The sequence below is a fragment of the Streptomyces sp. NPDC006544 genome (genome assembly GCF_040611715.1).
In the GTDB taxonomy this organism is placed as follows: domain Bacteria; phylum Actinomycetota; class Actinomycetes; order Streptomycetales; family Streptomycetaceae; genus Streptomyces.
On record NZ_JBEXOV010000003.1, the window covers coordinates 115,344 to 172,386 of the forward strand.

The following is a 57,043-nucleotide window of genomic DNA, read 5'->3' on the forward strand; positions in this document are numbered from 1 at the left end:
TCGCCGCCCATGATGAGGTCGGCCAGGGCCGCGTCCTCGGCGTCGAAGCCCTTCTGCAGGTCGCCGTCCTTGGCCGCCTCGATGATCTCCAGCGCGCGGTAGGCGGCCGGGGCCGCGCCGTGCACCTTGGAGTCGGCGATGGCGCGGCCGCGGGTGACCGCCGTGTCCCAGGCCTCGCCGCGGTCGACCTCGGCGCGTACGACCTCGGTCTCGCCCTTGAGCACACGGGCCGTCCACAGGAGCGACTGCTCCAGGAAGTCCGCGCCGTCGAACAGCGCGTCCGCGATGCCGAGTTCGAAGACCTGCTTGCCCTTGAGCTGGCGGTTCTGGTTCAGCGAGTTCTCGATGATCACCGAGACCGCGCGGTCCGCGCCGATCAGGTTCGGCAGCAGGGCGCAGCCGCCCCAGCCGGGAACCAGGCCGAGGAAGACCTCGGGCAGCGAGAACGCCGGGATGGCCTTGGAGACGGTGCGGTAGGTGCAGTGCAGACCGACCTCGACACCGCCGCCCATCGCCGCGCCGTTGTAGTACGCGAAGGTGGGGACCGCCAGCGCCGCGAGGCGCTTGAAGACGTCGTGGCCGCCCTTGCCGATGGCGAGCGCGTCGTCGTGCTGCTTCAGCAGTTCGACGCCCTTGAGGTCGGCGCCGACCGCGAAGATGAACGGCTTGCCGGTCAGGCCCGCACCGACGATGGAGCCCGCGAGGGCCTCCTGCTCGACCTGGTCGACCGCCGCGTTGAGGTTCGCGAGGGACTGCGGGCCGAAGGTGGTCGGCTTGGTGTGGTCCAGGCCGTTGTCCAGCGTGATGAGCGCGAAGCGCCCGGCGCCGAAGGGCAGGTCCAGGTGGCGGACGAGCGCGCGCGTGACGACCTCGTCCGGGAACAGCTCGGCCGCGCCCTTCAGGAGTTCAGTGGTGGTGCTCACTTGCTGTCTCCCTCGGCGGTGAAGTTCGGGTTCTCCCAGATGACCGTGGCGCCCATGCCGAAGCCGACGCACATCGTGGTCAGGCCGTAGCGGACGTGCGGCTGCTCCTCGAACTGGCGGGCCAGCTGGGTCATCAGGCGAACGCCGGAGGAGGCGAGCGGGTGGCCGAAGGCGATGGCCCCGCCGTACTGGTTGACGCGGGCGTCGTCGTCGGCGATGCCGTAGTGCTCCAGGAACGCGAGGACCTGGACCGCGAAGGCCTCGTTGACCTCGAAGAGGCCGATGTCGTCGATCGTCAGGCCGGCCTGCGCGAGGGCCTTCTCGGTGGCCGGGATCGGGCCGTAGCCCATGACCTCCGGCTCGACACCCGCGAAGGAGTACGAGACCAGGCGCATCTTGACCGGGAGGTTGTTCTCGCGGGCGAAGTCCTCGGACGCGATGATCGCGGCGGTGGCACCGTCGTTGAGACCGGCGGCGTTGCCCGCCGTGACCTTGCCGTGGGTACGGAAGGGCGTCTTGAGGTTCGCCAGGTTCTCCAGGGTGGTCCCCGGGCGCATCGGCTCGTCGGCGGTGACCAGGCCCCAGCCCGTCTCACCCGCCGCCTCGTTGTTGTTGCGCACGGAGATCGGCACCAGGTCCAGCTGGATCTTGCCGTCGGCGTACGCCTTGGCGGCCTTCTCCTGCGAGCGCACGGCGTACTCGTCGACGCGGAGCTTGGTGATCGACGGGTACCGGTCGTGCAGGTTCTCGGCGGTCATGCCCATGAACAGGGCGGACTCGTCGACCAGCTTCTCGGAGACGAAGCGCGGGTTCGGGTCGACGCCCTCGCCCATGGGGTGGCGGCCCATGTGCTCGACACCGCCGGCGAGGGCGACGTCGTACGCGCCGAAGGCCACGCCGCCCGCGACGGCGGTCACGGCGGTGAGCGCGCCGGCGCACATGCGGTCGATGGAGTACCCGGGCACGGACTGCGGGAGCCCGGCGAGGATTCCGGCGGTGCGGCCCAGGGTCAGACCCTGGTCACCGATCTGCGTGGTGGCGGCGATGGCCACCTCGTCGATCTTCGCGGGGTCCAGGTCCGGGTTGCGGCGCAGCAGCTCCCGGATCGCCTTGACGACGAGATCGTCGGCGCGGGTCTCGTTGTAGATGCCCTTCGGGCCCGCCTTGCCGAACGGGGTGCGGACGCCGTCGACGAAGACGACGTCCCTGACGGTACGAGGCACGTTGGCTCTCCTCCAGGTGCGGGTGTGCACTGCTGCGCGGGGGCGTGCCCATGTACTGAGCGCCCGCTCACCTCTCCATGCTACTTGTCGGTAACCGGCATGCACAGCCCCCCCGGGAGGAGCGGCGAAGGTCACACTCCGCGGCGCCGACGCGCCGCGCCCCCGCCGGCCCGGAGCGGCGCCCGTACCGGGTCCCCGTCTGCCGGCGGCTCGGCGCCCTGCGCCGGCGTCACCGCAATCCAGTAGTCCCTCACCTGCCGCAGACGTTCCCGGTGGTCGGCGATCCAGTCGTCCGGAGGGACGATCGGCACCCGCACGGTGACCATGGACCCCGACTCGTCCTCCACGACCACCTCGGGACAGTCGTGCTCGCCGGTGAGCCGGATGAAGAGGGACGGACCGTTGCTCATTTCCATCCAGGCCACGTCCTCGCCGGCGTCGAGCCTGTCCAGCGCATCCGCCCAGCTCTCCAGCTTCGAGGCGTACAGGACCGCTTCCCCTCCTCTGCGCGTACCGGCACTCGTCATCCTGTCAGCAGTTCATCTGCCACCCCGCTCGGCGACAGACCCCGGGCGGCTCGGACGGCGGGTCGCGGTCGGGGAGGCGGCGTGCAGGGCGGCCACGACGGGGGCGGAGGCGCGGACCGTGTCCGCCAGGAAGGTGAGGCGGCGGACGCCCAGGGTGCCCAGGGCCGGGCCGTGGTCCACGGCGACGACTGCGGCGGCGCCGGCGAGCAGGGCCTGCCAGGCGAGCGTGGCCGCTCGCCCGGCGGGTGCGGGGAGCGGGGCCAGCGCCTCGCGCAGCCGCAGGCAGTGGAAGGGCACGTGGCGCTCCTCGTCGGCCAGGATGCGGCCGGCGACCTCCGAGGCCAGCGGATCCGGGCTGCCGTCCCGCACCGCCCGGTAGTACCGCAGGGCCACCACCTCCGCGACCATCAGCACCAGCAGCTCCACCCGCAGGCCCAGCAGCCGCCGCAGCCGGACGAACGCCGTGTCGCTCCAGTGCCCGGCCAGGGTCCCGGCGCCCCCGGCGGCCAGCAGCAGGGCGAGCAGCCGGGCGTGGTTCTGTTCCTCGGCCACGAAGAGCCGTACGGCCCGCGCGTACACCGGATCGCCCGCGCGCCCGGCCTTGCCGATCAGCGCGGAGCCGTCCCCGTCCTCACCCACCTGGAACCGCTGCAGGCTGCGTACGAGTGCGGGCGGCAGCGCGGCGCCCCGGCTCCAGTCGGGATCCCCCTGAGCGGCCCGCCGCTCCCGTTCGGCCTCGAAGTCGGCCAGCCACGCGTCGTGTCCCCACCCCTGTTTGATCACGTTCAAAACCTAGCCGGTGTTGAGCGTGTTCAAAAGGAGGTCCGGACGGCTGTAGCGGAACCGGGACACGGCGGAGCCCCCGGCCTGGGGCGAATTCAAGGGGCCGGGGGCTCTCGGTTCAGGCGCGTGCGCGGCGCCCCGTCGGCCGGCCGGGACCGGCCGGCCGACGCGTCACTCGGTCGTCGCCAGCGCGGTGACCAGTCCCTCCGTGACCTGTTCGATCTGCCACGGGCGGGCGCCGTAGCCCGCCAGGGCCTCCGCCACCGCGTCGGCCTCCAGCCGCAGCGGCGGCTCCCAGCACAGCCTGCGGACGGTGTCGGGGGTGATCAGGTTCTCCTGCGGCAGGTTCAGGCCCTCCGCCAGCGCCGACACGGCCGTCCGGGCGGCCGCCAGCCGGGCCGCGGCCTCCGGGTCCTTGTCGGCCCAGGAGCGGGGCGGCGGCGGACCCGCGGGGGTCGCGCCCGGCTGCGGCAGCTCGCTCTCGGGCAGCGCCTTCGCCCGGTCCACGGCGGCCATCCACTGGTCCAGCTGGCGCCGGCCCATGCGCTGCCCGTAGCCGGGCAGCGCGGCGAGCGCCTGCACGTTCAGCGGCAGCGCGAGCGCGGCCTCGACGATCGCGCCGTCACCCAGCACCTTGCCCGGCGACACGTCGCGCCGCTGGGCGATCCGGTCGCGCGCCTCCCACAGTTCCCGTACGACGGCCATCTGCCGGCGCCGGCGCACCTTGTGCATGCCGGACGTACGGCGCCAGGGGTCCTTGCGGGGCGGCGCGGGCGGTGCGGCCGCGATGGCGTCGAACTCCTGGTGGGCCCATTCCAGCTTGCCCTGCCGGTCCAGCTCCTTCTCCAGGGCGTCGCGCAGGTCCACCAGGAGTTCCACGTCGAGCGCTGCGTAGCGCAGCCAGGGCTCGGGGAGCGGCCGGGTGGACCAGTCGACGGCGGAGTGGCCCTTCTCCAGCACGTAGCCGAGGACGCCCTCGACCATGGCGCCGAGTCCGACCCGGGGGAAGCCGGCGAGGCGGCCGGCGAGCTCGGTGTCGAAGAGGGAGGTGGGCGCCATGCCTATTTCGCGCAGGCACGGCAGGTCCTGGGTGGCCGCGTGGAGGATCCACTCGGTACCGGACAGGGCCTCGCCGAGGGTGGAGAGGTCGGGGCAGCCCACCGGGTCGATCAGCGCCGAGCCCGCGCCTTCGCGGCGCAGCTGCACGAGGTACGCGCGCTGGCCGTAGCGGTAGCCGGAGGCGCGCTCGGCGTCCACGGCGACGGGGCCGGTGCCCGCGGCGAAGGCCGCGACCACCTCGGCGAGCGCCTCGGCGTCGGCGACCACCGGGGGGATGCCCTCACGGGGTTCTAGCAGGGGAATCGGCAGCCCGTCGGACGAAACCTCGTCGTCCGGGGGGCCGCCCCCGGTGGTGGTGCGCAGGTCTGCTGCGGTTTCTCGGGCATCGGTCACCGGTCAAGGGTATCCATGGATGCAACGCGCCCGTCGCCGGAACGTTCCGGCGACGGGCGCGAGGGGGAAGTGCGGACGTTCCCCCGGGTTTTCCGGGTGTTGGCCCGGGGTCCCCCGGGTGCTATCGGCCGGTTCAGTGGATGATCCCGGTGCGCAGGGCGACGGCGACCATCCCGGCCCGGTCGCCGGTGCCCAGCTTGCGGGCGATCCGGGCGAGGTGGGACTTGACGGTCAGGGCGGACAGGCCCATCGAGACGCCGATGGCCTTGTTGGACTGGCCCTCCGCGACGAGGCGCAGGACCTCGACCTCGCGGCCGGAGAGCTCTCGGTAGCCGCCCGGGTGGCTCGGGGCACCCGGGGGGCGGCGGTGCATGCGGGCGGCGGCGGCACCGATGGGGGCGGCGCCGGGCCGGGAAGGGAGCCCGATGTTGGTCCGGGTGCCGGTGACGACGTAGCCCTTCACTCCGCCCGCGAGGGCGTTGCGTACGGCGCCGATGTCGTCGGCGGCGGACAGGGCCAGGCCGTTCGGCCACCCGGCGGCGCGGGTCTCGGAGAGCAGGGTGAGACCGGAACCGTCGGGCAGGTGTACGTCGGCCACGCAGATGTCGCGCGGGCTGCCGATGCGTGGACGGGCCTCCGCGATGGACGACGCCTCGATCACGTCACGTACTCCGAGGGCCCACAAATGGCGGGTCACGGTGGAACGCACGCGCGGGTCGGCCACGACGACCATGGCCGTCGGCTTGTTCGGGCGGTAGGCGACCAGGCTTGCGGGCTGCTCGAGAAGAACGGACACCTAGGCCTCCTGGGGGGGAGTGGCGGGACGGGCCGGCTCGGGGAAGTGAACCGGTGCGAACCGTGCGGATGGTCACTGACTCCTTCGGCACGTCACCCGCCCGGCTTTAGGGAATGATCACGATTTGGTGAGTAACAATTCGGGCAATTCGGACGCATGATCGATCATAGGGTGATCAGAAGCCCGCAACGGACGCCCCGTTCTGACACCCCGTTACGGGTTTGGCCGCGCCTGTCGCGGTTTCCGGATGCCCGAGGAGGCCCGGCGCCGCCCGCGGGGCCCGGGTGGGGCTCGTAAGGGCTCGTGGGGGCTCGCCAGGGCTCGCGGGGGGCTCGCGGAGCCCCGCGGCACTACCCCTGCGGGTGGTGCGGGCCGCGCCGCTGCGGCAGCGAGACCACGCCGGTCACCGCCTCCGTCGGCCCGACCGGCGGCAGGCCCGCGATCTGGCACAGCAGTTCGCACCAGGCCGCCAGGTGCGCCGAGGTGTCGGGCACCCCGCCCCCTCCCTCGCGCGGCGTCCACGAGGCCCTGATCTCGATCTGTGTCGCCGGCCGCCGCTCGCCGAGCCCGCCGAAGTAGTGCGACGCGGCCATGGTCACGGTCCCGCTCGCCTCGCCGTACGTCAGCCCGCGCGCGTCCAGCGCCCCCTTGAGCCAGGACCAGCACACCTCGGGGAGGAGCGGGTCCACGGCCATCTCCGGCTCCAGCTCCGCCCGTACGAGCGTCACCAGCCGGAAGGTGCCCTGCCAGGCGTCGTGTCCCGCCGGGTCGTGCAGCAGGATGAGCCGGCCGTCGGCCAGGTCCTCCTCGCCGTCCACCACCGCCGCCTCCAGCGCGTAGGCGTGGGGTGCCAGTCTCTGCGGCGGCTTGACGGGGTCGATCTCGATCCCGGGCCGCAGCCTCGCCTTCTTCAAGCCGTCGACCGCCCGCCGGAACGGGAGCGGGACCGAGCTCTCCTTCGCGCTGTCCGTACCGTCAGCGCCATCTGAAAATCGTCCCTGAGCCGCAGCCATGCGGGGAAGACTAGGCGGAACGAGCGCCCCCGCGGCGCAGGGACACCCGCGCCGGGCCGGGCACTTCTTCATACGTGCGAAGATTTGAGTCGTGAGCGCCAACACCCGCCCCACGGGCACGCCGAGCCAGACGTACGATTCCGCCTTCCTCAAGGCGTGCCGGCGCGAGCCGGTGCCGCACACTCCCGTGTGGTTCATGCGCCAGGCGGGCCGCTCGCTTCCCGAGTACCGCAAGGTGCGCGAGGGCACGCAGATGCTGGAATCCTGCATGCGGCCCGACCTGGTCACCGAGATCACCCTGCAGCCGGTCCGGCGCCACGGCGTGGACGCGGCGATCTTCTTCTCCGACATCGTGGTCCCGCTGAAGGCCATCGGCGTCGACCTGGACATCAAGCCGGGCATCGGCCCGGTCGTGGCCCAGCCGATCCGCCGCCGCGAAGACCTCGCACAGCTGCGCGACCTCACCCCTGAGGACGTCTCGTACGTCACCGAGGCGATCGGCATGCTCACGGGTGAACTGGGCTCCACGCCGTTGATCGGCTTCGCCGGTGCGCCGTTCACCCTCGCGAGCTACCTGGTCGAGGGCGGACCGTCCAAGAACCACGAGCACACCAAGGCCCTCATGTACGGGGACCCGCAGCTGTGGGCCGACCTGCTGGACCGCCTCGCGGACATCACCTCGGCCTTCCTGAAGGTCCAGATCGAGGCCGGCGCCTCGGCCGTCCAGCTCTTCGACTCCTGGGTCGGCGCGCTGCCCCCGGCGGACTACCGCCGCTCCGTGATGCCGGCGTCGGCGAAGGTCCTGGAGTCCGTCGCCTCGTACGGGGTCCCGCGCATCCACTTCGGCGTGGGCACGGGCGAGCTCCTCGGCCTCATGGGCGAGGCCGGCGCGGACGTCATGGGCGTCGACTACCGGGTCTCGCTGGCCGAGGCCGTGCACCGCGTCGGCCCCGGCAAGGCGCTCCAGGGCAACCTGGACCCGGCCGTCCTCTTCTCCACCGAAGAGGCGGTCCGCACGAAGACGGACGAGGTCCTCGCCGCGGCGGCCGGCCTCGAGGGCCACATCTTCAACCTGGGCCACGGCGTCCTCCCGACGACCGACCCGGACGCCCTGACCCGCCTGGTGGACTACGTCCACACCCGCACGGCCCGCTGACCCGAGGCTCCGGCGACGCCGGTCCGTGCCGTGCATCGCACGCCACGGACCGGCGTTTCGCGTGTCCGGCGGGCGACAGCCCTCAGACCCCCGCCGAGCGCACCGCGGCGACCGCCTTGCGGGCCGCCACCAGGACCGGGTCCCAGACCGGGGAGAAGGGCGGGGCGTAGCCCAGGTCCAAGGAGACGAGCTGGTCCACCGTCATGCCGGCCGTCAAGGCGACCGCGGCGACGTCGACCCGCTTCGCGGAGCCCTCACCGCCGACGATCTGGACGCCCAGCAGACGGCCCGTGCGCCGCTCCGCCAGCATCTTGACCGTCATCTCCCGCGCCCCCGGGTAGTACCCCGCCGTGTTCGTCGAGCGGATGGTGGCGGTGACGAAGCGCAGACCGATCGCCAGCGCGTCGCGCTCGCGCAGCCCCGTACGGGCGATCTCCAGCTCGCAGACCTTGCTCACGGCCGTGCCGACCACGCCGGGGAAGGTCGCGTAGCCGCCGCCCACGCCCGAGCCGATGACCTGGCCGTGCTTGTTCGCGTGCGTGCCCAGCGCGATGTGCCGCATGCGGCCCGACACCAGGTCGAGGACCTCCACGCAGTCGCCGCCCGACCAGATGTTCTCGTGCCCCCGCACCCGCATCGACAGGTCCGTCAGCAGACCGCCCGACTCGCCCAGCGGCAGGCCCGCCGCGCGGGCCAGCGCCGTGCGCGGCTCCACGCCGATACCGAGGACGACGACGTCCGCCGGGTACTCCGCGCCCGAGGCCGTGGCCACCGCGCGCGCCCGGCCCTCCCCGTCGGTGAGGATCCCGGTCACCTCGGCGCGCGCGACCGTACGGATCCCCATGGCGTTCATCGCGCCGTGCACCAGGCCGCCCATGTCCGGGTCCAGCGTGGACATCGGCTGCTCGCCCCGGTGCAGCACGGTGACCTCGAAGCCCCGCCCGACCAGCGCCTCCGCCATCTCCACCCCGATGTACCCGGCGCCCACGACGACGGCCCGCCGGCCGGCCGTCCGCTCCAGATCCGCCATCAGGCGCTGCCCGTCGTCGAGCGTCTGCACGCCGTGCACCCCGTGCGCCCCGATGCCGGGCAGCCGGGGACGGACCGGGCGGGCGCCGGTCGCCAGGACGAGCTTGTCGTACTCCGTCCAGTACTCGGCGCCCGAGTCCAGATCCCGGGCCCGCACCCGCTGCCCCGCGAGGTCGAGCTCCACGACCTCCGTCCGCGTCCGCAGGTCGATGTCCCGCGCGCGGTGCTCTTCGGGCGTACGGGCGATCAGGTCGTCGGGCCCGGAGACCAGCCCGCCGATCCAGTACGGGATCCCGCACGCGGAGTAGGAGGTGAAGTGCCCGCGCTCGAAGGCGGTGATCTCCAGCTCCGCCGGGCCCTTGAGCCGGCGTGCCTGTGACGCGGCGGACATGCCCGCCGCGTCACCGCCGACCACCACCAGCCGCTGCGTGCCGTTCGCCATCGCCCGTACCGTCCTTCCCCGCCGCCATCGTCTGCGGGGCTCACGCTACGGGCGAATGGGTGTTCAGTCCCGGACATCACCCGGAGGGCTGTGCGGGGGCGAGGCGGACGAGGGCGACGCAGACGCAGACGCAGACGCAGACGCAGACTGCGACGGCGTCGGCGACTCGGAGCCGGCCGACGACGGGCCCGCCGGCCGCGGCGCCCCGGTCTGCGCCGGGACCCGGCGCCCGGCGGCCGTGCCGGGCCTCTCCCTGGCCGGCCGCCACCTGCGGACCTGCCGGAAGACGACCAGCAGCACGGCGCCGGCCAGCAGGAAGGGAGAGGACGCGGCGAGCGCCATCAGCAGGAACCCGATCAGCGTCCCGAAGACGTTCCAGCCGCCGGACAGGGCGTCCAGGAAGCCGGGCTCCGCCTTCTCGGGCGCCGCCTCCCGCGCCTTCGCCGGCTCCGAGAAGGTCAGCGTGATCGTGCCGAGCGAGGTCTGGTCCTTCAGCGCCGTCTGCTGCGCGAGCAGCGACTCCAGATCGGACTGGCGCTTGCTGAGTTCGGCCTCCAGCGTGACGACGTCCGCGAGGCCCGAGGCCTTCTCCATCATCTCCCGCACCCGGGCCACGCTCGCCTGCTGCGTCCTGACCCGGCTGTCGACGTCCGTGACCTTCTGCGTCACGTCCTGCGCCTCGACCTTGCGGCCGAGCAGCTTCCCGCTGCCCTCCATCGCGCCGAGCACCGCGTCGAAGCGGTCACCGGGCACCCGCAGGGTCACCGTCGAGGTCATCGTCCCGCCGCCGTCGCGCCGGGTGGTCTCGTTGCCCACGTACCCGCCGGCGTTCTCCGCCGCCGTCCGGGCCCCGGCCGTCGCCTTCTGCGCGTCCGCCGTCTCGACGTCCAGCGTCGCCGTGCGGATGACCTGCACGCGTACGGGGGCCGCCGGGGCCGCCGGCTGGTTCTTGTCCGAGGACGGCGCCGGTGCGCCCGACGCGGCCGGGGCCGCCGCGGGCCCCTGCCCGACGGCCTCCTGCTTCCGGGGGGCCGCCGCGTCCGCCGCCCCCTCCTTCGACGTGCCCTCGCTCGCGGCGGAGCAGCCGGCGAGGGCGAGCGCCCCCGCCAGCGAGAGCGCGGCCAGGACGGTCGCGGGCCGCCGCCCGTACCGTCCCGCCCCGCGCCGTCTGCCGAAGTGCCGCTGCGCGTGCTGTTCTTCGCGCCGGATGTGCATCGCTGGGTACCCCCGAGGTATGGACTGCCGCGCTCCTGTCGCCGTTGGGACGCGCGGGTCCGCCCCCGGGTTTCGCACGCCCCGTTGCGAGGCGGTCCCGAAGCGGTCACGGCCGGGCCTCGGTGACCGTCCGATGTGCGGTCTGAGACGATGTGTCCATGCACGGAGCGGACACGCGTACGGACGGACCGGCCCCGGCCGGGCACATCCTCGTCATCGGCGGCGGGATCGCCGGCCTCGCGGCCGCCCACCGGCTGCTCGCCGAGGGCGTCCGCGTCACCCTCCTGGAAGCAGGCCCGCGCCTCGGCGGCAAGCTGCGCGCGGGCGAACTGGCCGGCCTGCCCGTCGACCTCGGCGCGGAGTCCGTGCTCGCCCGACGCCCCGAAGCCCTCGAACTGGCCCGCGCCGTGGGTCTCGGCGAAGACCTGCAGCCACCCGCCACCGCCACCGCCCACCTGTGGACCCGGGGTGCGCTGCGGCCCATGCCGCGCGGCCACGTGATGGGCGTCCCCGGCGACCTGGGTCCGCTCGCCGCCTCCGGGGTGCTCTCCGCCGAAGGACTGGCCCGGATCGGGGCCGAGGCCGCACTGCCGCCCGCGGAGCTCGGCGAGGACGTGGCCGTCGGCGCGTACGTCGCCGCCCGGCTCGGCCACGAGGTCGTCGACCGGCTCGTGGAACCGCTCCTCGGCGGGGTCTACGCCGGCAACGCCTACCGGATCTCGATGCGGGCCGCCGTGCCCCAGCTCTTCGAGGCCGCCCGCACCCACGCCTCCCTGGGCGAGGGCGTACGGGAACTGCAGCGCAGGGCCGCCGAGGCGGAGCCCGCCCGGGCGGGCCGTCCCGTCTTCTCCGGCATCGACGGCGGCATCGGCCGGCTCCCGGTCGCCGTCGCCGAGGCCTGCCGCGCGGCCGGGGCCCGGATCCTCACCGACACCCCCGCGCGCGAGCTGACCCGTACCGCCACCGGCTGGCGCGTGGTCGCCGGCACCCGGGACGGCACCGAGGTCTTCGAGGCCGACGGGGTGGTCCTGGCCACCCAGGCCGGGCCCGCCGCCCGGCTGCTGGACGGGATCGCGCCCGCGGCGGCCGCCGAGCTGCGCAAGGTCGAGTACGCCTCGATGGCCCTGGTCACCATGGCGTGGCGGCGCTCCGACCTGCCCGCCGCGGTCACCGAGGGCGGCGCGAGCGGTTTCCTCGTACCCCCCGTGGACGGCCGGACCATCAAGGCGTCGACCTTCTCCAGCAACAAGTGGGCCTGGGCCGGGGCCGATCCCGAGCTCTTCCTGCTGCGCACCTCCGTCGGCCGCCACGGCGACGACGCCGATCTCGAACGCTCCGACGAGGACCTGGTCGGCGTCTCGCTCCGTGATCTCGGCGAGGCCGTGGGACTCGCGTCCGCCGCCCGCCCCGTCGCCTCCACCGTCACCCGCTGGGACGGCGGCCTGCCGCAGTACCCCGTGGGCCACCTCGACCGGGTGGCCCGGATCCGCACCGCCGTGGCGGCCCTGCCGGGGCTCGCGGTGTGCGGAGCGCTGTACGACGGCGTCGGCATCCCGGCGTGCGTCGCCAGTGCCGGCAAGGCCGCCGACGTGGTGATCGCCACGTCGGGGACCCGTGGGGCACCCCTGGCACCGACCACTGATCAGCGCACGGGACAATAGACGCATGACTGCACCAGAGAAGATTCCCAACGCGGGGAAGAAGGCGAAGGACCTCAACGAGGTCATCCGCTACACCCTGTGGTCCGTCTTCAAGCTGAAGGACGTCCTGCCGGAAGACCGCGCCGGCTTCGCCGACGAGGTCCAGGAACTGTTCGACCAGCTGGGCGCCAAGGACATCACCGTCCGCGGCACCTACGACGTCTCCGGCCTGCGCGCCGACGCCGACGTCATGATCTGGTGGCACGCGGAAACGGCGGACGAGCTGCAGGGCGCGTACAACCTGTTCCGCCGCACCAAGCTGGGCCGCGCGCTGGAGCCGGTGTGGTCGAACATGGCCCTGCACCGCCCGGCCGAGTTCAACAAGTCGCACATCCCGGCCTTCCTGGCCGACGAGACGCCGCGCGACTACGTCAGCGTCTACCCCTTCGTGCGCAGCTACGACTGGTACCTGCTGCCCGACGAGGACCGTCGCCGCATGCTCAAGGACCACGGCATGATGGCCCGCGGCTACCCCGACGTGCGCGCCAACACCGTCGCCTCCTTCTCGCTCGGCGACTACGAGTGGATGCTGGCCTTCGAGGCCGACGAGCTGTACCGCATCGTCGACCTCATGCGTCACCTGCGCGCCTCCGAGGCCCGGATGCACGTCCGCGAAGAGGTGCCCTTCTACACCGGGCGCCGCAAGTCCGTCGCCGATCTGGTGGCCGGACTCGCCTGAGACCTCCCCCGGGGGGAAGAGCCGGAGGACCGCTGACCGCGGTTCTGCCGGTGGATCGGGAGGCCCTGCCCCCGAATCGACGCAGCCGGAGATCCCGCCCGGAAGTTCAGACGACAGGCGGCAGCAAGGCCCTGGGGTGCCCCTCGGCGTTGGCTGCCCGGTCGTCCAGCGACACCGGTGCGGGCTCCGGATGCGGCGCACACGTGACACGCCGTCCCGGGGTGTCACCCGTCAGCAAGTACCGCTCCACGTGCCGGTCCACGCAGTCGTTGCGTCCGCCGACGACACCGTGGGCGCCGGCCCCCTCCTCCGTCACCAGCGCCGCCCCGGATCCGAGCCGCCGCCGGAGCTCCAGCGCGCCCGGGTACGGGGTCGCGCCGTCCCGCTCGGCCGCGACGACGAGCGTACGGGGGAGCAGCGCGGCCGCCGGGCCGCCCACGTCCACCGGCCGCTGCCGCTCGCGCACCGGCCAGTGGGCGCACGGCAGGTTGAGGAAGGCGTTGGCCCAGGTCTCGAAGGGGGCCGTGCGCGCCAGTTCGGTGTTGTCGCGGTCCCAGGTCTCCCAGTCGGCGGGCCACGGGGCGTCGTTGCACAGGATTGCCGTGTACGCGGCCTTCGCGTTCTCGCCCTCGGCGGCCGCCGCCGGGTCCGGGGCGGCGAGCGCGATCAGCGGACCCGGATCGCCGCGCAGGTACGCCGCCAGCGCCGCCGCGCGGTCCGGCCAGACCTCGTCGTCGTACGCGGCCCGCAGGTACGCCGCGTGCAGCTGCCCGCTGCCGACGACCCCGCCCGCCGGTTCGCGGTCCAGTGCCGCGCGGACGCGCTCGTAGCTCGACAGCACGGCCTCGGGGGTCCTCCCCAGTCCGTACACGGCGTGGTGGCGGGCCGCCCAGGCGCGGAAGTCGCCCCACCGCCGCTCGAATCCGGCCGCCTGGGCCAGATTGTTCCGGTACCAGATGCGGTCCGGGTCCGGGTCGACGGCCGAGTCGAAGACCATCCGGCGGACGTGCGCGGGGTGGAGCGTGGCGTAGACGGCGCCCAGGTAGGTGCCGTACGAGGCCCCCATGAAGTTCAGCTTCGGCTCGCCGAGCGCGGCGCGCAGCACGTGCAGGTCACGGACGTTGTCCAGGGTGGTGTAGTGCGCGAGGCGGTCCGCGCCGGTCCGCCCGGCGCAGCCGAGGGCGTAGGCCCCGGCGGCGGCGGCGCGCTCCGCCTTGTCCGCGGCGTCCGGGGCCGCGGAGGGGGCCTTCGTCGGCGCGGCCGCGTACCGCGCCGGGTCCTGGCAGGACAGCGGGGGACCGGAGCGGCCGACCCCGCGCGGGGCGTAGCCGACGAGGTCGTAGGCGGCGTGGACGCGCCGCCACTCGGGCAGGCCGGCGACGAGCGGGAAGAACATCCCGTTCCCGCCGGGCCCCCCGGGGTTGTACACGAGCGCCCCCTGCCGCGCGGCTCCGCCGGCTCCGGTCGCGCGGACCCGGCTGACGGTGATGCCGATCTGGGTTCCGTCGGGCCGCGCGTAGTCGAGGGGCACCCGCAGCGTGGCGCACCACGCGTCCGGGCCGAGCCCCTCGGCGACCGGGCAGGGGGCGAACCGCAGTCCTCGCGGAGTGATCCCGCCGTGGGGGCGGCCCGCCGTCCCGGCGGGGGAAGCGGAGCCGGCGGCGCCGGACGCGGCGTGGGCGGCGGCCGCGCGCCGGGCGACGAGCTCGGCTCCGGCGTCCTCGGCGGCGGTTTCGGCCGGGGGCCGGGGTGCGGCCGCGGCGGCGGCCCGCGGGGCGGGGGCCGGGCTGCCCGGCAGGGCTCGTGCGGTGGGCAGCGCCGGCAGCGACACGGCCAGCCCGAGGACCAGTGCGGTCCGGAGCGCGCGGGGGCTCGATCGGCGCATGACGGACCCTCATCTCATCGGATGCTCCGATGAGATCCGGCCGACAGCCCCCTGTACAGGATCACCGGCCGGTGTCGCGCTCAATAGCCCCGATGCCGAGCCGCGCGCCCCCGCCTGCCGTAGGCGAGCGCCGCCCGGAGCTCCGGGTCGGTGACGGCGCGCAGCCCGCGGAGCGCCACCGCGGTGAGCGAGCCCCGCACGCCCCGCTCCCGCGCCAGGTCCACGAGCAGACGCTGCCCGGCGGGGGAGGCCCACGGGGAGTGCGCGGTGCCCTCGAAGCGGGCTATGGCCAGGCATCCGAGCGTCAGGATCAGCGGCAGCGCGAACCAGCACAGGATCATGCCCGTCGTGGCCGCGGGCGCCGGCACGCAGAGCGCCGCCCCCGCCATGGCCACGACCAGCCAGCAGGCCTGCCGGACCGACCGGATCCCCTCGCCCATCCCCTGCGCGGTCCCGGCGCGCGGCGCCAGGCCGGCTTCGCCCAGCCGGTCCGCGAGGGCCCGTACCGCCGGGTCCCGCTCCGCGGCCGTCCGTACGCACACCACCTGCTCCTGCCCGTCCGGCCCGAACGCGCCGAGCACGGACCGCTCGTGCGGATCGCGCCCGACCGGGTCGACCACGGTGACCCAGCCGGTGTGCGCGAGCAGCAGCCGCCGCTGACGCTGCATCGACAGCAGTGTCAGGTCGGCCACCCGCTCCGGGCCGCCGGCGAGGTACGCGGCCTCGTACAGGCTCAGCTCGTCGTGGTGGTGGCGGTGCGAGGCGGCGGCCTCAGCGGCCTCGCCGGCGGCCCTCAGGAGGCGGGCGCACGCGAGCAACGCCCCCGACCAGGCCAAGAGGAGGAACACGACCCAGAACATGCCCGCTTTCTACAAGGTGTGGAAGCGCCGGGCATAGGGGTCTGCCACAGGTGTGAGCTACTCGTGACGGACCCGTGACGGCGGGTCAGGAACTGCTGGAGCAGCTGGAACCGGACGAACTGCTACAACTCGATCCACTGGAACAGCTCGAAGAGCTGCTTCCGCAGCTGCTCCCGGAGGACCCGCAGCTCGATCCCGAGGAGCAGCCGGAGCCCGAGGAACCGCAGCTCGCACCGGATCCGCAGCTCGACCCTCCTGAGCCGCCCGACCCGCCGTCGCCGCCCGCGCACCAGACGACCGGGATCGCGTCGGCGCCCGTCGCCCAGACGGTCTCCGTGCCGACCTGGCCGGAACCCCTCGTACGCGCGCCGGCCTGGGCCGCCGCCAGCCGCGTCCCGCGGGCCGCCGGCACCAGTTGCTCGCGCAGATACGGATCGCGCAGGCCGCGCAGCCCGAACAACGAGACCTGGACGTAGGGGCTCCGGTCGGTCCGGTAGTGGGCGCGGATGTCGCGCAGCGCGGCGGCCCCCGCCCGGGTGACGCGCTGCCGGGTGCGGGAGGTGCCGGCGATGCCCATGACGATCCCGGCCAGCAGGACGGGGAACACCTCGACGATGAACGGCAGGTGGAAGGAGCCGTCCTCGTCCCGCAGGGCGAGGGTGAGGGCGATGAAGGTGAGCGGCAGGGACAGCATCAGCAGGACACCGCACGCCACCGCCTGGATCACCCCGTGGCGGTGCCCCGCGCGCCGGCCGCGCGGCGGAGCGATCAGCCCGCGGGCGGCCAGCGCGTCGCCGATCTCCTGGACGGCCGGGTCGCGCATGGCGGCGTAGCGGATCTGGTAGAGCCACCCGGACGGAGCGCCCCGCTGGGCCTGGAGCACGGCCCGCTCGGCGGGATCGGCGGCCCGCACCCCCGGTCGTACCTGGACGATCCCCGGTCCACCGACCACCATCCGGCCGTCGCAGAGCAGGGAGACGAGCGCCGCGTCGACCACGGAGCCGGGCCCGCCCGCCATGAACGCGGCCTCCGACAGGTCGTGCAGGCGGGGGGCCGGGCCGAGGGTGGACGGCTGCGACCGCCGCAGGCCGCGCAGGAGCCGCACGGTGGAGAGGATGACGCCGGCCCAGATGGCGACGGCGAACCAGTCGAAGAAGTTCATGCGGCTCTCCCCGTCAGCGCGCGGGCCCAGCGCACCACGCGGCGCGGCGGGCGCGGCCCGGCCCGGTCCTGCCACCAGCGCGTGAGCCGGCGCCGGGCGGCGGGATCGGCGGGAAGGTCCCGGATCAGCAGGTGCTCGGCGAAGTCGAGGGCGTCGCGCCGGTATCCGGCGGTCAGGGGCCGGTTGCGGGCGTAGCCGAGGAAGGCCTCCCGGTACGGTGCCTCGCCGCCCAGGATCTCGTGGAGCTCCGGGGCCAGCCGGGCCACGACCCCGGCCCGCTTGGCCGCGAGCGCCCGCGCCTGCACGCGCACGCGCTGGCGGTCGAACCCCTCGGGCACGGGGGTGCCGGCGACGAGCGCCGACAGCAGCGCCGCCTGTCCGATCGCGACCCGCGTCCGGGCCTTCCCGAGGCCCGGCTCGGGCCCGGCGGGCGCGTCCGAGGATGCGTCCGGGGGTGTGGGATCCGCCGTAGCCGTAGCCGTAGCCGTAGCCGTAGCCGTAGCCGTAGCCGTAGCCGTCGCGCGTCGTGCCGCGGACGTGGACGCGGACGCGACGGCCGTACGGGCGGGGGAGGGGCGGGCGGGCTCCGCGGAGTCCAGGACCCGGCGGATCGCCGCGAGTTCAGCCTCCAGCTCCCCGTCCGGCGGGAAGTTGTCGTCCCGCTCCAGCAGCGCCCCCGGCGGCGCCACCCGGGAGCGGAGCTCCGCCAGCACGTCGAGCACGACGTCCGGCACGGGGTGCGCGTGCGTGTCGTGCCAGACCCCGTCCCGCTCCACGCCCCCGGCGACGTGGACGTACGCCAGCGCCTCCAGCGGAATGCCGGCCAGGACGGCCGCCGGGTCCTCGCCCCGGTTCACCCGGTTCGTGTGCAGGTTGGCCACGTCGATCAGCAGCCGCACACCCGTACGCTCCACCAGCTCCGTCAGGAACTGCCCCTCCGTGAGCTCCTCGCCGGGCCAGGACACCAGCGCGGCGATGTTCTCCAGCGCGAGCGGCACCGGCAGCGCGTCCTGCGCGATCCGCACGTTCTCGCACAGTACGTGCAGCGCGTCCCAGGTCCGTGCCACGGGCAGCAGGTGTCCGGCCTCGAGCGCCGGCCCCGGCACGGCCGAGGACGTCCGTACGAAGGCGATGTGCTCGGTGACGACCGGCGCCCCCAGCACCACCGCCCGCTCGGCGAGCGCGGCCAGCTTCCCCGCGTCCGGGCGGTCGGCGCCGCCCAGCCCGAGGGAGACCCCGTGGGGCACCACGCGGACCCCGCGCTCCAGCAGCCGCCGCAGCGGCTGAGGCAGGTGGCCGGGGCAGATGTTCTCGGCCACCACCTCGACCCAGTCCAGGCCGGGCAGGCCTTCCACGGCGTCCGCGATCTCCGGCCGCCAGCCGATGCCCACCCCCAGGTGTGCCATGGGCTTCATGTCCCCTCGCCCCCCTCATCGGTCCGTCTGCCGATGTCATGACCCCGGCGGAGTCGAGCCAACCGCCCAAGGGGACGTTCAGAGCTACATTTGAGGTTCCCTTCCCGGCCCGATCCGAAGGAACGAGACCCGACCGATATCAGGCCGGCGTCCGAGGGGACGGCGCCCGGAAGGGGAAGCCGCAATCCGGGCTCCGCGAGGGGCGTCCGCTCAGAGCCGCGCCCGCAGCGCGGGATGGTCCGCGACCACCGTGCACGAGCCCGGGGCGATCTCCGTGAACCCCGCGTCCCGCACCACCGGGAGCCCGCTCCCCGACAGCTCCGCCCACCGCTCGCGCGCCGCCGTCCTCACGGCCAGCCGGAAGCCGCCGTCCCGCCACGCGGTGCGTTCCGCGCCGGTCAGCTCCCACCAGGCCAGCTGCGCCGCGTGTCCGGCCTGGGCCATGGACTTGCCGGCGGACATGTCCAGGTCCGGGTTGAGCCACAGCACGGGCAGCCCGGGCTCCGGCGGACCGGCCGGCTCCGGGTCGTCGAGGTCGGTGCCCGACACCTGGAGCTTGGCCAGCTCCTTGGGCCAGCCGTCGAGCGGGACCGGCGGGAAGACCCGTACCTCCGACCCGTCACCCAGCACCGTGAGGCCCGGCAGCGTCCCGGCCTTGCGCCACTCCGCACCGCGCGCCCGGCGCACCACCTTGCGGATCCGGGCGTCCTGCCAGTCCCGCACCGCCCCGGCCCACTCGCCCTCGCCGGCCGACCGCTCGTCCGTGAGCAGCACCAGCACCGCGCGCGCCGCCGTCTCCAGCGCGTCGGTCCGGGCCGGCGGCGCGCTCTTCTCGATGCGCACGACCAGGGGCAGAACGAACTGCGGCGCCTCGTCGCGTGCGATCCGCTCCGGCCGGAACGGGCTGTCCGACCCGACCGCGGGCACGGGCACGGGAGAAGGGGCCGGGGCGGGTGACCCGGCCGGTTCGGAGGCGTCCGCGGAGGGGTGCGTGTGCTCGGTGCTCATCCGGCCAAGGATGCCAGCCCACGCCCCCGGGGTGCGGCCGCGGGGGTCCCGGCCGGACGGCGACCGGGCGCGGCGGGCGCGCACCGGCCGGCCTCGGCGCGGAGGGGCCGCCGGAGTAGGCTCGTGGTCATGGAGCGGACGGAGCACGGCGAACAGGACGCGCGGGACACCTCGTACTGCCCCGCCCCCGCGGCCCCCGCCGGGCGGGTGGACGGGCCGCCGTACGCGGACTGCGTGGAGTGCGGCAAGCCCACCGAGTACGGGGTCGCGACACCGGGCGTGGTGCTGTGCCCGGTGTGCGAGTGGCAGGACGCGCAGCGCACGGCCTGCTCCGGCTGAGGACCCGGCCTCCTCGCTTCCCCGCTGTGCGCCGCCGGGCTACTTCCCGACGAGTTCGGACACCTTGACGAAGCGGTAGCCGCGCTTGCGCAGCTCGGGGACGATCGTCCGGACGGCCTCCTCGGTGACGGGCGCCGCGCTGCGCGTGCAGTGCATGACCACGACCGAACCGGGCTTGACCCCGGACAGCACCTCTTGGGCGACCGCGGCGGGATCCTTCGCGAAGGCGTCCCCGCTGACCACGTCCCACTGGACGGCCGTGACCTTGGCGGTGGAGATGGCGCGCAGCGCCTGGTCGTCGTAGCACCCGCCGGGGAAGCGGAAGTACGGGACGGTGTTGACGGCCCCGGCCTTGCGGAACGCGTCGAAGGCCCGGTCCACGTCGGCGCGGGCGGCGGCCTCGTCGAGGGTGGGGAGCCCGTAGCAGGGAGCCTTGAAGGCGTGGTGGCTGTACGAGTGGTTCGCGATCTCGAAGTTCGTATCGGTGCCGATGGACTTCGCCTGCTCCGGGTACTCCTCGGCCCAGCGGCCCGTCATGAAGACCGTCGAGGGCACCTTGAGCGTGCGGAGCGTCGAGATCAGCTGGGGGTTGTCGAAGTGCTCGCCGTTCGCCGCGCGCGGTCCCTGGTCGGAGGTCATGTCGGCGTCGAAGGTCAGCGCCACCGTCTTGTCGGTGTGCTGCTTCGCCCGCTCGAACACGGGGGTCAGCCCGCCCGGACCCGGCGCCATGGTCGGCACCTTGCCGGGAGCTCCGGCCTGCGGCGCCGCCGGCGAGCCGCTCGGGGGGCTCGACCCCGGGGCCGCGGACGCGGAGTCCGAGGCCGGGGCGGAGGCCGCACCGGAGGGCGCCGCGGAGGCTCCCATCCGGGCCCGGCCGCCGGGGTCCGACGTACCGGTGCCGCCCCCGCACGCGGTGAGGGCGGCACTGAGAGCTGCTAGGGCCGCGACGGCAGCCGTCCTGCGCACTGAGATGGTCACATAAGCAAAATATATGACTAAGTGGCGAGCAAGCGTGCGCGGCACTCCTCCACGTCGAAGTCACCCTTCGGGTACTGCGGCGCGATGTCCTCCAGATGCTCCAGCAGCAGTTTGCCGACCGCCCAGTTGCGGTACCACTTGCGGTCCGCGGGGACGACGAACCAGGGCGCGGCGTCCGTGGAGCAGCGCTCCAGGGCCAGCTCGTACGCCTCCTGGTACGCGGGCCACACGGAACGCTCCTCGATGTCGCCCGGGGCGAACTTCCAGTGCTTCTCCGGGTTGTCGAGCCGTTCCAGGAGCCGCTTGCGCTGCTCCTCGTAGCTGATGTGGAGGAAGACCTTCACCAGGGTCACGCCGTCATCGGCGAGGGACCGCTCGAACCGGTTGATCTGCGCGTAGCGGCCGCCCAGCTGACTGCGCGGCACCAGCTCGCGGACGCGGGCGATGAGCACGTCCTCGTAGTGCGAACGGTCGAAGATGCCGATCTCGCCCGGCTGGGGGAGCGCCTTCCTGACGCGCCAGAGGAAGGGGTGGTTCCGCTCCTCCGGCGTGGGGGCCTTGAAGGCCTTGATCCGGCAGCCGGAGGGATTGAGCAGTCCGATCACGTGCTTGACCGTGCCGCCCTTGCCGCTGGTGTCCATCCCCTGGAGGACGAGGAGGACGCGGCGGCGGTCGCCGGCGGTGCTCGCGGCGTAGAGCCGCTCCTGCAAGGAGCCGAGCCGTTCGGCCATCCCGGCGGTGGCCGCCACGCCGGCCGCCTTGCCTGCGGGGCCGGCCGGCGTGGCGTCGGCGCGCACGGCGGCGAGACCGACGCGCCCGCCGGGTGGCACGCGGAGCAGGGGGGACAGGGGCTTCTGCGCCCCCTTCGGTCCGTCCGGCTTTCCGCTGTCCTTCTTGGCCACCGCGCCACCCCGCTCCCGTCGACTCCCTCCGATGTTCCGGCACATCGGGGGCGATCGCGAGAGGGCGAAGGGCCGTTGCGGACGGTTCGTCCGGAAAGGCCGTCCGGACGGGCCGGAAGGTGGTGCCGGTCCCGCCTACCGCCACGGTCCCGTCACCGCGAAGGTGGTCCCCGGCGCGTACGCGTTGACGTACATCGTCCGCGCGTCGGGGGAGAAGGTGACGCCCGCGAACTCCCCCCACGCGGGGGCGCCCGGCTCGCCGACGTCGTCCGCGTTGCGTGCCACCGGGTAGACCTCGCCCCCCGGGGTCACGCCGAAGACGTACTGCGCGCCGCCGCCGTCCTCGCACACCATCAGCCCGCCGTCGGGCGCCAGGCAGATGTTGTCGGGGGAGTCGCCGGGCAGCTGGACGTCGGCCGCCGGGCCGAACACCACGTCGAGCCGGATCCGGGCGCGCAGCGGGTCGTAGAACCAGACCTGTCCGTGGTGGTCGGCGGGGGAGCCCTCGCTGCTGCGGGAGTAGCTGGAGACGAAGTGCACGCCGGCGCCGCCCCAGTAGCAGCCCTCCAGCTTCTGCGCGTGGGTGATCCCGCCGGGGCCGAAGTCCTGGAGCCGGATAGGGGTCGCGGACGCCGAGGGGTCCGGTACGGGGACCCATTCCACCGGGAACTGGGCCCCGGGCTCGTCGACCACCGCCAGGTTCGGCAGTCCGGGGACGCGCAGGGCCTCCAGCGCGCCGCCCGCGCGCAGCGAGCCGGGGCCGCCGAGGGGGCGGGCCGGGAGGAAGCGGTAGAAGAGGCCGAAGGGTTCGACGAAGGCGTCCTCCGTCTCGTAGACCACGCCTCGGTACGGGTCCACGGCGACGGCCTCGTGCGCGAAGCGGCCCATCGCCGTGAGCGGGACGGCCCCCGAGCGGCGCGGGTCGGCCGGGTCGACCTCGAAGACGAAGCCGTGGTCGCGGGCGTAGCCGGCGGTGCCCGCCCGGTCCTCGGTCTCCTCGCAGGTCAGCCAGGTGTTCCAAGGGGTACGGCCGCCCGCGCAGTTGACGGCCGTACCGGCGAGGGCGACGCGCTCGCCGGTGACCCGGCCGGCCGGGTCGATGTCGAGGACGGTGCAGCCGCCGAGCGCGTGCGGGTCGTACGTGAGCCCTTCGACGAGGGGGACCCGCAGGGCGGCCGTGGCCCGGTTCTCGTGGTTGCGCACGAGCCGGACGCCGCCTCCGCGGTTCCGCTCGTGTCCGCCGTGTCCGCCGTGTCCGCCCGGTCCGGCGTCTCCCGCGGCGAAGGCGGCCATGCCGTCGCAGTTGGCGGGGACGGTGCCCTCGCCGGAGCGCAGCGGGTCCCCGGCGCGGGAGAGCACCCGGTAGGTGAACCCGGCGGGCAGGTCGAGCAGCCCGGCGGGATCGGGTACGAGCGGGCCGTAACCGCGGGCCGCGGCCGGCGCGGCGGCGCCGCCGGAGGGGAAGAGCGCGCCGAGTGCTCCGCTGAAGGCGATGCCGCCGGCGGCGAGCAGGCTGCGCCGGCTGAGCGCGTTCGGCGGCATCGGCGGCATCGGACGGACGGCGCGCATCGGCAACTCCCGGCGGTGGGGCAGGACGTACGACCGGGCCGTGGTATCACGCGGCGTGGCGGCGGGAGCCGCGACGCGGTGGCGGGGTCACTCCGTCGGCGGCAGGGGCAGGGGCAGGGGCAGGGGCGGGGGAGCCGGGTGCGGTCGTTCGAGGCCGTGCGCGAGGAGGGCGCCCAGGACGCGCTCGCGCCGGGCGAGGCCGTGCGGGCCGGCCGGGACCCCGCACGCACCCCGGCCCCGGAGGCGGAGCCTCCGGGGCCGGGACGTGGAACGGGGTGGCAGCGGGACGCGCCGCCGGGGGTCAGGCGAGGGTGGCCGTCAGGGTGATGGTCGTCCCCGTCAGGGCCTGGCTGACCGGGCAGTTCTTCTTCGCGTCCTCGGCGGCGGCGGTGAACGCGTCGCTGTCCAGGCCCGGGACCTCACCCTCGACGGTGAGGTGGATCCCCGTGATGCCCTTGCCCGGCACGAAGGTGACGGCGGCCGAGGTGGTCAGCTTGGCCGGCGGGTTGCCCGCCTTGGCGAGGCCGTTGGAGAAGGCCATGTTGAAGCAGCTGGAGTGCGCGGCGGCGATGAGCTCCTCCGGGCTGGTGCGCCCGTTCGCCTCCTCGTCGGTCCGTGCGGGCCAGGAGACGGGGTAGCTGCCGAGGCCGGACGAGTCGAGTGTGACGACGCCCTTGCCTTCGAACAGGTCGCCTTCCCAGACGGCGTGGGCGTTGCGTGTGGCAGCCATGGTGGATCCCTTCACGGAAGTGGAAACGGCCGGCCCGCGGAGAACGGCCCGGCGTTCCCAAACCTACTGGGACACCAGGGGCTTCGCGTCGCGTGCCAGTGCGGTGAGCCGCGAGATGGCCCGGAAGTACTTCTTGCGGTAGCCGCCGTTCAGCATCTCGTCACTGAACAGCCCGTCGAAGGGGACGCCGGAGGCCAGGACCGGTACCTCGCGGTCGTAGAGGCGGTCGGCGAGGACCACGAGGCGCAGCGCCGTCGACTGGTCCGGCACCGGGCCGACGTCGGTCAGGCAGACGGCCGTGATGCCGTCGGTCAGGGCCCCGTAGCGGCTGGGGTGGACCCGGGCCAGGTGCTCGAGGAGACCGGGGAAGTCGTCGAGGCTCGCTCCCTCGGTGGCGTACGCGGCCTTCGCCACCTGCTCGTCGGAGAAGGGCGCCGGGGCTTCGGGCAGGCCGCGGTGGCGGTAGTCCTGGCCGTCGATGCGCAGCGGCCGGAAGTGGGCGGAGAGGCCCTGGATCTCCCGCAGGAAGTCGGCGGAGGCGAACCGGCCCTCGCCGAGCTTGCCGGGCAGGGTGTTGGAGGTGGCGGCCAGCGCCACGCCCTGCTCGACCAGGCGGCTGAGCAGCGAGGAGACGAGGACGGTGTCGCCCGGGTCGTCGAGCTCGAACTCGTCGATGCACAGGAGGCGGTGTCCGCCCAGGGTCTGCACGGTCTGCTGGAAGCCGAGCGCGCCGACGAGGTTGGTCAGCTCCACGAAGGTGCCGAAGGCCTTGAGCGCGGGCTCGGCCGGCGTGGCGTGCCAGAGGGAGGCGAGGAGGTGGGTCTTGCCCACGCCGTAGCCGCCGTCGAGGTAGACCCCGCGCGGGGCGGTGGGGGCCGCCGGCTTCTTCGCGAACCAGCGGCGCTTGCCCGCGCCGGTGGCGTGGGCGCCGCCCAGCCCCGCGGCGAAGCCGGCGAGGACGGAGACGGCCTCGGACTGACTGGGCTGGGCCGGGTCGGGGTCGTAGGTGTCGAAGCGCACCGAGTCGAAGCGCGGCGGCGGCACCATCTCGGCCACCAGCCGTTCGGCGGGCACCCGCGGCTCGCGGGCGCACAGGGACTGCGGTCCCGCGTCGGCTATCGGGGACCGCCCGGAGGCTGACGCTGAGGGCGAGAGTGATGTTGACACAGCTCATCACTCTACGGGGCGTGGCACACTGCACCGATGCGACGCCTGTTCCCTGTGACCGATCAGACATCATCCGACCAGACGGACCGCGCGTGGTCGCTGGACGAGCTCGCCGAGGCGTACGCGTACCCCTCCCTGGGTCCGGACGGCCACTGGACGCGGGCCAACATGGTGTCCACGCTCGACGGCGCGGCCCAGCACGAGGGGCGCTCGCAGCCCATTTCCGGCGAGACCGACATGAAGATCTTCGGCACCCTGCGGGCTCTGGCCGACGTGGTGGTCGTCGGCGCGGAAACGGTTCGCCAGGAGGGGTACCGCCCCGCGCGGGCCCGGGAGGCCTTCGCGGACCGCCGCGCGGCCTCCGGCCAGGGGCCCGCCCCCGCCATCGCCGTGATCACCGCCAGCCTGGAGCTGGACTTCTCGCTGCCCCTGTTCACCTCCCCGCTCGTGCCCACCCTGGTGGTCACCGGGGCCGCCGCCCCGGCCGGGCGCGTGGCCGAGGCCGTCAGGGCCGGGGCCGAGGTGGTGGTGGCCGGCGAGGGGACCGCGGTGGATCCGGCCCGGGTCGTACGGGAGCTCGCGGAGCGGGGGCTGCGCCGCCAGCTCACCGAGGGCGGCCCCCGGCTGCTGGGTCAGTTCGTGGCCGCCGACGTGCTGGACGAGCTCTGCCTGACGATCTCGCCGATGCTCACGGCCGGAGACGCCCAGAGGATCTCCGGCGGGCCGTCCGTCACGGTTCCGCACCGGCTCGCGCCGGCCTGCGTACTGGAAGAGGCCGGGTTCCTTTTCACGCGTTACCGTCGGATCTGAAGCAAGAAGCGGAATTTGTTGTTCCGCTCGGCTTCCGCTGGGCACATGACTGGGCAGGTATATCCGGGCAAGGCTCCGTGCGACAGCGGGGCAGGATGGTTTCCGCAGGGGCCACCGGCCGGCCGGCCCCGGCGCACGAAGGAGAGGGCGTCCGTGTTCACGAGCGTATTGATGATCGAGCAGCCGCTGACCCCGGTCGACGTGGACTTCGTCACGACCCTTCACGGAGACGAGTCGGTCTCCTTCGTCGTCCTCATGCAGCCCCGCGGCGACCGGGACCGGCTGCTGCGCGCCATCGACGACGTAGCGCTCGGTGAGCTGCCCGACGCCATCCGCGAAGGTGACGAACCGGAGGGCGACGCCGCCCGGGGACCCGCCGAACTGGCTCTCGAACACTCCCTCGCGTCGCTGCGCCGCAAGGGTGCCAAGGCCGTCGGGCAGATCATCGAGGACCACCCCCTCGACAAGCTGAAGGCGGTGGTGGACGAGACCGGCGCCGACGAGGTGATCGTTCTGACCGCCCCGCACTACGTGGAGGAGTTCTTCCACCGGGACTGGGCCTCGCGGGCGCGGCACAAGGTCGGCGTTCCGGTGCTCAAGCTCTTCGCCCACAAGGAATAGGGTGGGGAGCAGCCGGGCCACCGTGTCCGGCGGCCCGCACGCACTCGATCCTGGAGCTACCTGAATGAAGCCCGGCCTGCCGACCGCCATGGAACGGCCCCACTTCATCGGCATCGGCGGCGCCGGCATGTCCGGCATCGCGAAGATCCTCGCGCAGCGCGGCGCGAAGGTGGCCGGCAGCGACTCCCGTGACTCCGAGACCGCCCAGGCGCTGCGCGCCCACGGTGCCACGGTCCACATCGGGCACGACGCCGGTCACCTCGCCGACGACGCCACCTGCGTGGTCGTCTCGAGCGCGATCCGCGCCGACAACCCGGAGCTGGCCCGCGCCGCCGAGCTCGGCATCCCGGTCGTGCACCGCTCCGACGCCCTGGCCGGCCTGATGGACGGCCTGCGGCCGATCGCCGTCGCCGGCACCCACGGCAAGACGACCACCACCTCGATGCTGGCCGTCTCCCTCTCGGCGCTGGGGCTGGACCCCTCGTACGCCATCGGCGGGGACCTGGACGCCCCCGGCTCCAACGCCCACCACGGCGAGGGCGACATCTTCGTCGCCGAGGCCGACGAGAGCGACCGCAGCTTCCACACGTACACGCCGCAGGTCGCGATCATCCTCAACGCCGAGCTCGACCACCACGCCAACTACGCGTCGGTGGAGGAGATCTACGCGTCCTTCGAGACCTTCGTCGGCAAGATCCCCGACGGCGGCACCCTGGTCATCGCCCACGGCCAGGCCGGAGCCGCCGAGATCGCGGGCCGGGTCCGCGGCCAGGACGGTCTGAACGTCGTCACGTACGGCGAGGAGCCCGAAGCCGACGTCCGGATCACGAAGATCACCCCGCGCGGCCTGACCAGCGAGGTCACCGTCGTCATCGCCGGCCGGATGCTCACCTTCACCGTCTCGGTGCCCGGCCGCCACTACGCGCACAACGCCGTCGCGGCCCTCGCCGCCGGTGTCGCGCTCGGCATCCCGGCGCACAACCTGGCCTCCGCCCTCGGCAAGTACACCGGGGTCAAGCGCCGCCTCCAGCTCAAGGGCGAAGCGGCCGGCGTCCAGGTGATCGACTCCTACGCGCACCACCCCACGGAGATGACCGCCGATCTGGAGGCCATCCGCGGCGCCGCCGGGGACTCCCGCATCCTGGTCGTCTTCCAGCCGCACCTCTTCTCCCGCACCCAGGAGCTCGGCACGGAGATGGGCGCGGCCCTCGCCCTCGCCGACGCCTCCGTCGTGCTCGACATCTACCCCGCGCGCGAGGACCCGGTCCCCGGGATCACGAGCGAGATCATCATCGACGCCGCCCGGGCCGCGGGCGCCGACGTCACCCCCGAGCACGACAAGGACGCCGTCGCCGACGTCATCGCGGGAATGGCCAAGCCCGGCGATCTCGTTCTCACCATGGGTGCGGGCGATGTCACGGACCTCGGGCCGGTCATCCTGGCCCGTCTGGCGGGCTGACCGGGCCCGGAGCGGTGCCCGGTCGGTTCCGAGTCGGTCATGAGGGAACGGGAGAGTCATGTCGTACGAGGTAGAGAAGACGGACGAGCAGTGGCAGGCGGAGCTGACCCCGTCCGAGTACCAGGTGCTGCGCCTCGCCGGCACCGAGCCCGCCTTCCGCGGTGAGTACACGGACACCAAGACCGAGGGCGTCTACTCCTGCCGCGGCTGCGGCTCCGAGCTGTTCCGCTCCACGGAGAAGTTCGAGTCGCACTGCGGCTGGCCGAGCTTTTACGATGCACGCAACTCGGACGCGGTGGAACTTGTGTCCGACCATTCACACGGGATGGTCCGCACCGAGGTCCGCTGCGCGATGTGCGGCTCCCACTTGGGGCATCTCTTCGAAGGCGAGGGTTACCCGACCCCGACCGACCAGCGGTACTGCATCAACTCGATCTCGTTGCGGCTGAGGCCGGACGAGGACTGACCGTAATCAGCTGACGATGGGCCGACTGATGCCCGCACAGGGAGTTCTGTGGGGGCATCTTCGCGTTTCATCAAGCCGTGTGTCAGGAGGTGTGGAGAAAGGGCGCAAGTGTCGCGGCCACCGCAGCGGACCTCAGATAAGGAGATGCGCGGTGGAAGTCGAACGGGGCGATGCTGTCCGTCAGATCGAGATCCACCGACGGGAAGCGCTGCTTGAGGGGGCGCGGGACGGCGACGATGTCCCCGTGATCGCACAGGTTGACCCACCGGCGCACGCCTGGCGGATGCTCTCCGGTGCCGTTGGCCGGGGCTGGTGACAGACGGTCGAAGACACCGTGGCGGAGTGCGAGTGGGGAGCCGAGTGTCAGGAGCAGGTCGACTTCGAGTTCCGGGTGGGCGTGGAGGGCCTCGTAGGCCACGACGCTTCCGAGGGAGTGGGCGATGACCACGCGGGCACCCGTCGAGGAGATGACGCCTGCGACCTCCTCGCGGGCCGCTGCGCGGACCGTGTCGTCCGGCCCGCCGAGATAGCGCGTGACGTCGCGGAAGAGCGTGGCGATGAACGCGCGAGTCAGGCGGCCGTCGAGACTCAGGTGCTCGGAGATCGCGGAGACGAGCTGCCGAAGCGGAACGGCCAGGCGTCCCTGAGACGTTGCGGGTGGCGGAAGCCTCAGGCCCAGGGACTCGTCCAGCGATTCCGCCCAGTGGGCGACGACCTCGGCCAGGTGCGGGTGCTCGCGCTCCAGCTGATCAAGGTCGTCGGAACCTTGCGCGACGGGCCTGCCGCGGTGGAGATGGTGGGAGTAGTAGGCGTAAGTGACAGGGACGTGCTCGGCGGACGTGCCCAGCCCGGCGGCGAGGTCCTTGGCCCAGACGGCCGAGCGGGCGGTGACGAGATCGGCCGGTGGGACGGCGGACAGGTACTGGCCCACGCCGTGTACGGCCACGAAGGCGGTCATCGGATGCATGTCCCTTGGTCGGGGGTCGGATACGGGAGTACGGGGAGCCGGTCGTGCGGTGCCATGTGGATGACGTCCGGGCCCACCCCGATGTAGAGGGCACCGTCTGGGGCGACGGCGATGGCGCACACGGTGTCCGGGAACCAGAAGACGTCGACCTGACTGCCGCTTCTCAGGTCCCACAGCCGCAGGGATCGGTCGAGTCCGCCGGTGAAAAGGTACGGGTCTCCGTCGAGCAGGACCGGAGTCGCGGCGAAGACCGCACGGGCGTGTCCGGCCAGTGTGAACGTCCGGGTGGCGTCGAGAGCGGTCACGCGCACCTCGCCCCGGTCGTCACCACTGACGGCGTACGTCTGTCCGTCGATGTCGACGGTGGCGACGGCGTGTACGGCGACGGGGTGCTGGGCGACGAGTCGCGGGAGGGGCGGACCCAGCAGGTGTGCGGACTGGACGTGGCCGGAACGGTATCCGGCCAGGACGTGGGTGGCGGAGGCCGCCAGGCATGTCGCGGGTGCAGTCACAGGGACCGTCACTCCCCATTCCTCGACGGCCCGGGCCTCGGAGGGCGCGAGCAGGACGCGCTCCGGCTCTCCTGCCCACGCCGGGTCCGTCACGTCGACGTTGGGCCAGCGGGTCATTCGGTCCAGGTGATCGGCGGTGGCTATTTTTACCCCGTCTCTGTCGGAGGCATAGATGACGTGCTGGGCCCCACGAATGGTGAGGGTGACGATCGCCGAGGCACCTGGGCCTTCACCCAGGTCGCGCCGCTCCAGGTGCTTCTCCGTCGTGTTCGTGTCCCACAGTGCGACCCCGTTGTGAGCGCACGAGGCGACAATCCGTGGATGCTCGCCGGCCTCCAGGACCGCGATGCCGGTGGCTCGGTCCGGCAGCGGGAAGTCCGAGTGGTACAGCAGGTTGATCCTCTGCCCGATCACACCTTCCACGGTCCACAGAGCGATGCTTCCGTCCTCGCTGCACGAGACCAGACGGCCGTCGGACAGCACCGTCAGAGCATTGATGGCATGGGCGTGCCCGGGGTGGCGTTGAGGAATCTCGTGCCCGGCCGCGTCCGAGACGCGGACGGTGCCGCCGTTGCTCGCAGTAAGGATTCGAGTCCGGTGCGGTTCGGACACGATCGCGACACGGGTGATCGCTGTGGTGTGGCTGACGACCTGCCGTGTGCTGCCGTCGCCGTCCAGGGGGTTCAGCTGGGCGACACCGTCGGTGCCCGCGCTGAGGATGTACATGGATCCGTCCAGCAATACGGCGGCGAGGTCGGTGACGGCGTCGGCATGCAGGCGATCCTCGTTGAGGAGTTCCATGAACTCGTCGCCGATCCAGACGGTTCCGTCCTGATCGCCCGCGACCGGCTCGGGGCCGTGTCCCAGGTCGAGGTAGCGGTAGCACGACAGCCGCTCCTGGTTGGTGTGCGGCAGCTCGACCTCCTCACCGTGGACGGTCAGGACCTTGACCCAATCGTCGTAGCAGGCAACAACGCAGTCGCCCCTGCCGTCGACGGTGACGCGGGACAGCTGCCACACGTTGCCGTTGACGGCGGACAACTTGGTGGTGGCGAGCGGAGCGCCGGTGGCGATTTCCCAGTAGCGGATGACTCGGTCCTCGCCCGCGCTGGCCACCGCGGACGCCCCCTCGTACTGCACGCCCACCATGGACCAGATCGGCCCCTCATGAGCCGGGGTCCTCCACAGGAGACGCCCTGTGGCCAGGTCCCATCCCAGGAGTTCGCCGCTGTCGCAGCCCGTCACGGCGACATGACGGCCGCGGACCTTCCCGGCGACCACGCCTCCCACCGGAGCGCCGTGGTCTCCGAGTTCGACGGTCGTCGTCGCCGAGTCGAGGTCCCACAGTCGAGCCGTTCCGTCCTGGCCGGCTGTCAAGGCGTGTGGGCGGCCGTGCATCACCAGTGTCGTCAGGTCCCAGATTTTGCCGCGGTGCCCGGTCAGTGTCGTCAGGAGGCCGGTGTGCAGTGCCCGGCCGGCGGTCCAGAGGATGTGACGGCCGGTGTCCTGCGTGAGGTCTGCAGCCAGCTGCCATTGCTGGTGCCGAGCCGCGTCGACGGCCAGGATGTCGCGCCGCTGGTCGGGCGGACCGTCGTGGTGGGCTCCGTACGACGTCAGGTAGACCGTTCCGTGAGGGCCGTGTTTACCGTGGTAGAGCTCCTCGGCCAGTGGGGCCGGATCTGCGTGGACCAGGAATTCGCCGTCTTCGAGGAGTTCGTCGAGCTTGCCGGCGAGCGCGCTGTGGCGTGCGGCGTACCGCAGCAGATACGGCTCGGCGGTCGCCCATCGCCGACGGCCGGAGCCACTCACATGCACTGTCGTGAGCAGGCGTTCCCATACGATGGCCGCGTCCAGGACGGGACGTTCGCGGAGGCGGTCGGCCAGTCCCTGGTGGAAGAGCCGGTAGAGCGGGGCGCCTTCACGATCGACGTTGCGGCGTATGTAGAAACGCGCGGCCCGAAGCAGTTCGGTGGTGGTTGCCCGGTCCTTCTCGGCCGGAACCGGATCGGATTTCATGATGTGGGCGAGGAGGTCTTCCGGCATCCCCGCACCTTCCGCCCAGGCCAGCGCGGCCAGCAGTTCGTGCAGGCCCGGTCGGGGGTCGAGCCGGAGGTGGAGGTCGAGTACCGCGTCGAGCGTGCGGGGCACGTCACTGCCCAGGAGCACGGCCTGTTCGGCCGTCTCCGGCGGTGTCATCTGTTCCTGGAGAAGCCGCAGATAGAGCCCGGCGACAAGGAACTCGCCCCAATCGCGTGACCCGTTCACCAAGGTGTCGGCCAGCGTGCTGCCCAGGCTCTCGGCTGCCGCGAGTGAGCACCAGGGCGTCCCACCAGGGTTCAGAGGCCGCAGTACGCGCAGAACGAACTGGGCCAAGTCCTTGCGGAGTTGAAGGGGCGACACCCCGTCCAGGTCGATCAGTCCATCGTGTGCGCGGGCCGCCTCGATGAGTGGCCGCAGTGCCGCTTCCGGGCGCGCCGCGACGAGCATTCTGCACAGAGGTGCTCCGTCCGACCGCCGAATCGACGCCAGCGGTAGCAGTACGGCGCTGACCAGATCGGCCGGGTGCTCGGCCTCGTCCACCGCGTCCATGACGAGACAGGGGGGTACGGGCTTGGCCCGCAGTGCAGTGACCAGCTGGTCAGTTGTCCACATCGTCGCGTGGCCGGGAGAGCCGAGCTCCCACTGGGCGGCGAGCGAGGTGAGTATCTCTGAGACACCGCGCCGCCGCGCGTGCACGATCGCAAGCCCGTCGGTGGCCTGGGGAATGTCGCCGCCCGACGGCCGCCACAACTGCTCGGTGGCCTCATGCAGCAGTGGATGTGCGGCGCACACGAAGGTGCCGATCAGAGCGGATTTACCGACCCCTGGTACGCCGGTGACCACGCGCATCGAAGCCCCGTGGCCGTCCAACCAGCCTGCCAGTTCCTGGAGTTCACCGCTCCGACCGGTGAAAGACGGAGCGCCGAGGTCGCCGAAGGCGCTGTCGGCACCATGCGCCCGGATCACGAAGTGGCGGGCGTCGGCCACTTCGTCGAGAAGGGTGAACACAGCAGGATCCACGCCGGTGAGTCTGCGAGCGCCAGCCGGTACGTATCCGGGGTTGGAGAAAAACTTCAGATGCGACAGGTCCGCGCCGAGCGCGGCCAGCGGCTGCTCGACGGATTGCGGATTCAGGGCTGTGCTCCGCGACTCCACGTGGAGGGCCACCTCGCGGCAGAACCGGGCGATCGGGATGTACGGCACCGACGTGTCGAGCTTCAGGGCCCCGGAGGCGAAGCCGCGGAGTACTTCATCGACGGCGGTGCTCAGGCGGCCGTCGTAGGCGTCCTGCTCCGAGTGGCAGGCGGCGAGCACCCAGACACGGCGGCGCTCCGGCCGGACCAGCGACCGCAGATGCTCGGTCACCACGGCCCCGGAATGGCACAGATCGAGGATCAGCAGAACGGCTGGATCGCCGCTGCCGTCCGTGTCTCGGTTCTCCGCCATGTCGACCCAACGGGCCAACGTCTCGGTGAGGCGGCCGTCCCCACCCACCGCCTGGATGCCGTGACCGTTGCGGGTCGGTTCTCCGTGCGCGAGGAGATGAATGACGATGAAGTCGGCCTCGCTGCGGACAGCCTGAGTGAGGGCGTCCCCCAGTGCGGTGGCCGTAGCCGCAGGGTTGCGACCGGACTCCAGGAGAACATAGGCATACTGCTTCTCCAACACTTCGCCCACCCGTTGCGCGTACGGTGCCGCGTAGGTGAGTTGCTGCCACCGTGGGGGCGAGTCGTCGGCAGGGTCCGTGGCCGGTCCTTCGATGCCGACCACCAACGCCTGACGCCGCATCACGCATCCCCCGTCCCCGTGAACACCCCTGAGTGTTCGATGCATTGTGTCAGTTGGGGGCTGGTGCCGAGACGGGACCCAACGGCGGCGGATCATGCTGGTGAGTTCGGCAGAGCCATCGGTGGGACTGCGGCGGAGTCGACGGCCGCGGAGGGGAAGTTGGCGGTGATCTTCCCCAGCGGCTCGGATGACCTCCAAGCGCACCAGGAGGTGCTGCGGCCGCCGGGCGTTCACGTGGCCCCGGTGTGAGCGTGACGGGTGTGAACTCCCGTGGTTCCTGGGGTGGAACAAGGAACGGCTGGCCGTCCTTCTTCGACCCGAAGGACGCCGACGCGGTCGAGCTGAGGGCGGACGTCGCGCACGGCATGGTCCGCACCGAGGTGCTCTGCGCGAAGTGCGGCTCCCACCTGGGCCACGTCTTCGAGGGCGAGGGCTACCCGACGCCCACGGACCAGCGCTACTGCATCAACAGCATCTCCCTGCGGCTCACCCCCGGCGCCGGGGCCGCGGGGGCCTGAGCGGACCGGCGGACCGCCGGTCCGTAGGGCTCACCGGAGCCTGGACGCCAGTTCGGCGAGCCAGGCGCCGGGCCCGTAAGGCGCGGGGGGATCCACCTCCATGCCCAGTTCCGCCAGGGCCACGGCGTAGTCCGACTCGTCCAGCGGCAGGGACAGCAGGTCGTGCAGCTCGCCGTCGAGCTGCGCGACCAGGCCGGGATCGGTGCCGTCGAGGTAGTCCCGCAGCGCCGCGTCGTGGTCCTCGAACTCGTCGGGCGCGTCCTGGGAGAACCAGCCGCCGAGCAGCTGCGCGAGTTCGGGGAACCGGGCCTGCCACTCCCAGTGGGTCCGCGGGGTCGCGGGCGGCGGAGCCGCGCCCGTCTCCACGCTCTCCTTGAGCCGGTCCGCCAGGCGCAGCAGCCAGTCCTGGATCTCCGAGTCGGGCAGGCCGACGTCGGGCACCGGGTAGAACTCGCCGAGGCGCAGCCGAAGCCGGCCCGGCGGGTTCTGCGCGTACGTGCGGAGCTGGTGCTCGGCGGCGGCGATGGCCCAGGGCCGGGTGCGCCAGCAGTGCCGGAGGTAGGCGGTGAGCGCCTCCTCGTCGTCGGCGGTGCGGCCCAGGTGCGCGTGGATCACCTGGTCGAGTTCGCCGTACTTCCGGTCGTGTTCGAGGGGCTTGAGGGACACGGGGCAGCCTCTAGAGGTAGATCGGGAAGGTGCGGTGGACGCTGAAGCCGTGCGCGCTGGCGGCGTTCCGCCTGAGCACGACGCGGGCGGCCCGTACGTCCACGGCGTCCCGGCCGGCCAGCATCATCGCCTGGAGCAGGACCCGGCCGACGGGCTCGGGGCGGGAGGGCCAGGCGGCCTCGATGGTGAGCCGCTGCCGGGTGGACTGGGCCAGCCAGCGGTGGATCGCCTGCTCGTTGCGGGTCACGACCTGTTGGGTGGCCCACTGGGCCGTCTCACGGTCGGGGTAGGTGGCGGCGCGGTTCGCGACGGGGGTCATGAGTGCTCTCGCTGCATGTGGTCGTTGACGGTGTCGGTGAGTCCGCGCAGGCCGTCGCGGGTGGCCCAGTGGAGACGGTCCCCCAGGCAGCGCCCTCCGGGGAAGAGGACGAGGGCGCGCTGCGCCTCCGTCGCGAGGGCGGCGGCGCGATCGGCGCAGTACGGATGCTCGGCGGTCACGAACCTCTCGACGGTGTCCGTGAAGGGGAGGTCCCCCTCGTCCATGAGGACGGCGTCGAATCCGAAGAGGTGGGGGAACACCTGGAGGAATTCCCACCCCGCCATCGGCAGCTCGTCGTATTCGGGCGCCGGCTCGCGGTCGAGAATCCGTACCATTTCGGCGAGCATGCGCAGGTATTCGGCGGGCTCCATTCCATCGGCGGCCCGCGTCACCTTTTCCCGGAATTCCGGCGGATACGCCTCGAGCGTGCCGGACCGCGCGACGCTGTCCCCGGCGAACTCGAGCAGACCGGCCGCGACGTAGGGCGGGCAGTTCCACCGGGCGGCCCAGTCCCCGGCGACCACCCGGATGTAGCGCCGGATCTCGTCGTCCAGGGAGAGCTTCCCGCCCGACTCCTGGACCGAGAGGGCGAGGTCGACGAGCCGAAGCGCCGGGCCGCCCGTGAACAGTGCCGTAGGGGATGGCTGCACGTGCTCCACCTTTCTAGGGTCCGTTGTGCGGCATGGCGGTCAGCACGATGAACGGGGGCACCAGGCCGTCCTTGTAGATGAGGCGCACCTGGACCCAGTTCTTGTCCGTGGCCTGGGCGCTCATCCCGTCCGCATCATAGTCGCCGCGCGTGACGCTGCGTCCCGTGGACTCATGGGGGAATTCCAGGTAGACCGGCGGCTGAATTTCGGATTTGTTCGGGTCGTAGTTCGGGTTGTTCTGCTTCTTCTTCTCGACGCTCTCTATCCATTTCGAGATGCGGTCGGCGTTGTCGATGTCCTCGATCGCCGCCTGGCTGAACCGCTGTGCGGAGGCGAGGTCCTTGAAGGAGGAAGCGGCGGGCGCGCCGGCCTGATCGCGGAGGCGCTGCCTGAGCTGGTCGTCGCTGAGGCCGACGTGCTTGTCGATGGGGTGGCTGTCGTAGAGGCCTTCCTGGTTCGCCAGGTCCATCGGATAGAACATGTTGTCCGGGTCCTGCCCCGGAACGGTGAAGCGGTGCTCCGGCTTGAAATCGTTCAGCGACCGGGCGCCGAACGCCTCGGAGCGGCCCTCCTCGGACTGGAAGGTCGGCGCGCTCCGGTACGCCTCGTCGAGGGCCGGCATCAGCGCGTTGAGCCGGCTCTCCACCCCGCGCAGTTCGCCCTCGTACGTCGCCACGGCCCGGTTGATCGCGGCGGTGTCCACTTTGAGGGTGATGCCGATGGACACCTCCTTGCCGATGCCCAGCAGCTTCTTGCCCAGCTTCTTGACGTCGTCGAGGTCGGGCTTCAGGTCGGCCAGGGCGTCCCGGATGGCCTTCTTGTAGATGCGCCAGACCTCGTGGCGCATCTTCTGCGCCGACTCGGCGAAGGTGCGCATCGCCTTGCTGACTTCCTGCGTGGTGTCGAAGAGCACGGCCGTCACGGGGTGGCTGCCGCTGCCCTGCCCGCCGGCCGTGTCGTGCTTCCACTGGTAGCCCGCGGTCGATGTGCCCCACGCGGTGGTGCCCCAGAGGGAGCTGGTGAACTGGCGCATCGCCGCCTGCCACTCGCCGTTGTTCGGGTCGGAGACGGAACCGACCAGACCGGTCAGAGCGCTGTCCACCTGCGTGACGGCGAACCCGGGCCTCAGCCAGGCCAGGGCGATCTTGTCGATCTGCTGGTAGTCGGGGAGGGGCAGGATGTCGGCGGCCTTTCCCCACCGGCCGACGTGGTGCAACAGCTTGCGCACGATGTCCGCCGCCCAGTCGGGAACCCCCTCCAGCAGCCAGGAGATGAAACCGCTGCTGTAGTCGTCCATGTCGCCCCAGCGCAGATCGGTGATCTGCTGGTACTTCGGGGGTGTGTCGATGACCTTGGGCAGGGGGAACTGCACCGCGGGAGCCGCGCCGGACGGATGGCTCGCGGCCTCCGCCCTGGAGTAGTTGTTCGCCGTCGTGACGAATCCGACCGCGACGCCTCCCACGCCGGCGACGCTCTTGGCCCACACCTCGAGGAAACGATTCCCCACCTTCACGTACGCGGCGGACACGCTCTCCGCGGCGCTCCCGTACCCGCCGCAGTCCATGTACTCCACGAGGTCGTAGAGGAAGTCGTTCGCCGCCTTGTGCAGCATGTTCTGCTGCAGGACCACGTTCCCGGCGACACCGTTCAGCTGTGAGGGAGTGACGTCGAACCCGCCGCCCGGGGCCGGCGCCGCGGGTCCGGCCATCAGGCCGCCCCCCATCCGCGCAGCACGGCCCGATGGGCCGCGGTGTAGTTCGTGTGGCCCGTCGTCACGACCTCGTGCAGCCACTTCTGGGCGGCTTCCAGCTCCTGCATCTGCCGGTCCCACCGGTCGAGTTCGTCGACGAACGCGTCACGGGCCTCGCCCTCCCAGCTCAGCACCACCTTCTCGGTACGGGCGTAGAGCGTCTCGAGCTGCCCGTTGAGCTGGCGGAGGACGTCCTCCAGCTCCCGGGCGAGTCCCTGGAGCGTGCCGAAGCTGACACCTATGTGGTCACCGGACATGCGGATCCCCCGTCCTTCCCCCGAGTTGGGTGTGCGTCAGATGTCCAGAAGGGCGCTGCGCGGCGCCGGCGGCGCGGTGCCTTCGGAGAGCCGGTCCACTTCTTGGGCGACGTCGACCGCACTGCGCACCTTGCGAAACGCCTGGAGTACGTCCAACTCCTGCTGGGTGAACCCGTCGCGGCCCATGCGAACGGCCTCCTCGAGGACCACGAGGATCTCGCGGATGCGTACGGCGTCCTCGGCGGCGGCCCGGTGCAGATCCCGGTAGGCCTTGCCCGTCTCGCCCTTCCACCCCGCCTCGATCCGGTCGACGATCGCGTCCATGCGGCGGACCTGGCCGTCGAGGTGTCGCTGCATCGCGTCCATGTCGTCGGCGAGCTTCGTCAGGTCGCCCTCGGACGCGTTCAGGTCGGCATCGCTTGCCACGGCCCCCGCCTCTCATCGCTCGCTCCAGCCTAACAACAGCACCGACACGCTCTCCCGTGGGGCGAGTTGACGCACCCGGGGCGGGTGTGCGGACGCGGGACGAAAGGCGACCCGGGTGGCACGAACCGCCCGACGAGGTCTTCCGTTCTCCAGGTGTACGGCCCACTGTCACGCAAGCAATGCCGGCCGGTACCCGGGGGCCGCTGTCCTTGGGGCGCCCCGGGCGCCGCCGCACAGCTTCCCCTCACCCCCGCTCTCACCCCGCAGAGGTCGTCGACACCATGGCAGAACTGAACCGCCGCAGGTTCCTGCAGATCGCGGGCGGCTCGGCCGCCGCCACGATGCTGAACGAGAGCATCGCGCGCGCCGCCGCCGTCCCGGCGCAGGGCAGCACCGGGACGATCCAGGACGTCGAACACATCGTCGTCCTCATGCAGGAGAATCGTTCCTTCGACCAGTACTTCGGCTCGATGAAGGGCGTACGGGGCTTCGGCGACCCGCGTCCCGTCCTGCAGGACAACGGCAAGTCCGTCTTCTACCAGTCCAACGGGCTGAAGGACGTCCTCCCCTTCAACCCGCAGGTCAACGATCTCGGCATGCAGTTCGTCGAGGGCCTCAACCACGACTGGGCCGGAGGCCACGCGGCGTACAACAACGGCAAGTACGACAAGTGGGTCCCGGCCAAGACCGCCACCACCATGTCGTACATGACGCGGAACGACATCCCGTTCCACTACGCGCTCGCCGACGCCTTCACCGTCTGCGACTCCTACCACTGCTCCTTCATCGGCGCCACCGACCCCAACCGCTACTACCTGTGGTCGGGTCACACGGGCAACGACGGCGTCGGCGGCGGCCCGGTCCTCGGCAACCAGGAGGCCGGCTACGGCTGGAAGACCTACCCCGAACGCCTGGAGGCGGCCGGGGTGTCCTGGAAGATCTACCAGGACATCGGCGACGGCCTGAACGCGGCCGGGTCGTGGGGCTGGACCGGCGACGCCTTCCGGGGCAACTACGGCGACAACTCGCTGCTGTACTTCAACGCCTACCGCAACGCCCAGCCCGGCAGCGCCCTGTACGAGAAGGCGCGTACGGGCACCAACGCCAAGGCGGGGGAGGGCTACTTCGACAAGCTGCGCGCGGACGTGGTGAACGGCGCCCTGCCCCAGGTCTCGTGGATCGCGGCGCCCGAGGCGTTCAGCGAGCACCCGAACTGGCCGACGAACTTCGGCGCCTGGTACATCGCGCAGGTGCTCGACGCGCTGACCGCGAACCCGGCGGTATGGGCGAAGACGGCCTTCTTCATCACCTACGACGAGAACGACGGCTTCTTCGACCACGTCGTACCGCCGTACCCGCCGGCCTCCTCGGCCTGGGGCCTGTCGACCGCGGACGTCACCAAGGACCTCTACGCGGGCGGCGGCGGTTACGCGGCCGGCCCCTACGGCCTCGGCCCGCGCGTCCCGATGATCGTGGTCTCCCCGTGGAGCAAGGGCGGCTACGTCTGCTCCGAGACCTTCGACCACACCTCGGTGATCCGCTTCATGGAGAAGCGGTTCGGCGTGCGGGAGCCCAACATCTCGCCGTGGCGGCGCGCGGTGTGCGGCGACCTGACCTCGGCCTTCGACTTCAGCAGGTCCGACGCGTCCCCGGCGGCCCTGCCGCCCACGGCCGGGTACCTTCCGCCGGACCACAACGCCCGTCCGTCCTACCACCCGGTCCCGCCGGCCACGGGCACCCTGCCCCGGCAGGAGGCCGGCAGCAAGCCGACGCGCGCGCTGGGCTACGTCCCCTTCGTGGACGGCAGGGCCACGCCCTCCACGGGCCAGTTCACCCTCACCTTCTCCTCGGGCCCCTCCCTCGGCGCCCACTTCCACAGCACCTCGGGCAACCGCACGGACGGCCCGTGGCCCTACACGGTCGAGGCGGGCAAGACCCTCGCCGACACCTGGAGCACGAGCGGCTCCACCGGCAACCAGGTCAACCTCACCGTCTGGGGCCCGAACGGCTTCCTGCGCACCTGGAAGGGGCCCGCGAAGAAGGCCGGCCCCGAGGTCACCGCCCGCCACGACGGGACCTCCGGCAACCTGGTCCTGTCCCTGGCCAACGGCGGCACGACGGCCGTCAACCTGACCGTCAGCAACGCCTACGGCGGCGCTGCCCAGACGTTCAAGGTCAACCCGGGCGCGACGGTCCCGTACACGGTGGACCTGCGCGCCACGGCCCGCTGGTACGACGTCACGGTCGTCTCGGACGCGGACACCACCTTCCTGCGCCGCTTCGCAGGGCACGTCGAAACGGGCGCCGCGGGCGTCTCGGACCCGGCGATCAAGACCGTCTGACGCGAGATCAAGACCGTCTGACGCGGTCGTCCGGTACGCGCAGCAGCCGACGTTCCAGGATCGCGAGGTCCTGCGGGCGGTGGCTGCGGGCGTGCCGGAGCAGGAGGTCACGGGCCGTGTCCGGGACGCGGCGGCGCTTGGGGTGGCGGGTGGTGAACTCCTCGCTCGCGAAGAACCGTACGGCCGCGCCGAGTCCGTCGCGGTCGGTCTCCCGGACCGCCCACGCCAGGTCCTGGGTGGCGGCGCCCACGAGCAGGCGCCGAGGGGCCAGCTCCGCGAGGAGCGAGGCCGCGTCCGTGGGGGTCGCGCGTACGGCGCCCTGCCAGGAGAAGGCCGAGGACAGCGGGATCCGAGCCGGCGGCGCCGGATCCCCGCCGAGGGCCAGGGCCCGCGCGTAGGCGCGCAGCGGCTCCGGGGCGTCGGCCGCCCACCGGGCCCGGTGCCGGGCCGGGATCCCCCCGGCCGCGCCCGGATCGAGGAGCCGGGCCAGCGGTCCGGGCCGGTGCGGCGGGACGCCGCGGATCGCGGGGTCGGCCGGGTGGTCGAACGGATCGGGCTCGCCCTCGCAGCAGGTGAAATCGACGTCGGGGTGGGGCTGCGAACCCGGCTCGGGGGCCCGCTCGGGCACCCGCTCGGCGGGCCAGACGGCAAGGACCTCCGCGAGCTCGCCCGCATCGGTGATCTCGTAGCGCGACGGGTGGTACGGGTGGGCGTCACGGTTTTCCCCGTCGCGGACCCGGACGCACCGCACGGCAACGGACGGTGTCGGTTTCACGGTGTGATCGTAGGGCCGGTGGGCAGAACGTACGGCGGCAGTTCCTTCCGCCCGCGTCACCGAGGGAGAACGCATGGCCATGGCCCACCGCAGGATCGGCACCGGGCCCGTCCGGGTCGTCGTCCTGCACGACTGGTTCGGCACCTCCGCCAACTGGGGGTCCGTACTGGACCACCTGGACCCCCGTGAGTTCTCCTATGCCTTCCTGGACTACCGGGGCTACGGCGACCGCCGCGACGTCACCGGCCGCTACGACCTCGCCGAGATCGCCGACGACGTCCTCGCGCTCGCCGACGAACTGGGCTGGGACACCTTCTCCCTCCTCGGTCACTCCATGGGCGGCAAGGCCGTGCAGCAGGTCCTCGTCCGAGCCCCCGAGCGCGTCGAGAAGCTGATCGGGATCAACCCCGTCCCCGCCGGCCCGTACGCGATGGACGAACCCACCCGCGCCCTCTTCTACGGCGCGGCCGAGGACGCGGGGAACCGCCGCGCCATCCTCGACCTCGTCACCGGCCGCCGCGCGAGCCCGTACTGGCTGGACCGGATGGTCGAGCACTCCCTCGCCGTGTCCCGGCCGGAGGCCTTCGCCGCCTACCTCGCGAGCTGGCAGCCGCTCGACCTGTCCGCCGCCGTGAAGGGCAGCACCGTCCCGGTGCTCGTACTCGTCGGCGCCTACGACCTCGCGATCACCGCCGACGTCATGCGGGCCACCTGGCAGGTCTGGTACCCGGACTGCCGCGTCCAGCCGCTTCCGGGCGCCGGCCACTACCCGCCGCACGAGGCTCCGGTCGCCTTCGCCACCGAGGTGGAGGCCTTCCTGCGCACCCGCTGACCCCGTCGGCCCGGACCGTCCCGCCCGCCCGCCCGCCCGGGGAGTGCGGCGAGCGGGGTCCGGCGCGTGCACCGGGGCTCAGGGCGGGCTCAGGCGGCCCACCAGCCACTCCAGTGCCGCCGGCACCGCACGGGACCAGGTCTCGCCGCGGGCACCGCGGTCCAGGAGGATCGACGACACCCGGGCGGGCGGCCGCACGGCCTCGATGAACTCCTGCGTCCGCGGGTACCGGTGCCCGTCCGCCGGGCCGCTCGCCACCAGGAGGGACACCGGCGGCTGCGGCCGGTTCCGCAGCCGCCACAGCAGGTCGTTCTCCCGCCGGTAGAGCGGGTCGCCCCCGAACAGGTCGCCCGTGGCCGCGTCCTTCGCCGCCTCGTAGGAGGCCGACAGCCCGGCGGCCGCCCGGTAGGCGTCCGGCGTGCGCAGGGCCAGCTTCAGCGCGCAGTACCCGCCCACCGAGAGGCCCATCACGCCCCACCCGCGGGCGTCGCGCGTGAGCCCGTAGTGCGAGGCCACCGCCGCCCGCAGGTCCCGGGCGAAGAAGGTCTCCACCCGGGGCCCGCCCGGCACGTCCACGCACTGCGTGTCCCTGGGGGGAGCGACCGTCGGAGACGTCAGCACCAGGACCGACGGCCGCATCCTGCCCGCCCGCACCGTGTCCAGCGCCAGCCGCGGGTAGCGGAACAGGTCGAGCAGCACCCGCGTCGTACTCGGGAACCCGCTCATGACCAGCACCACCGGGAACTCCTCCCGCCGCCGGGCCGTGGCCCGCAGGTACTGGGGCGGGAGGTACACGTACGCCTGCGCCGTCAGCCCGCTGCGCGCCCCGCGCACCGTGACCGCCTCGACCCGGCCAACCACCGCCGGGTCGTCCGAGCCCTCGTACCGCCAGGAGTGCGTGCCCCGCACCAGCAGCCCGTCCCGCCCCGACGGGTCCGTGCCCGTCGGCTCCGGCCCGCCGAGGCGCGAGGACCGCAGGTCGCGCCAGGAGCCGTAGAAGCCGTACGAGGAGTTCACCGCGAGCAGCAGCGGCACACCCATGGTCAGGGTGATCGCCAGTTGCAGCCCGGCCCGCCCCAGCACCGCCCGCGCCCCGCGCCCGGCCAACCGGGGCCACAGCCACACCGTGCCCCCGAACACCGCGGCCGCCAGGAGGACGGCCAGGAGCAGCGCCGGGGCGCCGGCGATGCCGAGGGAGACGGCGAGCGCGACCCGGATGTCGCTCTTCATGGCGCCGATCCTGCCAGGACGCGTGACGCCCGGCACGGCGGCGCGGGCCGTGGGGTGAAGGCGGGGAGAAGGAAAAACCCGTAGGGGGTACGAGGAAACCTCGTACCCCCTACGGGATCAACAGGGTGAGTGACGGGACTTGAACCCGCGGCCACCTGGACCACAACCAGGTGCTCTACCAACTGAGCTACACCCACCACGACGGGCGGCGGAACCACCCGGTCGATGTGCATGCACAGCATAGCCGATCAGCGCGGTCCTCCCGCGACGCCTTTCGGGCGACACCGCCGGGCCGGCCCGGGAGACGGCGTCCGTGCCGGGGCCCCGGATCGGCGCGGCCCCTGCCCTCCGCGCGCGGCTCACGGCAGGATCCCCGTATGGACCACGATTCCGATCACGACGCCGTTCACGCGCCCGCTCGCGACGGCGCCCACGACCGCGCCCACGACCGGGCCCACGACACCGATCCCTTCACGGCCGCCGACTACGCCGCCCGGATGGCCGCGGCCGCGCAGGCCGCCGCCGACGCGGGCCTGGCCGGCCTGCTGATCTCCCCCGGGCCCGACCTCACCCACCTCACCGGCTACCGGCCCGTCGACACCGAGCGGATGACCCTGCTCGTCCTCGCCGCCGGTCAGGAGCCCGTGCTCGTCGTCCCCGCGCTGGAGGCCCCCGACGCGGCGAAGGCGCCCGGCGCGGGGGCGCTGTCCCTGCGCGACTGGACCGACGGGAAGAGCCCGTACGCCGCCGCCTCCCCGCTGCTCGACGTGGCCGGCCGCTTCGGGGTCAGCGACAACACCTGGGCGCTGCACCTGCTGGGCCTGCAGAGGGAGTTGCCGACGACCTCGTACGTCTCGCTGTCCGACGGACTGCCCATGCTGCGGGCGGTCAAGGACGAGCGCGAGCTGGCCCGGCTCGCGGCCGCCGGAGAGGCCGCGGACGCCGCGTACGCGCAGATCCTGCACGTTCCCTTCGCCGGCCGCCGGGAGAGCGACGTCGCGGCGGACCTGGCCGCGCTGCTGCGCGTCCACGGCCACTCCCAGGTCGACTTCACCGTCGTCGGCTCCGGTCCCAACGGAGCCAACCCGCACCACGAGGCCGGCGATCGCGTCATCCGGCACGGAGACATGGTCGTCCTCGACTTCGGCGGGCTCAAGGACGGCTACGGCTCGGACATCTCCCGCACCGTCCACGTCGGCGAGCCCACGGAGGAGGAGCAGCGGGTCCACGACATCGTCCGCGAAGCCCAGTTGGCGGGCGTGGCGGCGGCCCGGGCGGGCGCCGCGTGCCAGGACGTGGACCGGGCGGCCCGCGCGGTGATCACCGAGTTCGGCTACGGCGAGCAGTTCATCCACCGCACGGGCCACGGCATCGGGGTGACCACGCACGAACCGCCCTACATGATCGAGGGCGAGGAGCAGCCCCTCGTTCCCGGCATGTGCTTCTCCGTGGAGCCGGGCATCTACCTGCCCGGGCGGTTCGGCGTCCGCATCGAGGACATCATCACGGTCACGGCGAACGGCTGCCGCAGCTTCAACAACGCCTCCCGGGAGATGGCGATCGTCGAGTAGGACCCCTGGCCTCCGGGCCGCCGGGCCCCGGACCCCGGGACCCGGCGGCGGGCGGCGGCCCTCAGGAGCCGAGGATCACCACCGACTCCGCCGGTACGTGGACCCGCCCGTCGGCGTCCGGATGCGCGACGGGGATCCAGGAGGCCAGCACCCGGGCGCCGTTGCGGCCCAGCGCGACCGTGGTCGGCTCGCCGGCGAGGTTCACCACCACGCGGATGTCGCCGCGGCGGAAGGTCAGCCAGCGGCGCTCCTCGTCGTGGGCGGTGCGGATCGCCGCCAGATCGGGATCGCGCAGGTCGGAGTGGGTCCGGCGGAGCGTGATCAGGGTGCGGTACCAGTCCAGCAGGCGGGCGTGCGGCTCCCGGCCGGGCTCGGCCCAGTCGAGGCAGGAGCGGTCCCGGGTCGCGGGGTCCTGGGGATCGGGGATCTCCTCGGGCTTCCAGCCGTGCTCCGCGAACTCGCGGCGCCGGCCCGCCCGGACGGCCTCGGCGAGCTCGGGATCGGGGTGGTCGGTGAAGTACTGCCAGGGAGTGCCCGCGCCCCACTCCTCGCCCATGAACAGCATCGGTACGAACGGACCGGTCAGTGCCACCGCCGCCGCGCACGCGAGCAGTCCGGGGGAGAGGGAGGCGCCGAGCCGGTCGCCCAGGGCCCGGTTGCCGATCTGGTCGTGCGTCTGGGTGTAGCCGAGGAAGCGGTGCGCGGGGGTGCGGCCGCGGTCCAGCGGGCGGCCGTGGTGGCGGCCCCGGAAGGAGGACCAGGTCCCGTCGTGGAAGAAGGCCCGGGTCATGGTCTTGGTGAGGGCGCCGAGCGGGGCCTCGGCGAAGTCGGCGTAGTACGCCTGCGATTCACCGGTCACCGCGCAGTGCAGCGCGTGGTGGAAGTCGTCGTTCCACTGTGCGTGCAGACCGATGCCGCCGGCCACGCGGGGGGTGGTGGTGCGCGGATCGCACTGGTCGGACTCGGCGATCAGGAACAGCGGCCGGCCGGTCTCGGCGGCCAGCCCGTCGACGGCCGCGGCCAGTTCCTCCAGGAAGGTGAGCGCCCGGCCGTCGGCGAGCGCGTGCACGGCGTCCAGCCGCAGTCCGTCGATCCGGTAGTCGCGCAGCCAGGCGAGGGCGCTGCCGAGGAAGTACGCGCGGACCTCGTCGGAGCCCGGCGCGTCCAGGTTCACCGCCGCCCCCCAGGGGGTGTGGTGGGTGTCGGTGAAGTACGGCCCGAAGGCGGGGAGGTGGTTCCCGGACGGGCCGAGGTGGTTGTGGACCACGTCCAGCACCACTCCGAGCCCGGCGGCGTGCGCCGCCTCCACGAACCGGGCCAGCCCGGCCGGGCCCCCGTACGGCTCGTGCACGGCCCAGGGCGCCACCCCGTCGTACCCCCAGCCGTGGCGGCCGGGGAAGGAACAGACCGGCATCAGCTCGACGTGGGTGACGCCGAGGGCGGTGAGGTGGGGGAGGCGGCCGACGGCCGCGTCGAAGGTGCCCTCGGGGGTGAAGGTCCCGATGTGCAGCTCGTACAGGACGGCGTCCTGGAGGGCCGTGCGGGGAGCCCGGACGGGGGTTTCGGGCGCCAGCGCCTCGAAGTCGACCACCGCCGAGAGGCCGTCCGGGCCGTCGGGCAGGCGGCGGCCGCGGGGGTCGGGCCGTACGGGTCCCGGGGCGCCGGCCGAGCCTTCCCGCGGGCCGCCGTCGTGGTCGGCGTCGTGGCCGCCTCCGGGGGCGTCACCGGGGTCCCGGCCCGTGTCCGCGGCGAGCACGAACCCGTACCGCGAGCCGTCGGAGGCCGGGGCGTCCACGACCCACCAGCCCTCCCGGTCCGGATCGCGCGTCATCTCGTACGCGGTCTCGTCGAGCCTCAGCTCGACCCGGCCCGTCAGACCTGTCAGCGGTGCCCACACCTCGAACTTCACGGACGGTCCCCTCGTCTCGCGGCGGTACCCCAACCTGCGTGTCCGGGCCATCATCCCCGGCGCGGCCGGGGAGTTCTGGACACTCTGCCCCCGGCGGGCCGACAATCACCCTGTGACGTCCAGTTTCGAGTTCCCCGCCTACCCCGTTCCGCGCCTGTCCGACGCCGAGCGGGACAGGGCGCTGGGCCAGCTCAGGGAGGGCGCGGCCCTCGGCAAGCTGTCGCACGACACCTTCCTGCGCCGCATGGAACTCGCCCTCGTCGCGCGCCGTTCCGAGGACCTGGCGGCGCTCACCGCCGACCTCGAGGGACGGCACGGCGCCGAAAACCCGTGGACCCGCCGTCTGTTCGGCTTGGTGGGGCGGGCCTCGGCGGTGTCGGTCGGCGTCCGGCGGGCCTGGGCCGCGGAGAAGCTGCCCAAACTGCTCCTCCCGCACCCCAGCGCCCAGCCGCTGCGGATCGGCCGCGATCCGGGCAACGGGCTGCGGCTCAGCCACGAGACGGTCTCCCGGGCGCACGCGGAACTGAGCATGAGGGACGGGGTGTGGGTGGTCACGGACCTCGGCTCCACGAACGGCACGACCGTGAACGGGCGCCGCGTGACCGGCTCCGCCCTGGTCCGGGACGGGGACCAGATCGGTTTCGGCCGGATGTCGTTCCGGCTGTCGGCCACCTAGCGCTGTGACCGGAAGGTCCGCCGGGTCCGCCGGGCGGCGGCATCTGCACGTCTCCGCGATCCCGGCCCGACGGCCCGGGACCCGGGTGGAGGGCGCACGGGCCCGGCCCGGAGGATGGCGTCCATGACACGCATGGAGCACGTTTCCGCCGCGGCGGCCCCGGAGACCGGAGCAGCCGCCCCATCCGTCGTACGACCCGCGCGCCCCGGGGACCTGTCCCGGTTGATCGAACTAATGCGCGAGCACATGGTGTACGAGAAGTCCGAGCCCCGGCCGGCCGACCTCGCCGACCGGCTCGGCCCGCTGCTGTTCGCCGAGGCGACCCGGCTGTGGGTGCTGCTGGCCGAGACCCCGGACGGCGAGGTCGCCGGGTACGCCGCCTGCTCGGCGCAGTTCTCCTTCTGGGAAGCCCGCGACTACCTCCACATGGACTGTCTCTACCTCGCCGAGGAGGCCCGGGGCCACGGCCTCGGCGCCGCCCTGATGGACGGCGTGCGCGACCTGGCCGCCGAGCTGGGCCTGGGCCACGTGGAGTGGCAGACGCCCGACTGGAACGAAGGCGCGATCCGGTTCTACGACCGGCTCGGCGCGACGAGCCTGCCGAAGCTCCGGTACACGCTGGTGACGGCCGCCGAACAGAACGGCGGGGCCCGGCCGGGCGACCGCCGGCCGGGCGGTCACCGGCCGGCCGCCACGAGACGCTCGTAGGCCGCCAGGACCACCCGCGACTGGTGCTCCACCTGCGTGGCCACCGGGACCCAGCGGGCCTGGAAGCGGGCCGCGAACTCCTCGCACCACCCCGTGACCAGCCGGTCCACGGCCGGCGCCGCCGGGTGGCTCTGGGCGCGCAGCACCCGCAGGAGCATCGCGGCGGGGCGCAGCGAGAGCCGGCGGCCGAAGGCGTCGATGCTGCCGACGTACGCGGCCGTCGCCTCGGCGGGGGCCCCGGAGCCCGTCCACTCGAGGGCGATGCGGGGGATCAGCGCGAGCGTCCAGTCCACCGCGCGCAGCAGGGTGTCGGCGGCCGGATCCGTACCGCCCGCCGCGGCCTTCCGCAACGCGGCCACCTGCGCGGCGTCGGAGGTGAGGCGGCCGGCGAGCATGCGCAGGGCGCCGCGCGGGTCGGGGTGCGGGGCCGGGTCGCCCACCAGGTCCGAGGCCCACATGGGGACTTCGACGATCGCGGTCGTACCGGCGTGGCGGTGGGTGCGGTACCAGGTGCTGAGACGGGTGTCCTCGGGAGGGTTCGCCGGGGCGTCCCCGGCGTCCCCGGTGTTCGCGGCAGCCGGACCGTCCGGACCGTCCGGACCGTCCGGGTGGTCCGGGTCGTCCGGGTGGTCCGGGTCGGGCATCACGAAGATCCCCGCACCGGGGGAGGGCCAGCCGGACGCGTCGGAGGCGCTCGTCTCCACCGGGATGCGCAGGTCGGCGGCCGACTTCCCGAAGGGCTCGGCGAGGCCCGGTATGTCCCGGGTGAGCTGCACCCAGGAGCCGCCGAGATCGGTGCCGTGCAGGGAGACCTGGAGGGCGGGGCGCAGCTCGTCGATGAGGCGGGTGAGGGCGAGGGTCTCCGGGGGGAGACGGTCCGGGGGCAGTAAGGACGGCGCCCACTCGGGCTGCTCGGGTCCGGGCGGACGGAAGAAGTTCCGGTGGTAGTCGAGGAGCGAGCGGGGGCGGGGCGTGCGGTGCAGGGCCGCGCCGTCGGGGTCGGCGCAGAGCAGGAAGTGCCAGGTGGTTCCGGCGGCGGGTACGCGGACCAGGCGCCGGGCGAGTGCGAGGGCGGTGGCACCGCCGACGGGCTCGTTGGCGTGTGCGCCGGCGACGACGAGCACGTTGGGCGCGGCTCCCCCCGCCCCGGCCGCCGTCCCCGCCGCCGCCGTTCCCGTCCCCGACTCGGCCTCGGCCCGGGCCTCAGCCTCTGCCTGGGTCGTTGCCGTTGTCGTCGCCCTTGCCGGGGACCCTACGGAGAGCACCCAGAGCGGCTCCCCCGCCCGGGAGGTGCCGGCCTGGCGGAGCCGGACGCGGTCGGGGTGCTCGTCGGCGAGCGCGCGGGCGGCGAGGGCGAGTTCGTGGGGAGTGGGGTAGCAGATGTCACGGATGAGGGTCACAGCTGATCCCTTTCCCGTGGCGGGGACGGGCTAGGCGTCCTTGCTGCCGCTGCGTGGTCGTCCCCGCCTCCGGAGCCCGGAACCACCACGTGCCGAAGGGTGTGAACCCCTTCGGCGTGCGCCGCCGAAGGCCGGTCCCCGAGGGGCCGGAGCCCCTCGGGGGCGTTGTCCGTGCCCCGTGTTCACACGGCCTCCGGCCCATCGCTCAGTCTTTGGTCCAGCTTCGAGAGATGAGGATTGGTGGGCTCGCGCTCGAGCCCCATCCGGACCACTTCGGCCGCGCGTGTCGTGTCCTTCGAGGCGATGTACAGCCAGGCGAGCCTGCTCAATTCCGTGGGAGTGGCTTCGCCGATCCGAGCCTCCATGAGGCGCACGATACTGGCGATGATCATGCTCTTGGAATCCGGGTCCAGACCGAGGGCCTGGTTCTTCTGGGCGTACGCGAAGCAGCTGGCGGCGTTCGCGATCTCGGAGTACTCGGCTCCCGGAACCTCTGCCAGATTGATGCGTGCGTTCAGCTCCTGGGAAACGTCGCCCAGTCGCCGGTTGATCTCGATGAGCTTGCGCCATCCGTCGAGATCGTCACTGTTCTTCTCCAGGAACCGCTCGATGCTTCGGCGCGCCTCGCCCAAGTCCTCGTCGCCGGGGCTCTCGAGGTAGAAATCGGCGATCCTCAGCCAGGCCGCGGCGTAGCGCTCGGCCACGTACTCGAGTGCTCTCATCTGCGTCCTGTAGTCCTGGCCGGACAGCCTTCTGGAGGCGATGACGCGGACCATCCGCTCCACTCGGGGACCCATTCCCTTCGCCACGTCCGTCGCCTGCATGGGGCCGAACTGCTGGATGAGTTCGGTGTCGGCGATGACCAGCGGCCGGAAGGGACTCACCTTGAGTTTGCTCTGACCGAAGACGGTGGCCGTCATGGGGGTTCTGATGAACTCGTCCCCGCCGTCGTCCGTGATGACTTCGATCATCGAGTAGCGTTCCAGCTGGTCCAGTGCGTCGTCCACGTCGATGGACTCGTTCTGCGGCCTGATGAGGGCTGCCTCCAGTGCGAGACGGGGAACGAGCGAACGCCAGTTGGCCAGGGTCAGGAAGACCCGCTGCGCGGCCGGGGTGAGGACTCCGTAGGACCGCTCGAAGAGAGCGCGGAGGGAGTCCTCCTTGTTGAGGAAGAGGCGCTTGACGGGCACCGCCCGCCCTTCGCGCTTCGTGTCTCCCAGCAGGATCTTGGCGAAGTAGGGATGTCCGTCCGTTTCCTCGTACAGCGAGTCGATGTAGCTGAGCGTCATCAAGCTCTCGATCCCGAGCTTTCGTGACGTCGTCATCACCAGGTCCTCGAACTCGCCCCGCTTGAGCCCTCGGATCTCTACCGGGAAGTCGGCCTTGAAGTCCCGCATGCGCGTGGTGATCAGTACCTTGTTCGGGCAGCGCACGCACGAATCGATGAACTGGTACAGCTCCAGCGGGTGCGACGCCGTCTCGAAGTTGTCGAACACGAGGAGGAGCCTCTTGTCCTCGTCCCGCTCGGCCAGGCTCGCGGCCAGGTACTCCGCCGGTTTGAACCCCTTGACCTGCGACTCGGCCGGGTTCATCAGCGACACGAACTGCTTGGCGATGTCCTCCTTGGAGAGGACCGCGGGCCGAACCGGCTTGGGGCCGGTGGCGAGCAGGTCGATGTCGCGCGCACTGAACCACAGGATGGCGAAGTAGTCGCCGTCCTGAGCGAGGCGGTGCAGCACCTCGAGCGCCAAGGACGTCTTTCCGATCCCTCCGCGGCCCACCAAGGTGACGACGGGGTGCCGGTCGTCCTTCAGGAGGCCGATGACCTCTTCCTCGAGGTCCGGCCTCCTTACGTATTCGGCGAGGCTGGGGGGAACGTTCGCGAAGGACTGGCCTTGGACGTCGAGGTTCGGCAGGCCCTCGGTTTCGCTGGCCGGCAGCGCTTCCGGAGGGGTCTGGAAGTCCGCGGCGTCCCGCCTGATCCTCACGTCCGATATGTAGGAAAGCATTTCGAACGTCGGAGCCGAACCCTCTCGGTAGCCGCCGTTGGCGACGAAGAAGTCCAGGGCGTCGACGTCGCTCCCGACGAGAGGGAGCGGCTTCAGTTCGGAATCGAAGGCAATGTAGGCGCCGTCGTCGTACGTGTGCTCCTTCTCCGATTTCAGATAGGAGAACTCCGACGCGTCACCCCCGATCGCGGTAACCCGGTACTTTCCGGAAAGGTTGCGGTGGAGGTAGACCCATGGGGCCGAGAAGATCGAGGATCCCGTGATGACGGAAAGGATGGCCTGCTGGAGGTGAGGGGCGGACGCAGAGCATTTCGACGTCGTGATCGCGCCGTGGCCCCGCGTCCTGTTCCGGAGCGTTGCGAAGCTCTTCACCCACCACTGCAGGTTGGCTTTGCGCGGAGCGGCCTCGAGGTCGGAGTCGATGACCTGACCGGCCTGGCTCAGGGCGTCGATGGCCACCCGCTGCCATGACGGGTGACCTTGCGGGAAGTTTTCGGTGAACTCGCGGGCGTAGGGGCGGGCGGCGCTCACGATATGGGCGCTGGCCGGTCCGGTGAGTACCTCGCTGAGCGCCCTCGACCATTCGCCGATGCCGTCCGCTCGGACGAGTTGGTAGGCAATTTTGTACCGCTGTCGGTCTCGGTCGTTCTCGACGCCCGCGAGCAGGGCGGACATGGTCAATTTTATGACGAGCTCGCCCAGCAGCATGAGGTCATGGAAATATGCGGTATCCGAATCCTGCCTGCTTTGGTCCGCGCGTTCCCACATGCGGTTGAGGATTTTGGAGTTAAGAGAGTGCACTGACCGCCCCTTGCCGCACTTATCGTGCCGACGCATGCAGAGACGGGTCATCTTATGGCTCTGACTGGGGGTCAGCAACCCGCTTTACGCACCTTCCGCGGATAGATATTTCCACGACGATTCTCCGTTCTCGCGGAGCGCCCCGCCGGCCCGTACGGTGCGTGTGTCAGGGCTCCCGGCGCACCGCGCACCGCACACCGCGCACCGCCACGGCCGCCGGGGCAACGGATCGTGGCGGTGCGCAGGCGGTGGGCCCCGCTACTCCTCGCGCCGGAGGACGGCCACGGGACGCGTCGGGCCCAGGAGCTCGGACAGGCGGGCTTCGCCCGTCAGGGGGGTGGCCGCGTGGAGGAGGGGGCGCCAGCGGCCCGGGGGCAGGGGCAGGACCGTGTCGCCCCAGCCGCCCGACAGGGACAGGCGGTGGGACAGCCGGGTGGCCACCGCCAGCAGGGCGGGGGAGCGGGTGAAGGCCACGCAGTGGTCCGCCGCCGGGCCCCGTGCCGCCACCGGTGCGTAGCCGGTGAACAGGTCGGGCCGCCTCCGGCGCAGCCGGAGCAGCGTCGCGGTGAGGGCGAGCTTCTCCTCCGCCGTGCCGTGCGGCACGGCACCCGCGTCCAGCCGGGCCAGGGCCGCCCCGGGGAAGTCGGCGGGGCGCCGGTTGTCGGGATCCACCAGGGCCCGGTACTCCGTCTCGGAGCCCTGGTAGATCTCCGGCACCCCGGGCATCGCCAGGTGCAGCAGCGCCGCGCCGAGCACGTTCGCCCGCGCCGCCGCCTCCAGCGCCGCGGGCAGCTCCGGGGCCGCGGCGGGCACGTACCGCGCGAGCGTGGCCTCGTACGCCGCGTCCTGCTCGGTCCAGCTCGTGTGCAGGGCGGCCTCGCGGACCGCCTTCAGCAGGGCCTGCTCCAGCCGCTTGGCGCGCTCCGGGCCGTCGTCACCGAGGCCCAGCGCCGTCTGCCACGCCACCCAGGCGAGTTGGGGATCCGGCCTCTCCGACGGCTCGGGCCTCTCCGGCGCGTCCGCCGCCTCCGCCCCGGCCGCCGTGGGCGGCCTGAGTCCCGGTTCCTGCGACAGTACCGAGATCCGGGCCCGGACGTCCGCGCTGCGCTTCGTGTCGTGCGTGGTCAGCACCGTCCCGGACGCGGGCCAGCGCCGGTCCAGTTCGGCGCAGTACGCGTGGAACTCGGCCGGCGTGACCGCCGGGCTCCCGGGGTCCCCGCCCACCTCGGTCGCCGACAACAGCGGGGCGTACCGGTAGAACGCCCTGTCCTCGAGGGACTTGGCGCGGAGCGCGGCGGACGTCTGGGCGAAGCGGGCCGCGAAGACGGGATCGAGGAGCACGAGGTCCCGTACGCCGGCCACCGCGGCCGCCCCGCAACGCGCGGTGGCCGCCGCCAGCGCCCCGGGCGCCAGCTCCCGCTCGCCCGGGTAGGGCCGGTAGACGGGGTAGGCGATCAGGAGTTCCCGCACGGCGGGTGCCCGTTCCGGTCCGGCCAGCCGCTCGAGCGTCGCCAGCTCGGCGGCGAGGTCCCCGGTCAGGACCTCCCGCGCGCCCGCGCCGGCGGTCACCGTCCACGACGGCTGTCCGGTCGCCTCCCCGAAGGCCTCGGCGAGTTGCTCGGCCCCGGCCGGGTCGGTGAGTACCCCGTCCACCCGGTGCAGCGCGTCGTAGCCGGTGGTCCCGGCCACCGGCCAGGCGTCCGGCAGCCGCTCGTGGCGGGCCAGGATCTTCTCGACCACCACCCAGCAGCCGCCGCCGACGGCCTCCCGCAGCCTGCGCAGATAGCCCTCCGGGTCCGCGAGCCCGTCGACGTGGTCGATCCGAAGGCCCGCGACCACCCCGTCCCGGACCAGCTCCAGCACCTTGGAGTGGGTGGCGTCGAAGACGCCGGGATCCTCGACGCGGACCCCGATCAGTTCCGAAATGGTGAAGAAGCGGCGGTAGTTGAGGCGGGTCCTGGCCTCCCGCCAGTACGCCGGCCGGTACCACTGGGCGGCGAGCAGCGCCGCCGGCTCCAGCTCGGCCGTGCCCCGGCGCAGCGGGAACTCCAGCTCCCCGATCCGCAGGACGGCCCGCTCGCCCCGCCCGTCGACCTTGAGCCCTCCCGGATCCAGCGGCTCGCCGAGCACCGGCAGCAGCAGCTTCCCGCCGCCCGCCTCCCAGTCGATGTCGAACCAGTGTGCGTACGGGGATTCCGGCCCTTCCCGGGCCACCTCCCACAGCGGCCGGTTCAGCCGGAGGGGCGCCGGCACCGCCATGTGGTTGGGGACGATGTCGAGGACGAGGGCGAGGCCGTGCGCGCGGGCGGTGGCGGCCAGCTCCCGCAGTCCGCCCTCCCCGCCGAGCTCGGCCCGCACCCGGGTGTGGTCGGTGACGTCGTACCCGTGGCTCGATCCGGGTACGGCCTCCAGCACCGGGGAGAGGTGGAGGTGCGACACGCCGAGCGAGGCGAGGTAGGGCACCACTGCGCGGGCGTCCGTGAAGGTGAACTCGGGGCGCAGCTGTAGTCGGTAGGTCGCCGTCGGGGTGGCGGCGGGCGGAGCATCGGATTGCGGCGAGTCGAATTCAACGCCTGTGTACGCGGGCTGGCTCATGAGAACGTACGTACCCAGGATGCCGGATTCCGTGCCATGACCCAATGCATCCGGGTGACTGCGCCGGGTTAACGTGACGCAGGTGTCCGGAACCGTCAACACCTATCGTCACGTCATCGCCCTGACCGGGCCCCTTCTCCCGATCATCTCCTTCCTCGCCCGACTGCCCGTCGCGATGTCGCAGTTCGGAAGCGTTCTGCTCGTCGCGCAGACCAGCGGTTCCCTCGCCGCCGCCGGTGCGGTCGGCGGCACGCTCTCCGCCGGACAGGTGGTCTTCGGGCCCGTTCTCGGACGGCTCGCCGACCGCCACGGACAGCGTCCCGTCGTCCTCGGCGCCGCCGCGGTCAATGCCGTCGCGACCGCCGCTCTGGTCGCCGGGGCCCTCGCGGACCTCGCCACCCTCCCGCTCGCCGCGATCGGCGCCGTCACCGGCGCCTCCGTGCCGCTGATCGGTCCGCTCGCCCGGACCCGCTCCGTGGCCCTGGCCCACCGCGCCGAGGCCGACGAGAGCGTCGTGGGCGCCGTCCACTCCCTCGAAGGAACCCTGGACGAGGTCTCCTTCGTCTTCGGGCCGGCCCTCGTCGGCCTCGCCACCCTCGTCCTGCACCCGGCCGTCGCCCTCGGCGGCGCGGCCGGCCTCGTCGCCGTGTTCGGAACCCTCTACGCGCTCCACCCGACCGCCGCCGTCACGGCCGGGGTGTCCGCGCGGGTCCGCGAGGAGAAGGAGCGCTCCCGGCTCCGCCCGCCCCGCGTCGTGTACGCCGTGCGCGGCTCCCTCGCCCTCCAGGGCGCCATGTTCGGCGCCTGCCAGGCCGGGATCGCCGCCCTCACCGCCCAGCTGGGCGTCCCCGGCCAGGCCGGCATCGTCTACGCGGCCATGGGCGTGGTCAGTGCCGCCGTCGGGCTCTCGCTCGGTGCGCTGCCCGCCCGCTTCGGGCTGCGGCTGCGCTGGCGGGTGGCCACGGCCGCCGCGTTCGTGCTCTCCCTGCCGCTGCTCCTCACCGACACCCTGTGGCCGCTGTACGCGGTCGTCACCGTGCTCGGGGCCGCCTACGCCCCCCACCTGATCACCGCCTTCGCGCTCACCGAGCGCGCGGTCGAGCCCTGCCGGCTCGCCGAGTCGATGGCCTTCGCGGCCAGCTCGCTCGTCGCCGGGCAGGCAGCCTCGCTCGCCGTGTCGGGGCGGCTCGCCGAGTGGTACGGGCCCGCCGCGGCCTTCGCGGTGGCCGTGGGGGCGGCCGCCCTGTGCCTGGCCCTCGCCCTCGTCACCCGCGTACCGGCCGCCCGTACCCGCGCCCGGGAGGCGCCCGCCCCGGCCACCCCCGCGGACACCCTCCCGGGCGGCGCCTACGCCGGGCGCTGAAGCACCGCCAGACTCCGCCCCGGCAGCGTCACCCGGTCCCCGGCCGCGTACTGCGGCCCGGTACCGGGTGCCAGTACGTCCGCCCGTGCCGTGTCCACGACCAGGCGCCACTGCGCGCCGTGCCCGGCCGGGACGGTGAAGTCCTGCGTCTCCGCGCCCGCGTTGAACATCAGCAGGAACGAGTCGTCGGTGATCCGCTCCCCGCGGGTGCCCGGCTCGGAGATCGCCTCCCCGTTGAGGAACACGGTCAGCGCCCGCGCCTGCTGCGCCTGCCAGTCGCGGGCCCGCATCGCCTCGCCGTGCGGGGTGAACCAGGCGATGTCGGACAGGTCGTCGTGCGTCCCCTCCACGGGGCGGCCGTGGAAGAACCGGCGTCGCCGGAACACCGGGTGCTCGCGCCGCAGCCACACCATCTGGCGGGTGAACTCCAGCAGCGCGGGAGCCGGTTTGCCGGGCTCCGGCCACGCCACCCACGCCAGGTCGTTGTCCTGGCAGTAGGCGTTGTTGTTGCCGCCCTGGGTGCGCGCGAACTCGTCGCCGTGGCTGAGCATCGGCACGCCCTGCGAAAGCATCAGCGTGGCGATGAAGTTGCGCATCTGGCGTTCGCGCAGCTCCCCGATCTCCGGGTCC

Annotated in this window: 48 protein-coding genes, 1 tRNA gene and 1 pseudogene (2 of these 50 only partly in view); 15 read left to right on the forward strand and 35 right to left on the reverse strand. The window is 72.8% G+C overall.

The genetic code is table 11. The features are described from left to right. The 7 genes from ABZY44_RS02430 to ABZY44_RS02460 form a co-directional block, all read right to left on the reverse strand. Window positions 1-923, reverse strand: the start of a protein-coding gene (locus ABZY44_RS02430) for a 3-hydroxyacyl-CoA dehydrogenase NAD-binding domain-containing protein (protein ID WP_356649680.1). 1,216 nt of this gene lie to the left of the window's left edge; 923 of the gene's 2,139 nt are visible here — the first part of the coding sequence; its start codon is at window positions 921-923; the stop codon falls past the left edge of the window. Continuing rightward, the gene (locus ABZY44_RS02435) at window positions 920-2,146 is read right to left on the reverse strand and encodes an acetyl-CoA C-acyltransferase (protein WP_356649681.1); all 1,227 of its coding nucleotides are present in this window, start codon (window positions 2,144-2,146) and stop codon (window positions 920-922) included. Before ABZY44_RS02435 ends, ABZY44_RS02430 begins: the two co-directional genes overlap by 4 nt. A 131-nt stretch (window positions 2,147-2,277) precedes the next feature. Next, a complete protein-coding gene (locus ABZY44_RS02440) occupies window positions 2,278-2,673 on the reverse strand; it encodes a DUF5959 family protein (RefSeq protein ID WP_356649682.1) in 396 nt (131 codons plus the stop codon). A 12-nt stretch (window positions 2,674-2,685) separates the two neighbouring features. Beyond that, window positions 2,686-3,456: a ferritin-like domain-containing protein gene (locus ABZY44_RS02445; RefSeq protein WP_356649683.1), complete on the reverse strand. Its 771-nt coding sequence runs from the start codon at window positions 3,454-3,456 to the stop codon at window positions 2,686-2,688. A 171-nt stretch (window positions 3,457-3,627) separates the two neighbouring features. Continuing rightward, window positions 3,628-4,908, reverse strand: coding sequence for a ribonuclease D (locus ABZY44_RS02450; protein ID WP_356649684.1), 1,281 nt, complete (start codon window positions 4,906-4,908; stop codon window positions 3,628-3,630). 133 nt (window positions 4,909-5,041) lie between these two features. Further along, window positions 5,042-5,704 (reverse strand): response regulator transcription factor, encoded by a 663-nt coding sequence (locus ABZY44_RS02455; RefSeq protein ID WP_214956508.1) that lies wholly within the window; start codon window positions 5,702-5,704, stop codon window positions 5,042-5,044. 350 nt (window positions 5,705-6,054) lie between these two features. Further along, a complete protein-coding gene (locus tag ABZY44_RS02460) occupies window positions 6,055-6,717 on the reverse strand; it encodes a DUF3000 domain-containing protein (RefSeq protein ID WP_356649685.1) in 663 nt (220 codons plus the stop codon). Window positions 6,718-6,808: 91 nt separating this feature from the next. Here ABZY44_RS02460 and hemE point away from each other — a divergent pair, with 91 nt between their 5' ends. Next, entirely contained in the window at window positions 6,809-7,873 is a 1,065-nt protein-coding gene (gene hemE, locus ABZY44_RS02465) for a uroporphyrinogen decarboxylase (RefSeq protein WP_356649686.1), read from the forward strand. Between the two features lie 82 nt (window positions 7,874-7,955). Here hemE and ABZY44_RS02470 read toward each other — a convergent pair whose 3' ends face one another. Further along, a complete protein-coding gene (locus ABZY44_RS02470; RefSeq protein WP_356649687.1) occupies window positions 7,956-9,344 on the reverse strand; it encodes an FAD-dependent oxidoreductase in 1,389 nt (462 codons plus the stop codon). Between the two features lie 63 nt (window positions 9,345-9,407). Continuing rightward, entirely contained in the window at window positions 9,408-10,559 is a 1,152-nt protein-coding gene (locus ABZY44_RS02475; protein WP_356649688.1) for a DUF4349 domain-containing protein, read from the reverse strand. Window positions 10,560-10,717: 158 nt separating this feature from the next. Here ABZY44_RS02475 and hemG point away from each other — a divergent pair, with 158 nt between their 5' ends. After that, the gene (gene hemG, locus ABZY44_RS02480; RefSeq protein ID WP_356649689.1) at window positions 10,718-12,220 is read left to right on the forward strand and encodes a protoporphyrinogen oxidase; all 1,503 of its coding nucleotides are present in this window, start codon (window positions 10,718-10,720) and stop codon (window positions 12,218-12,220) included. Between the two features lie 4 nt (window positions 12,221-12,224). Then, the gene (hemQ, locus tag ABZY44_RS02485; protein WP_356649690.1) at window positions 12,225-12,938 is read left to right on the forward strand and encodes a hydrogen peroxide-dependent heme synthase; all 714 of its coding nucleotides are present in this window, start codon (window positions 12,225-12,227) and stop codon (window positions 12,936-12,938) included. A gap of 106 nt (window positions 12,939-13,044) precedes the next feature. On the opposite strand, the gene ABZY44_RS02490 is transcribed toward hemQ, so the two are convergent. From ABZY44_RS02490 to ABZY44_RS02510, 5 genes are all read right to left on the reverse strand, one after another. Beyond that, window positions 13,045-14,823: an alpha/beta hydrolase gene (locus tag ABZY44_RS02490; RefSeq protein WP_356649691.1), complete on the reverse strand. Its 1,779-nt coding sequence runs from the start codon at window positions 14,821-14,823 to the stop codon at window positions 13,045-13,047. Window positions 14,824-14,903: 80 nt separating this feature from the next. Further along, window positions 14,904-15,683, reverse strand: a complete 780-nt coding sequence (locus tag ABZY44_RS02495; protein ID WP_356649692.1) for a TIGR04222 domain-containing membrane protein — start codon at window positions 15,681-15,683, stop codon at window positions 14,904-14,906. An 85-nt stretch (window positions 15,684-15,768) separates the two neighbouring features. Further along, on the reverse strand, window positions 15,769-16,845 hold the full coding sequence (locus ABZY44_RS02500; protein ID WP_356649693.1) for a TIGR04222 domain-containing membrane protein: 1,077 nt from the start codon (window positions 16,843-16,845) through the stop codon (window positions 15,769-15,771). Next, entirely contained in the window at window positions 16,842-18,260 is a 1,419-nt protein-coding gene (locus ABZY44_RS02505) for a DUF692 domain-containing protein (protein ID WP_356649694.1), read from the reverse strand. The genes ABZY44_RS02500 and ABZY44_RS02505 overlap by 4 nt, the downstream gene beginning before the upstream one ends. Before the next feature lie 210 nt (window positions 18,261-18,470). After that, window positions 18,471-19,268, reverse strand: a complete 798-nt coding sequence (locus ABZY44_RS02510) for an aminoacyl-tRNA hydrolase (protein WP_356649695.1) — start codon at window positions 19,266-19,268, stop codon at window positions 18,471-18,473. A gap of 129 nt (window positions 19,269-19,397) precedes the next feature. Here ABZY44_RS02510 and ABZY44_RS02515 point away from each other — a divergent pair, with 129 nt between their 5' ends. Continuing rightward, window positions 19,398-19,607 (forward strand): hypothetical protein, encoded by a 210-nt coding sequence (locus tag ABZY44_RS02515; protein WP_356649696.1) that lies wholly within the window; start codon window positions 19,398-19,400, stop codon window positions 19,605-19,607. Window positions 19,608-19,646: 39 nt separating this feature from the next. On the opposite strand, the gene ABZY44_RS02520 is transcribed toward ABZY44_RS02515, so the two are convergent. The 5 genes from ABZY44_RS02520 to zapE form a co-directional block, all read right to left on the reverse strand. After that, window positions 19,647-20,585, reverse strand: coding sequence for a polysaccharide deacetylase family protein (locus ABZY44_RS02520; protein ID WP_356649697.1), 939 nt, complete (start codon window positions 20,583-20,585; stop codon window positions 19,647-19,649). Window positions 20,586-20,602: 17 nt separating this feature from the next. Continuing rightward, complete coding sequence (locus ABZY44_RS02525; RefSeq protein ID WP_356649698.1) at window positions 20,603-21,487, reverse strand: PPK2 family polyphosphate kinase; 885 nt, start codon at window positions 21,485-21,487, stop codon at window positions 20,603-20,605. Window positions 21,488-21,622: 135 nt separating this feature from the next. Then, window positions 21,623-23,029, reverse strand: coding sequence for an alkaline phosphatase PhoX (locus ABZY44_RS02530; protein ID WP_356649744.1), 1,407 nt, complete (start codon window positions 23,027-23,029; stop codon window positions 21,623-21,625). A 328-nt stretch (window positions 23,030-23,357) separates the two neighbouring features. Then, window positions 23,358-23,786, reverse strand: a complete 429-nt coding sequence (locus ABZY44_RS02535; RefSeq protein ID WP_356649699.1) for an OsmC family peroxiredoxin — start codon at window positions 23,784-23,786, stop codon at window positions 23,358-23,360. 63 nt (window positions 23,787-23,849) lie between these two features. After that, complete coding sequence (gene zapE, locus ABZY44_RS02540; protein ID WP_356649700.1) at window positions 23,850-24,953, reverse strand: cell division protein ZapE; 1,104 nt, start codon at window positions 24,951-24,953, stop codon at window positions 23,850-23,852. Window positions 24,954-24,989: 36 nt separating this feature from the next. Between zapE and ABZY44_RS02545 the strand changes: the two genes are divergently transcribed. From ABZY44_RS02545 to msrB, 4 genes are all read left to right on the forward strand, one after another. Next, window positions 24,990-25,763: a pyrimidine reductase family protein gene (locus tag ABZY44_RS02545; RefSeq protein WP_356649701.1), complete on the forward strand. Its 774-nt coding sequence runs from the start codon at window positions 24,990-24,992 to the stop codon at window positions 25,761-25,763. 153 nt (window positions 25,764-25,916) lie between these two features. Then, window positions 25,917-26,384 (forward strand): indole-3-glycerol phosphate synthase, encoded by a 468-nt coding sequence (locus ABZY44_RS02550; RefSeq protein ID WP_356649702.1) that lies wholly within the window; start codon window positions 25,917-25,919, stop codon window positions 26,382-26,384. A gap of 64 nt (window positions 26,385-26,448) precedes the next feature. Next, window positions 26,449-27,843: a UDP-N-acetylmuramate--L-alanine ligase gene (murC, locus tag ABZY44_RS02555; protein WP_356649703.1), complete on the forward strand. Its 1,395-nt coding sequence runs from the start codon at window positions 26,449-26,451 to the stop codon at window positions 27,841-27,843. Window positions 27,844-27,901: 58 nt separating this feature from the next. Beyond that, complete coding sequence (gene msrB / locus ABZY44_RS02560) at window positions 27,902-28,309, forward strand: peptide-methionine (R)-S-oxide reductase MsrB (protein ID WP_356649704.1); 408 nt, start codon at window positions 27,902-27,904, stop codon at window positions 28,307-28,309. Between the two features lie 82 nt (window positions 28,310-28,391). On the opposite strand, the gene ABZY44_RS02565 is transcribed toward msrB, so the two are convergent. Together ABZY44_RS02565 and ABZY44_RS02570 are read right to left on the reverse strand one after the other, a co-directional pair. Continuing rightward, entirely contained in the window at window positions 28,392-29,267 is an 876-nt protein-coding gene (locus ABZY44_RS02565) for a serine peptidase (protein WP_356649705.1), read from the reverse strand. Next, window positions 29,264-33,616: a WD40 repeat domain-containing protein gene (locus tag ABZY44_RS02570; protein ID WP_356649706.1), complete on the reverse strand. Its 4,353-nt coding sequence runs from the start codon at window positions 33,614-33,616 to the stop codon at window positions 29,264-29,266. The genes ABZY44_RS02565 and ABZY44_RS02570 overlap by 4 nt, the downstream gene beginning before the upstream one ends. 296 nt (window positions 33,617-33,912) lie before the next feature. Here ABZY44_RS02570 and ABZY44_RS02575 point away from each other — a divergent pair. Continuing rightward, window positions 33,913-34,134 (forward strand): annotated as a pseudogene (locus ABZY44_RS02575) (peptide-methionine (R)-S-oxide reductase); the annotation flags it as partial. Window positions 34,135-34,164: 30 nt separating this feature from the next. On the opposite strand, the gene ABZY44_RS02580 reads toward ABZY44_RS02575, so the two are convergent. Genes ABZY44_RS02580 through ABZY44_RS02605 form a run of 6 tightly spaced genes read right to left on the reverse strand, consistent with a single transcriptional unit; the run spans window position 34,165 to window position 38,202 of the window. Next, on the reverse strand, window positions 34,165-34,800 hold the full coding sequence (locus ABZY44_RS02580; protein ID WP_356649707.1) for a contact-dependent growth inhibition system immunity protein: 636 nt from the start codon (window positions 34,798-34,800) through the stop codon (window positions 34,165-34,167). 10 nt (window positions 34,801-34,810) lie between these two features. After that, a complete protein-coding gene (locus tag ABZY44_RS02585) occupies window positions 34,811-35,119 on the reverse strand; it encodes an RNase A-like domain-containing protein (protein WP_356649708.1) in 309 nt (102 codons plus the stop codon). Next, window positions 35,116-35,769 (reverse strand): hypothetical protein, encoded by a 654-nt coding sequence (locus tag ABZY44_RS02590; protein ID WP_356649709.1) that lies wholly within the window; start codon window positions 35,767-35,769, stop codon window positions 35,116-35,118. The genes ABZY44_RS02585 and ABZY44_RS02590 overlap by 4 nt, the downstream gene beginning before the upstream one ends. A gap of 13 nt (window positions 35,770-35,782) precedes the next feature. Next, complete coding sequence (locus ABZY44_RS02595) at window positions 35,783-37,477, reverse strand: RNase A-like domain-containing protein (protein ID WP_356649710.1); 1,695 nt, start codon at window positions 37,475-37,477, stop codon at window positions 35,783-35,785. Continuing rightward, on the reverse strand, window positions 37,477-37,776 hold the full coding sequence (locus ABZY44_RS02600) for a WXG100 family type VII secretion target (RefSeq protein ID WP_356649711.1): 300 nt from the start codon (window positions 37,774-37,776) through the stop codon (window positions 37,477-37,479). The genes ABZY44_RS02595 and ABZY44_RS02600 overlap by 1 nt, the downstream gene beginning before the upstream one ends. Window positions 37,777-37,812: 36 nt before the next feature. Beyond that, a complete protein-coding gene (locus ABZY44_RS02605) occupies window positions 37,813-38,202 on the reverse strand; it encodes a WXG100 family type VII secretion target (protein ID WP_356649712.1) in 390 nt (129 codons plus the stop codon). 281 nt (window positions 38,203-38,483) lie between these two features. On the opposite strand from ABZY44_RS02605, the gene ABZY44_RS02610 reads away from it, so the two are divergent. Then, window positions 38,484-40,544 carry a phosphocholine-specific phospholipase C gene (locus tag ABZY44_RS02610; protein WP_356649713.1) on the forward strand — a complete coding sequence of 687 codons (2,061 nt, stop codon included), beginning with the start codon at window positions 38,484-38,486 and terminating at the stop codon, window positions 40,542-40,544. A gap of 7 nt (window positions 40,545-40,551) precedes the next feature. Here the strand turns inward: ABZY44_RS02610 and ABZY44_RS02615 are convergent, their stop codons facing one another. Continuing rightward, window positions 40,552-41,319: a hypothetical protein gene (locus ABZY44_RS02615; RefSeq protein WP_356649714.1), complete on the reverse strand. Its 768-nt coding sequence runs from the start codon at window positions 41,317-41,319 to the stop codon at window positions 40,552-40,554. A gap of 73 nt (window positions 41,320-41,392) precedes the next feature. Here ABZY44_RS02615 and ABZY44_RS02620 point away from each other — a divergent pair, with 73 nt between their 5' ends. Then, window positions 41,393-42,151, forward strand: a complete 759-nt coding sequence (locus ABZY44_RS02620; protein WP_356649715.1) for an alpha/beta hydrolase — start codon at window positions 41,393-41,395, stop codon at window positions 42,149-42,151. Between the two features lie 78 nt (window positions 42,152-42,229). On the opposite strand, the gene ABZY44_RS02625 is transcribed toward ABZY44_RS02620, so the two are convergent. Beyond that, window positions 42,230-43,381 (reverse strand): alpha/beta hydrolase-fold protein, encoded by a 1,152-nt coding sequence (locus tag ABZY44_RS02625; protein WP_356649716.1) that lies wholly within the window; start codon window positions 43,379-43,381, stop codon window positions 42,230-42,232. 124 nt (window positions 43,382-43,505) lie between these two features. Beyond that, a tRNA-His gene (locus ABZY44_RS02630) sits at window positions 43,506-43,578 on the reverse strand. A 300-nt stretch (window positions 43,579-43,878) separates the two neighbouring features. Between ABZY44_RS02630 and ABZY44_RS02635 the strand changes: the two genes are divergently transcribed. After that, the gene (locus tag ABZY44_RS02635) at window positions 43,879-44,952 is read left to right on the forward strand and encodes an aminopeptidase P family protein (RefSeq protein WP_356649745.1); all 1,074 of its coding nucleotides are present in this window, start codon (window positions 43,879-43,881) and stop codon (window positions 44,950-44,952) included. A gap of 61 nt (window positions 44,953-45,013) precedes the next feature. Here the strand turns inward: ABZY44_RS02635 and treZ are convergent, their stop codons facing one another. Beyond that, window positions 45,014-46,861, reverse strand: coding sequence for a malto-oligosyltrehalose trehalohydrolase (gene treZ / locus ABZY44_RS02640; RefSeq protein ID WP_356649717.1), 1,848 nt, complete (start codon window positions 46,859-46,861; stop codon window positions 45,014-45,016). Window positions 46,862-46,973: 112 nt separating this feature from the next. On the opposite strand from treZ, the gene ABZY44_RS02645 reads away from it, so the two are divergent. Next, window positions 46,974-47,537: a DUF1707 and FHA domain-containing protein gene (locus ABZY44_RS02645; protein ID WP_356649718.1), complete on the forward strand. Its 564-nt coding sequence runs from the start codon at window positions 46,974-46,976 to the stop codon at window positions 47,535-47,537. Between the two features lie 123 nt (window positions 47,538-47,660). Next, window positions 47,661-48,245 carry a GNAT family N-acetyltransferase gene (locus ABZY44_RS02650; RefSeq protein WP_356649719.1) on the forward strand — a complete coding sequence of 195 codons (585 nt, stop codon included), beginning with the start codon at window positions 47,661-47,663 and terminating at the stop codon, window positions 48,243-48,245. Here ABZY44_RS02650 and ABZY44_RS02655 read toward each other — a convergent pair. From ABZY44_RS02655 to treY, 3 genes are all read right to left on the reverse strand, one after another. Beyond that, a complete protein-coding gene (locus tag ABZY44_RS02655; RefSeq protein ID WP_356649720.1) occupies window positions 48,215-49,645 on the reverse strand; it encodes a M14 family zinc carboxypeptidase in 1,431 nt (476 codons plus the stop codon). The two genes, ABZY44_RS02650 and ABZY44_RS02655, sit on opposite strands and share 31 nt — an antisense overlap. 182 nt (window positions 49,646-49,827) lie before the next feature. Continuing rightward, the gene (locus ABZY44_RS02660) at window positions 49,828-52,362 is read right to left on the reverse strand and encodes an NB-ARC domain-containing protein (protein WP_356649721.1); all 2,535 of its coding nucleotides are present in this window, start codon (window positions 52,360-52,362) and stop codon (window positions 49,828-49,830) included. 351 nt (window positions 52,363-52,713) lie between these two features. Further along, the gene (gene treY, locus ABZY44_RS02665; RefSeq protein ID WP_356649722.1) at window positions 52,714-55,050 is read right to left on the reverse strand and encodes a malto-oligosyltrehalose synthase; all 2,337 of its coding nucleotides are present in this window, start codon (window positions 55,048-55,050) and stop codon (window positions 52,714-52,716) included. Window positions 55,051-55,132: 82 nt separating this feature from the next. On the opposite strand from treY, the gene ABZY44_RS02670 reads away from it, so the two are divergent. Beyond that, window positions 55,133-56,413, forward strand: a complete 1,281-nt coding sequence (locus ABZY44_RS02670; protein WP_356649723.1) for an MFS transporter — start codon at window positions 55,133-55,135, stop codon at window positions 56,411-56,413. Here ABZY44_RS02670 and glgX read toward each other — a convergent pair. Further along, window positions 56,398-57,043 carry the 3' end of a glycogen debranching protein GlgX gene (glgX, locus tag ABZY44_RS02675; protein WP_356649724.1) on the reverse strand. Its footprint extends 1,469 nt past the window's final position, so the window shows 646 of its 2,115 coding nt (coding positions 1,470-2,115); its start codon lies off the right edge, out of view; its stop codon occupies window positions 56,398-56,400. The two genes, ABZY44_RS02670 and glgX, sit on opposite strands and share 16 nt — an antisense overlap.

Coding starts and splice junctions, on each gene's coding strand:
- ABZY44_RS02625 (WP_356649716.1), bottom strand. CDS start 43,381: ATGAAGAGCGACATCCGGGTCGCGCTCGCCGTCTCCCTCGGCATCGCC.
- ABZY44_RS02660 (WP_356649721.1), bottom strand. CDS start 52,362: ATGCTGCTGGGCGAGCTCGTCATAAAATTGACCATGTCCGCCCTGCTC.
- ABZY44_RS02460 (WP_356649685.1), bottom strand. CDS start 6,717: ATGGCTGCGGCTCAGGGACGATTTTCAGATGGCGCTGACGGTACGGAC.
- ABZY44_RS02620 (WP_356649715.1), top strand. CDS start 41,393: ATGGCCATGGCCCACCGCAGGATCGGCACCGGGCCCGTCCGGGTCGTC.
- msrB (WP_356649704.1), top strand. CDS start 27,902: ATGTCGTACGAGGTAGAGAAGACGGACGAGCAGTGGCAGGCGGAGCTG.
- ABZY44_RS02565 (WP_356649705.1), bottom strand. CDS start 29,267: ATGACCGCCTTCGTGGCCGTACACGGCGTGGGCCAGTACCTGTCCGCC.
- ABZY44_RS02570 (WP_356649706.1), bottom strand. CDS start 33,616: ATGCGGCGTCAGGCGTTGGTGGTCGGCATCGAAGGACCGGCCACGGAC.
- ABZY44_RS02650 (WP_356649719.1), top strand. CDS start 47,661: ATGACACGCATGGAGCACGTTTCCGCCGCGGCGGCCCCGGAGACCGGA.
- hemQ (WP_356649690.1), top strand. CDS start 12,225: ATGACTGCACCAGAGAAGATTCCCAACGCGGGGAAGAAGGCGAAGGAC.
- treY (WP_356649722.1), bottom strand. CDS start 55,050: ATGAGCCAGCCCGCGTACACAGGCGTTGAATTCGACTCGCCGCAATCC.
- ABZY44_RS02610 (WP_356649713.1), top strand. CDS start 38,484: ATGGCAGAACTGAACCGCCGCAGGTTCCTGCAGATCGCGGGCGGCTCG.
- ABZY44_RS02505 (WP_356649694.1), bottom strand. CDS start 18,260: ATGAAGCCCATGGCACACCTGGGGGTGGGCATCGGCTGGCGGCCGGAG.
- ABZY44_RS02490 (WP_356649691.1), bottom strand. CDS start 14,823: ATGCGCCGATCGAGCCCCCGCGCGCTCCGGACCGCACTGGTCCTCGGG.
- ABZY44_RS02585 (WP_356649708.1), bottom strand. CDS start 35,119: ATGACCCCCGTCGCGAACCGCGCCGCCACCTACCCCGACCGTGAGACG.
- ABZY44_RS02595 (WP_356649710.1), bottom strand. CDS start 37,477: ATGGCCGGACCCGCGGCGCCGGCCCCGGGCGGCGGGTTCGACGTCACT.
- ABZY44_RS02495 (WP_356649692.1), bottom strand. CDS start 15,683: ATGTTCTGGGTCGTGTTCCTCCTCTTGGCCTGGTCGGGGGCGTTGCTC.
- ABZY44_RS02440 (WP_356649682.1), bottom strand. CDS start 2,673: ATGACGAGTGCCGGTACGCGCAGAGGAGGGGAAGCGGTCCTGTACGCC.
- ABZY44_RS02500 (WP_356649693.1), bottom strand. CDS start 16,845: ATGAACTTCTTCGACTGGTTCGCCGTCGCCATCTGGGCCGGCGTCATC.
- ABZY44_RS02635 (WP_356649745.1), top strand. CDS start 43,879: ATGGCCGCGGCCGCGCAGGCCGCCGCCGACGCGGGCCTGGCCGGCCTG.
- ABZY44_RS02470 (WP_356649687.1), bottom strand. CDS start 9,344: ATGGCGAACGGCACGCAGCGGCTGGTGGTGGTCGGCGGTGACGCGGCG.
- murC (WP_356649703.1), top strand. CDS start 26,449: ATGAAGCCCGGCCTGCCGACCGCCATGGAACGGCCCCACTTCATCGGC.
- ABZY44_RS02545 (WP_356649701.1), top strand. CDS start 24,990: ATGCGACGCCTGTTCCCTGTGACCGATCAGACATCATCCGACCAGACG.
- ABZY44_RS02535 (WP_356649699.1), bottom strand. CDS start 23,786: ATGGCTGCCACACGCAACGCCCACGCCGTCTGGGAAGGCGACCTGTTC.
- ABZY44_RS02600 (WP_356649711.1), bottom strand. CDS start 37,776: ATGTCCGGTGACCACATAGGTGTCAGCTTCGGCACGCTCCAGGGACTC.
- ABZY44_RS02475 (WP_356649688.1), bottom strand. CDS start 10,559: ATGCACATCCGGCGCGAAGAACAGCACGCGCAGCGGCACTTCGGCAGA.
- ABZY44_RS02510 (WP_356649695.1), bottom strand. CDS start 19,268: ATGAGCACCGAGCACACGCACCCCTCCGCGGACGCCTCCGAACCGGCC.
- ABZY44_RS02530 (WP_356649744.1), bottom strand. CDS start 23,029: ATGCCGCCGAACGCGCTCAGCCGGCGCAGCCTGCTCGCCGCCGGCGGC.
- hemG (WP_356649689.1), top strand. CDS start 10,718: ATGCACGGAGCGGACACGCGTACGGACGGACCGGCCCCGGCCGGGCAC.
- ABZY44_RS02515 (WP_356649696.1), top strand. CDS start 19,398: ATGGAGCGGACGGAGCACGGCGAACAGGACGCGCGGGACACCTCGTAC.